This window comes from Aminobacter sp. AP02, from assembly GCF_003148805.1.
In the GTDB taxonomy this organism is placed as follows: Bacteria; Pseudomonadota; Alphaproteobacteria; order Rhizobiales; family Rhizobiaceae; genus Aminobacter.
Genome location: NZ_QGGX01000027.1, coordinates 1 through 47,861, shown reverse-complemented (window position 1 = coordinate 47,861; position 47,861 = coordinate 1). Strand labels below are relative to the sequence as shown.

The following is a 47,861-nucleotide window of genomic DNA, read 5'->3' as shown; positions in this document are numbered from 1 at the left end:
GTCACGGACCTCAGGCGAGAATTTGTTCGTTGTCTTGCTCATATCAGCTCCAATCTCTCAAAAGTTGGAGCCTCCGGCAAACCCGGGGCGGTTCAGCAGTTATGACACGTGCCGCCATTGGCAAGATTCTGAACAACATTTGATGGAGCGTCGTTCCGTCTACCTTCCTCCCACGATAAAGATGGTAGGTCTGCGATAACGCTGAAAATCCTAGCGCGATAAGTCGCTGATTGCACTCGCGAAGAAGGTCTTTGTTCTTGAGCGAGCCTTCATCATCAACCCCATATGTGACCAAATCGACGAGCTTCTTGGCAATCGGGTCCAAGAGAAGTTTCAGAGATGCATTTATTAGGAAGCTTGTCTGGTAGGCCGGAGCATCCTCAGTACGAACGGAATCGCGAAAGAATTTTCGACAATGCCTAGAGACCTCTCTACGGGTCTTGAAAGCTCGATAGCCGATAGGATCGTGGGAAAGATAACTGCGTAAACGCCAGAGATCGTACCACACCTTATAGTGTCGTGAAGCAGCCGTAGTAACGACATCACCGCCCAGCGGCAGCGGTGTCGCTCGTTCTCGTGAATTGCGAGTGTAACGGAGTCTCTTTTCTTTAAAATATACTTCTATGTATTGACGTGCCTCCGGTGTGACAGATGTAGCGCCTCCAACCCCCAACAACTTGGCTAGCGCATCACCGGAAATGTCTCCCCTAACATCAACAGGCAGCTTGATCGCTTTTCTCCCGACAGCCTGCAAGATGGACTTCGCCCGACTGGTAAGATTCAAAAGACCTTCGCGCGAACAGCGCTTCAACGAGGCATCATACTCATTGAACCAAGCGGCGTTGAGTGATTTGTTGTTCAAGACACCTCTGTCGGTGCGCCAACGAATAAAATCTATGTAGTTGTTTACGATATTAGGGCCTACAGATATTCTAGATGTGATCCACCCTAATGGCTTCGGTTTTAGTGCGAGGACGAAAATGAGCTTGATCGTGATTAGATCAAGCTCGAAAGCAGGATCGGTGAGAGATTTTGCATCTGGCCAGGGTGTAATCGGCTGATCAAAATCCACAAACAGCGGGCGTTCGTTCTCAGCATCCCCGATTTGCACACTCCACTGGTTATCTAGCAGCCTACCCTCGACAAGCCAGTGTGGTTTGGAAAGCGCTCCTAAGATTTCATCGTGCTGCGAGCAAGAGTGAGAAGATAGTTGTGGTGAGTTGACTACCATAGCAATGGTATCCTTAAGGAGCCTTCGTATAGGTGTTGGTCTACATCCTTGCAGACTCTAGAGAACTGAAGGCGGAAGCGGCTCTGCTCTAAGCGTGCGCAGTAACCTTCTACTATCGCCATCCAGGGTAGCCATTTTCGGACGAACCGCTGAGGGTTCACGTTCACCATGATCTCGAATTGTTGGCGGAGTGCGCGACGCGCCAATTCAAGGTTTGTCATGGAGACAGTCGAAATGGAAAACTCTTGAGCAGCCTTCGAAAGAACCGGAGAAGAATCGCGAGGGGCAGAGCTCGTGCGCTCCTCTGCCCGACTAGCTAAAATGGCTAAGCCGTTTTCAATACCAAGTTGTGCTCGATTGGAAAGCTCTGCTGACGGGATTCCCAGCAGTTGTGCTGCAGAATCGATATCGCGAACGCTCACGGCCTCCCAAGCATCTATGAAATCCCTTATCTGGCTTTCGAGAAGCGATCTTGTAGCTCCTTCGCTCAGATACTCGAATGTTGTCTTCGCGCTGGAATGGCCCATAAGCGCTTGCTCTACCGCGATATCAAGATGTCCAGCTTCGCCTCTGGCGTTACGGACGGCAGTTCGAATGCTTTGCCGAGTGATTTGGAGTCCGCCAAACACCTCGTTTTCCGCATGTCGCGCGAGGAAGGCAGGCCATCGGTCAGATGACATGGACACCAGTGAAGTTCGGACTTCAGACCAGCCAGCATTGCGCCAAACCCACAGACGCTCAGCTGTCAGTCCCGTCCGACTTCTCATGGAAGCAGTGAGCTTTTTCCATATCTCTATAATCACCACGCCAGACGGGCGGTCTGGTAAGTTCTTCGTCGCTAAGAATAGCTCTGTCTCGGAAATGTCTTCCTTAAGAACACCAGGAACGGCTTTGCCGTTGCTCCTGTTCTTATTAAGGCGAACGCTTCGGACCCTTATCCTTCCTCTCCGAGGTTTGTCGGAGTAGCATTCATACGGGATATCATCGGTAGGCTGGCAGTTCGCACCTAGGTCGATCAGAATAATATGGTAAGCTGCATTCAGACTCTTGTTGGTCGCCTCATAATAGGGCTGCGCTTCATCGTTTCCGATAATCGATCTCGCAAATTCGATTGCCTTCAGTGAAGTCGAGTTTCCTTTGATTGAGCGATGCCTGAATATTTTCAGGGCTAATCCTAACGCTTGCTGCCGGGAAAACCCGAGGGTCTCGTGATGTTTCTTGCTTCTGAGGCCTACTCGCGAATACAGAGTGAGTAGGTTTTCGACTTCGGGAAAATCTGGCAAGGTGGGGTCGCTCATGAGCACTTGGCCCTGCTCATAGAGATCCAAGTTCTCTTTAAGCTCGATCCAGAGCTGTTTCCGCAGCTCGTCAAGCATTTCCCTGTTACAGGTAGAAAACCTGTTGGACGCCTCACGCAAGCTCAGGCCTGAGATATCGAACCTCCCCGCTTCGAATTTGATCGTCGCCAGACACTTTGAGGCTGCCCCGAACTCTTCGCGAAGTCGGTTTCCTTCTAGCTCGATTTCCGGGATCAGACCTTGGCCAGAGAGCCATCGAAGCGCAGAACGGAGAGACTCGAACTTTTTGTTCCGACTCTCTGCGCTTCCCTTGCTTATGAAGGAGTCGTCGCTAAGGGTAAGTATTGCCCCTGCCAAATTAGCTAGTATCGCTGCCCACTCTTGGTCGCTCGGAATCCATTTCGGCCCGTCACGAAACCCTCGAAGAATTGTGCCTTCCGCTGACGTGGGTTCGGCCGCCCCTCTTCGGCCAATGAGTAGAAAGGCCGTGCGGGCCGCTTTGAAGTAATTGTTTGAGGTCGGTCCGCTCTGAAAGGTGGCCGCATTCCTCCAAGCGCGTTCAAACCGCTGGCAAAACTTTTCGCCAAAATACGGCATGAGCGCTGTTAGGTGGTATGAAAAGGGATGTCCGGTGATGCAAAATGAGAATCGTGGGCGGGACGCACTCGCTTCGTCGGTAAAATCACTTTTCAGATCACGGACATTTTGCCCGTTTTCGTTATGAGGATTTCTTGGGCCGCGACCTCGCCCGATATTTTTCAGATTATTATCCAAACCAAACCGTATTTTTTACGAAAATGTCAGTTGTGTCTTTCAATGGAAATTCTATTTCTTGTCAGAAATAAATTTCTCTCCTTAATTCTAATTATTATTAAAACAAAAAATCACAATTTTATTATTTAATATCAATCTCCTCATGTACAATTATTTGTAGTTGTGTCTTGTAGCTGATTCGAGTCAGTATAGCAATCAGTCGTTGCTTTGGGAGTTGGTCTTTAAGCGCTCAAGACATGAGCGTCTGGCTTTTTTGAGATTCCAGTGGGAGATGGAATTGCCAGTTAGGATGCGACGTCCTGTAGTGAACCAGCGCGGCAGCAACGAGCGCCGTGTCCCAGAATATTTGAGTGCTGAGCTGCAACGGTAGGAGTCGAAGTTCGCCAGTTCGACAATTATTGATTGGGTGTCAGAGAGGTTGCTGTTGTAACTGCCAAGCGCAACCTAATCGCTTTTCAGGCGGCTGCCACGTTGGGCTCGTTATACAACCACGCCGTGCCTAGCCGAATTCATCCAAAGGATAATGATATCCAATCCCCGAGTATCGAATCTCGTCGTCTTTTCAGCTGCTTAAGGATCAGGATACTGATATCAATATGGCAGTAGGTCTCCCTCCTTGGGCAGGTCGGCGGGCGCGAGATTGACGGTGACCTTCTTGGCCGGCATCGACAGGCCCGAGGCGTGGAGCGCCGCCTGCACCCGCTCGCGGCTTTCGGCGACTGCCTTGTCGGGCAGGCCGACGATATGCATGCCCACCTTGCCAGGCGCCACCATCACCTGCACGTCGACGGGAACCGCCTCGATGCCCTGGAACGCGACAGTGCGCACGCGCGAAACCATGCTGCCCCCTCCGCTTCGGCGCCACATGTCCCTTGGGATGCGCCAAGGACGTGCAGCATTTTGGCCCCATGCAGGCGCTACCCTTCGCCCGCGCGATCAGGTCGTGGATGACCCAACAAAAGACAAGCATAGATTGCAATTCGATGCAAGAACATTAAGGGAACATCCGACCCAGCAGCAAAGACACCCCCCCATTAACCTTGTCTCGCATTGCGGCTGCCGCAACGGCACAACACAGAGAGTCTTAAGTGCTTGTGCGCTAATGTAGGATGCATCATCAAGGAAGGCGACTGAGCTTCATCATGCAGCGGGGGCTGTCCAAACAAAAGATCGGGCGTCCGGGCGTTCGCCGGCGGCATGAAGCTGTCACGATCACCAAACTCAAGGCCCAGTTGGAAGAACAGGCTGCGCTCATCAGCGCCCAAGCGGCCTCGCTTGCGCATAGTCAGAAAATCTTCGAAAGATCATCGGCCGCCGCCCGGATCGGCGTATGGCAATGCAACCTTGCCGACCAGTCACTGCATTGGACAGATGTCGTCTACGACATCTTCGATCTTCCGCGCGGATCCGCACTCATCCGCGAGGAAATCGTCAAGTGCTACACGGCCGCGTCGGCCGCCGAACTGCATGTCAGGCGCAGCAAGGGAATCGAGGAGCGCACCGGATTCGGCCTGGACGCCGAAATCGTGACGGTGAAGGGCAATCGCCGCTGGATACGCATCACCGCCAGCGTCGAAAGCGAGGATGGCATCGCGGTGCGCATCTTCGGCATGAAGCAGGATATCACCGAAGAGAAGATACTGGCCGACCAGACGCGCTATCTCGCCGAATTCGACGTCATGACCGGGCTCGCCAACCGTAGCCAGTTCCAGAAGAAGCTGGCGGAGCTGACCGCCTGCTGCGCGGATCGGTCCGCGCATGGCGCGTTGCTTCTGGTCGATCTCGACGGCTTCAAGCAGATCAACGACACGTTCGGCCATGTCACGGGCGACGAGTGCCTCAGGCACGTGCCCGGCGACTGGAATCAGCCTGTGCTGGTGTGGAGCTCGTCTCGCGCATCGGCGGCGACGAGTTTGCCGTGCTGGTGGGAGCGCAGTTCGACCTGGCCGCTGTTTCCGAACTTGCGCGCGATATCATCGAGACGCTCGGCAGGCCCATCGAGCACCGTGGCAGTTCGCTCAGGCTTGGTGCCTCGGTCGGCATCGCGCTGTTCGCCCAGAACACCCTCTGTGACCTGCACGTCCAGGCCGACACCGCGCTCTATGCTGCCAAGGCCGCAGGGCGAAACACGTTTCGGATTTTCAAGCCAGACGACGCCGGCGACATGCAAAACCATCGCGCCGCTTGACGGCGACGGACGCCAGCGATGGCATGCAAGCGTGCGGCCTTCATCCCAGCCCGGGTTGTTCCAGACCAATCAGGCTGGTAATGGACTGGCGAATTTCCGAAAGTGCACGCGCTATCCGCGAGACGAACATGGGCACAGCCAAGACCTCGGACAAGTAAGCCGCAGCAACCTCAAGACGTTGTTGCGGCAGTCTGTCCAGCCATATCCGTAGATCCCTGAGTGGCAGATCGCCGCCAAATGAATCTCATTTGAGCGGATGCCTAGTCATGCCCAATCCAAACTCCCCAACGTGGAATTATTCCTTGCCAGCGGCGCTGCTGCTGATGGCACCGTTCGACATCCTGGCCTCGCTGGCCATGGACATCTATCTGCCGGTCGTTCCTGCAATGCCCGGCATCCTCGACACCACGCCCGTGGTCATCCAGCTGACGTTGAGCCTGTACATGATCGTTCTCGGGCTCGGGCAGGTCGTGTTCGGCCCGATCTCCGACAGGATCGGCAGGCGCCCGGTGCTGATATCAGGCGCGCTGCTGTTTGGGGTGGCGTCGTTCCTGCTTGCCGGCACATCCTCCGCCGCCGCATTTGTCGCGCTGCGCGTGCTGCAGGCATTGGGCGCCTCGGCAGCGCTCGTGGCGACATTTGCCACGGTTCGCGATGTCTATGCCGAGCGACCGGAAAGTGCCGTCATCTACGGCCTGTTCAGCGCGATGCTGGCCTGTGTGCCGGCACTTGGGCCGATTGCCGGCGCATTGATTGCGGATAGCCTCGGCTGGCGCGCGATCTTCATGGCACTCGGCCTCCTTGCATTGGCAGCGACAGCGAATGCGCTGGCAAGATGGCACGAGACGCGCCGACCATCGCTGGCCGTGGACCGCCCAGCTTTTCGGCTGATCCTGAACAGCCCAGCGTTCTGGGTCTACACCCTGGGCTTCAGCGCGGCGATGGGCGCGTTCTTCGTCTTCTTTTCGACAGCGCCGCGCGTGCTCATCGACGGGGTCGGCTGCTCGCAGTTCGGCTTCAGCCTCGCCTTCGCCACTGCGGCGCTGGCGATGATCGCGCCCACGCGTTTTGCCAAGCGGTTCGTGGCAAGGTGGGGCATCCCCGGCAGCCTTGCCAGGGGCATGGCAATGCTGCTCCTGGGCGCCGCGCTGCTGGCCGTGGGGCAGCTGTTCGCAGAGCCGTCGTTCCTGAGCTTCGTCGTGCCGATGTGGGTGATCGCCGTCGGCATCGTCTTCACAGGATCGGTAACCGCAAATGGTGCGCTTGAGGCATTCGGCGACGCGGCGGGCACCGCGGTCGCGCTCTACTTCTGCGTCCAGAGCCTGATCGTAGGCACCGTCGGCACGCTTGCCGTGGTCATGCTCGGCGGCGACACGGCCTGGCCGCTCATCGGCTACTGCGCGGTCATGGCGGTGGTGACGCTGTGCGGCCTCAGGCTGCTGCAGATGCGGCAGCCCAAGATGCAAGAGATGGTTGCGGACTGACCGAAGTCAGCTCCGCTTCTTCTCCACTGCATCCCAGAACAGGGCGGCGATGTCGGCGCCGCCGAACTTCTTGACCTCGCGGATGCCGGTCGGCGAGGTCACGTTGATCTCGGTCATGTAGTCGCCGATGACGTCGATGCCGACGAGGATGAAACCGCGCTCGCGCAGCGACGGGCCGATGCGGGCGCAAATTTCGCGCTCGCGTTCGGTCAGCTCGGTTTTTTCGGCGCGGCCACCGGCATGCATGTTGGATCGGGCATCGTGTTCCGCCGGCACGCGATTGATCGCCCCGACCGGCTCGCCATCGATCAGGATGATGCGCTTGTCGCCCTTGCGCACGTCCTTGAGGTAGCGCTGGACGATGTAGGGCTCGCGGAACATCTGGCCGAACATTTCAAGCAGCGAGGAGAGGTTGCGGTCGGCTTCATGCAGATGGAAAATGCCAGCACCACCATTGCCGTAAAGCGGCTTGACGATGATGTCGCCGAACTCCTTGCGGAAGGCGGCAACCTCCTGCGGATCCTTGGTGATCAGCGTTTCCGGCATCAGGTCGCCGAACTCGGTGACAAAGATCTTTTCAGGGCTGTTGCGCACCCAGGCCGGATCGTTGACCACAAGCGTCTTGGGATGGATACGCTCGAGGATGTGGGTGGTGGTGATGTAGTTCATGTCGAAGGGCGGGTCCTGGCGCAGCAGGATCACGTCCATTTCGGAGAGATCGGTGCGGACCGGCTCACCGAGGGTGAAATGGTCGCCCTTGATGTCGCGCACCTCGAGCTTTTCGATGCGGGCGAACACCTTGCCGTCGCGCAGCGACAGCCGGTCGGGCGTATAGTGAAACAGTTCGTGCCCGCGCCGCTGTGCTTCAAGCGACAGCGCAAACGAGGTGTCGCCGGCGATGGAGACGGTTGAGATGTGGTCCATCTGGACGGCGATCTTGAGCGGCATGGAGGTCTCCGGCGCGGCTGGTCGACAGTGTTTGCGCGGCAACCGGTGAATGGTTGCGCGCCTCATTGACGAGGATGTAGCGATTTGCCGGCCTTATGCAATGGCGGGCGGCGGCGCAGCGTTGCCATGCGCTCCAAAGCGAGCCGGACAGCATTGGCGGGCAGTGCAAAACGGATCTACGTGAAACCGGTTTCGACGCGGTGTCGAAATCCGGACAGGCAGGCAAATTGAAAACAATTCCTAAACGCTTTGCTGGCAGGGTCCTGCAACGATTCAAAGTTAAAGCAGAACAGAGACCAAGCATGTCATTCGGCGTCAGCCATTCGGACAGGGACACGTCGGATCTGGCCTTCACCGACGCGTTGACCGGGCTCGGCAACCAGCGCCGCTTCTTCGACAAGGTCGAGCGGCTGATCGGCGACCGTGCCGAGGACCCGGCGCCCTTCACAGTTGGCATTCTCGATCTCGATGGCTTCAAGCCGATCAACGACCTGTTCGGCCATCGCGCCGGCGACGACATCCTGATCCAGGTGGCGATGCGCCTGCGGGCCGCCTGCGAGGGCCATTCGGCCGTGGCGCGCATCGGCGCCGACGAATTCGCCTTCCTCTACCCGCTGGTGTTCTCCGAGGATGCCGCCGCAGAAAAGGCACGCATGCTCATTGAAATCCTGTCGGCACCCTACGATGTCGGCGAGCGCACCGCGCGCTTGTCTGCCTCGGTCGGCTGCTCCTTGTTCCACTCGGCCGACGACAACACGGAAACCTTGGTGCGCAAGGCCGAGACCGCTCTCTACCATGCCAAGCGTTCGGGCCGAGGTCGTGTCGTCGTCTACACCCGCGAGATGGAAGAAGCGGCAAAGCGCGTCACCCGGATCGAGCAGGCGCTGCGCCGCGCAGTTGCCGCCGGCGAAGTGGCCCCGCATTTTCAGCCGATCGTCGACCTCAACACCCGCCGCACGATCGGCTTCGAAGCACTCGCCCGCTGGACAGACCGCGACCTCGGTTTTGTATCGCCGGCTGTCTTCATTCCCATCGCCGAAGAGCGCGGCATCATCGGCCCGCTGTCGCAGCTGGTCCTGCGCAAGGCGGCGGAAGCCGCGCGCAGCTGGCCCAAGGACATGTTCTTGTCCTTCAATCTGTCACCCTCGCAGCTGGTCGACCAGAACACCGGCCTGCACATCCTGTCGATCCTCGAACGCACCGGCTTCGATCCGCGTCGGCTCGAGATCGAAATCACCGAAACCGGCTTGATGACCGACCCCGTCTCGGCTGCAAAGATCGTCGAGGACCTCCGGCGTGTCGGCATTCGCGTTTCGCTCGACGATTTCGGCACCGGCCAGTCGTCGCTCGGACGCTTGCGCGAGTTCCGCTTCGACAAGCTCAAGATCGACCGCGCCTTTGTCGCCTCGATCCTCGAAGACCGCCCTTCCGAGCATATCATTCGTGCCATCTTGGCGATGTGCGAAGGTCTCGGCATGGATGTCGTTGCCGAAGGCATCGAGCTTGAAGCACAGGCTGAGCGCCTGGTGCAATTCGGCTGTGCCGGCGGACAAGGTTACCTTTTTGGTCGTCCAGCGGACGCCGATGCGACGCTTGGCTATCTGCGCGAATCATATCGCGGCGCGGCCTATGCGCGGGCGATCTGAGCCGGTTCGGAATCGAAGCCGACAGGCACGAAATCCGGTTCCCCTTTTCCCTTGCCCGCACTAATACGGAGGCATGCTCCGCAGCGTCGAATGCGGGCATGATGCGGGGAGTGATCATGATGCCATCGGCGCGATTTCCTGACCTCGAAGGCCGCTCGGTGCTCATAACCGGGGGCGGCTCCGGTATCGGCGGCGCACTGACCGAAGGTTTTGCCCACCAAGGCGCCAAGGTCGCCTTCATCGACATCGCGGAAAAACCGAGCCGGGCACTTTGCGACCGCGTGGATATGGCGACCGGCAACAGGCCGCTCTTCCTGCACGCCGACCTCAGCGACATCGACGAGCTGCGCAGCGCGGTGGCTGCGGCAGTCGAGGCGCACGGACCGGTGACGGTGCTGGTCAACAATGCCGCCAACGATGCCCGCCACGAGGTCGCGGACGTTACGCCCGAGAGCTGGGATGCCAACCAGGCGGTGAACATCCGGCCGCATTTTTTCACGATCCAGGCCGTAGCACCTGGCATGGCGGCCGCCGGCGGCGGCTCGATCATCAATTTCACCTCGACCTCCTACATGCTGAACATCGGCACGATGCCGGCCTATACCGCGGCAAAGGCCGCCATCGTCGGGCTGACCAAAGGGCTTGCCGGGCGCTATGGCCCAGACAGGATCAGGGTCAACGCGGTGGCTCCCGGCTGGGTGATCACCGAACGCCAGCGCGAGCTGTGGGTGACCGAGTCGTCGCTCAACGAACACATCTCCAGGCAGTGCATTCCCGACATGATGTTGCCGGAAGACATGGTGGGCACGGTGCTTTTCCTGGCATCCGACGCGTCGAAAATGCTGACGGCGCAAACGCTGATCGTCGATGGAGGAATCTTGTGAGCGCAACATCCAAGGCAGCTATCGCCGCCGTCGACTGGGGCACGACGCGGCTGCGCGTGTGGTTGCTCGACGCCTCTGGCTCAGTGGTTGACGAACGCCGAAGCGACGAAGGCTTGCTGATAGCCCAGCACAAGGGTTTTGCCGTCGTGCTCGACCGCCATCTCCAGGAAATGGGCGCCCCCGCCGCTTTACCGGCGATCGTTTGCGGCATGGCTGGCGCCCGTCAGGGCTGGATCGAAGCGCCTTATGTCGATGTACCTGCCTCGCTGGCCGATATTCTGGGCGCGGCGGTGCGCGTCCCCAGTGCCGGCCGCGACATCCGCATCGTGCCAGGCCTTGCCCAGCGCAGTGCGCGCACGCCCGACGTGATGCGCGGCGAAGAGACCCAGCTTGCCGGCGTGGCCAGCCTGATCGGATCGGGCAGCCACGTCGTATGCATGCCCGGCACGCATTCGAAATGGGTCATCGCCGAGGGTGGCGCGATTTCGGGCTTCGGAACCTGGCCGACCGGCGAGATGTTTTCGGTGCTGTCCGGGCATTCGATCCTGCGGCATTCTATCGGTGAAAAGCCGGCTGCGGTTGCTCCCGACAATCAGGTGTTTCGCGACTGGTGCCAAGAGGCGCTGTTCGACGGCGACATCGCCGCCAGGCTGTTTGGCATCCGCGCTGCAGGCCTGTTGAACGGACTGGGCCCGGACGATGCGGCGGCAGCGCTGTCGGGCCTGTTGATAGGTGCCGAGATCGCCTCGGCGACGCGGCGTTTTGGCCGGCGTGGTGCGCCCGTGGTCCTCGTCGTGTCGGGGTCGTTGGGCGCGCTTTACGCCGAAGCCATGGCGCTTGACGGCATCGCGGTGAAGATCGCCGACGCCGACCAGGCGGTGCTGGCAGGACTGGTGGCGGCGGCGCGCCGCAACAAGATGTTGACTGATGGAGAAGCCCGATGAGCCAGACAGCACCCTTCCCCAGGCTCAATCGCGGACTGGTCGCAATCCTGCGCGGACTGAAGCCGGAAGAAGCGCTCGACGTCGGCAATGCCGTCTTCGAAGCTGGCATCGAGGCGATCGAGGTGCCGCTCAACTCTCCTGATCCGTTCCGCTCGATCGAGTTGTTGGCCAAGGCGCTGCCGCAGGCTCTCGTCGGCGGCGGCACAGTGGTGTGGGGCAAGGATGTCGACCGGCTCAACGATGCCGGCGGGCGGCTTCTGGTCAGCCCCAATATCGATGCCGAGGTGATGGGCCGCGCGGGCGTGCACCAGATGGTGACGATGCCCGGTGTGTTCACGCCCACCGACGCGTTTCTGGCGCTGCGGCTTGGCGCATCGGCGCTGAAGTTCTTCCCGGCAAGCGTGCTTGGCACCGGCGGCATTTCAGCGATCCGCGCCGTGCTGCCCAAGGAGACGCAGGTCGGCGTCGTCGGCGGTGTGTCGGAGGTCGACTTCGCGGCCTATGCCAAGGTCGGCGTGCAGCTGTTTGGGCTCGGCTCCAGCCTCTACAAGCCCGGCATGAGCGCTGCCGATGTCGGCGCGCATGCGCGGGCCGCAGTGGCCGGCTGGGACGCCCTCGGCAAGGGAGCGTGAGATGGCTGCCGTGATCCTGTCCGACGAGGCCTGTGAGCTCGGCGAAGGGCCGACCTACGATCCCGCCACCGACACGCTCTTCTGGTTCGACATACTGGCGAACCGCATGCTGGAAAAGAAGCTGGCGGGTGGCGCGACCAAGGTGCACCAGTTCAGCGAACGGGCAAGCGCTCTCGCCACGATCGACGGCGAACGCCAGTTGCTTTTGACCGAAACCGGCCTGCATATCCGCGATGCCGCGACCGGCAAGCTGACGCCGCATATGTCGGTCGAGGCATCCAACCCTGCGACGCGTTCGAACGATGCCCGGGTCCATCCCTGCGGTGCCTTGTGGTTCGGCACCATGGGCAAGAAAGCCGAGGCCGGAGCCGGCGCCATCTACTGGTATTTACGCGGCGAACTCAGGCTGCTCTTCCCGGCGATCAGCATCCCCAACTCGATCTGCTTCAGCGCCGACGGCAAGACCGCCTATTACAGCGATACGGCGACCAACCTGCTCTATCGCCTCGACTGCGACCCAGACACCGGCCTGCCGCTCGGCGAGCCGAAACTGTTTGTCGACCGCCGTGGCGACAAGGGCGGCATCGACGGCTCGGTGGTAGACCGCGATGGCGTGTTGTGGAACGCCAGCTGGGGCGGCAGCAGGATCGATGCATATGCACCCGACGGCAGGGTACTGCGCTCGGTGCCGGTGCCGGCACAGCAGGCGTCATGCCCTGCCTTCGTGGGTGCCGGCGCCGACCGGCTGGCAGTGACGTCTGCGTGGGAGGGAATGGACGAAGCCGCGCGCAGCGCCGATCCGCATGCCGGCAAGACGTTCCTGCTCGACATCGCGGTCAATGGGCGGCACGAGCCGAATGTGCTGATCTGAGGTAACGCTGTCGCCTGGGCGATGCCAACAGGTCGGTTTCCCGGCAAGCCCAAGCCCAGGTGGATGCGATTGTCGGCTCGCGCAACAGCAGCAGGACAATCGCCCGATGACCGGACAAAGACCGACGCTTATCCTTGTCCACGAACCGGAGCGCGCCTGCCGCGACCGGCTGTTGGCAGACGGTTTTTCCCAAAAGGCAGCGACCGAGATTTCATCCTATCTGGCGCAGTCGACCGATCTGGCGCCCGAGTTCGGTGCACTTGCCGACGCCTGCGCGCGACGCGGCCTGGACTTCCGTGCCGTCGAACTGGACGACGCTGCGGTGGCCATGGCGGCATGCGACCGCAAGACGACGCTTGTCTGGACGCTGACTGACGGCATCGCCTATTTTCGTGGCGGTGCAGCCCCTGCCCTCGCCCGACTCAACGGGCTCGCCACCATCGGCGCAGACGACTCGTTGTTTGCGCTATGCCAGGACAAGTTCCGCGCCGGTGCGGTTCTCGCTGCCCTCGGCCTGCCGGTGCCATTGGCCGGGCTGGCGCGCGGCGGAAGGTGGCTGGTCGAGCCACCTGCGTCATCATCGGGCTATTTCGTCAAGCCGAACCGTCTCGGCGCCAAGATCGGCATCTGGAAGGATTCGCGCTGCAGTGTGGCGAACGAAGCACTTGTGCTCGGCCGACGCGTGTTCGACGCCTATCGCGACGACGTCATCGTGCAGCCCTACGTGGCGGGCCGCAACGTGCGGGCAAGTTTCCTGGCGGTCGACATCGATGCCGGACCGCAAGCGCTTGGGATCGTCTTCGTCGATTCAGGGGGTGATTTCCAGACCATGGCCGACAGCATGGCGCTGTATGGCGAAACCGGCTCGGCAGCGAGGGCCGAAGGACGTTATGCAGAGCCGGAACTGGTCGCTGTGGGGTCTCTCCAGCCGCGAGCAGCGGAAAAGATCAGGCAGATCGCGGCCAGGTTGACCACAGGGCTCGGCCTGCGTGATGTCTTCTCGCTCGACTTCCGCGTCGAGGCAGACGACACCGTGTACCTCATCGAATTCGAGGTCTGCCCCGGCCTGCCCTGCTTCGATTTCCGCGACTATTGCCGGACCGAGTGGCGGCTTGGCCTCGCTGACGCGATGGCCGAGACGGCGGCGCGCCGTCTGCTCCGGTAATCTGCTTCCGCGTCAGCTCTGGCGTTCCATGCACACGGACGTATGTCCCGACTGGACAAAGCCGATCTGCTGGGCGGCACCCTTCGACAGGTCGAGCACGCGTCCCTTGATGAACGGGCCGCGGTCGTTGATACGAACGATGACGCTCTTGCCGTTCTTCTGGTTGGTCACCCTGAGCTTGGTGCCAAAAGGAAGCGAACGATGCGCTGCGGTCATGGCCGATGGATTCATGCGCTCGCCCGAAGCGGTCTTCGAGGTCAGCGCGTACCAGGATGCCCTGCCGCATTGTGCCGAGGCTGTACCGGTGGAAGCTAGAAACATCATGCTGGCGGCGAGTGTGGCCGCCGCGATCGCGGGCTTGGCGCTCTTCATCTTTTGGTTAATGCTCCGTTGATTGTACACACGGAGCGGTTTCAACCTAAATGTGGCGGCGAATGGGGCAACCGTCTGGCGGTTCCATGGCAGGCGCACACGTTTGGAGTCTCATGGTAACAGTCTGTTAGACTGCCGAGACTCCAGTCGAAGGAATATTTTCATACTTCTTGATTTGTCGCTCAGCTGATCGACAGGTCAGGCGAATCGCCACATCGGATAAGCTTGCTAGGAATACTCCGTGGTGCTGTGGAAATATACGCATTCAAACGACGTTATGAACATAATCAGCGAAGGCGAGGTGCGCATGAACAGAATTGCCAAAATCGTCGCCGGTGTCGCAATCATCGTCGGGGCTGTCTGGATGTTGCAAGGCGCCGGCTGGCTCGGCGGCAGCTTCATGACCGGACGCACGGAATGGTTCTGGATCGGAATCGTCACCGCGCTCGGCGGTTGCGTCGCCCTGTGGTGGTTGCGGCAAACCAGACGCGGATGACGCACGCTGCAAGGCTCCCTTGCCTCACCGGCGCGCCGCCGTGTCGCCCTTCGTCGTCATTGAACTTATTGCGTTTTCTTGAGATAATGCTGCCAGTGCGAAGAACGCCCGACTGAGGAGTTCAACAGGCACGTACACATAGTCCTCACGGGCGCTCGAGCTTAACTCGAACGTATCCGAAGAGGATTTTTGCCATGGCAACGCTTGAGAAAATGGCCCCCTCGGGCCTGATGCAACACCGGCGCTGGGAGGACATCGCGTCGATGATCCTCGGCGTCGCGATCATTGCCTCGCCGATGCTGCTCGGCAATGCCGGCATGCCCAAAATGGTGGCGGTCACAGCACTTGTGGGTGCGGCCGTCGTGGTGCTCGCCGGCCTCGAGCAGGTCTTCTTGAGGCGCTGGGAGGAGTTCCTGTCGCTGCTGTGCGGCGCCTGGATGATCATCTCGCCATTTTTCTTCCAATATGGCGGCGCGCTGCGCAGCTGGCACATCGGCCTCGGCATCGCAGTGGCGGCACTGGCCATCCTGGAGCTCTGGCAGGATCGCAACCGCAATCTTGAGGCATGATGCAGCGTGAACCTGAATCCGGCTCCCGACACGCTGGAGGGAGCCGGAATTTTATGCCGTGAGGTCAGATGTCCCGGCCCGCCGATCGATGTCGGCCGCCGGGGCGCGACCGCGACCCGGGTGGAACAGGCGAATGACCTTGTCGCGCCACCGGCGCAACCGGTTCTTCGTTCGACGCGCTTCGGCCTTTGCGTGAAGCCGCGCTATTTCCTGATGCAACGCAGTCGCCTCGGCGGAGCGAGCGGCGTTGACGGCAGCGTGTTCAAATTCGAATGCAGCAGAAAGCCGCGCGTTCTCAGTTCGCAGGGCGCGGCTTTCTTGCTCGTGCGCCGAAAGCAACTCGGCTTGCTTTTGTTCCAGATGCCGAATGCGAGCGCCGACGGGCATCAGGCTGACAGTGATATTGCGTGCGCCCTTTTCTCGATCACGGCCCACCACCTGCGGCCAGACGTGCAGATCGGACAGCAAATTGTCGATGGGCAGCGCAGTCGGCTGAAGATTGGCTGCCTTGAACGCCACGTTGATCGAAAGCTGGTCGCGGCGCGAGTAGCGCATGACGTGGGAAGCCCAGATTTCCAGCATCGAGCGAACCCGCGCCGAGCGATGATCTCGAACCAGGATGGCCGACCACCACGGCCGCTCAGTCAGCACTTCGGGACAGCTTAGCGTATAGTGATTCAGCTGCTCGAAAATGCGCGTCGAATCGTCGAAGCCCAGCCGCGCAACCTCGAGGAACTCGTCCAAAACGGTTTCCCGGAAAGAGTGAGGCGGAACAAGGAAGCCCGTCTCGGGCTCAAACAGCTCGAGCAGGCGTTCGGGCGGTTCCTTCAACACCACCGAATTGTCGATGTAGATCGAGCAATCATAATCCGGCAGGTACATATGCGGGCGAATCTTCAGGTCGCGCTGGCTGCGTATCGGGTCCTGGGGAAACACCGGCTCTACTAGACGGCAATCCCAGCTCGCACTTTGCAACGTGGCATCATCAGTCAGACAGACGAACGGCAGCTGAGAACGACAGGCGACGGGTTGCTCGTTGATATCCTCATATCCGCCAAGCAATACAGTATAGACACAGCATTTCATTCAAACACCTTGTCTTTCGACGGCCTTGCCACAACGTAGACGACGCGTGCCGCTATGAAGCAGGATGGCCAGTTCAATGGGGTAGTGTGCTGGCAGTTTGGCGAGGCCGCAAGACGTTGCTCGCAAAGCTATCGGGCCTCGAATGAGGCGTCAGATGAAAGATTCAAGCATTGTCGCGTTCAATGGATGGTTCTGCAGTGTGACGAAGCTGTCGGCACCCAGGCGTCAGATTTCTTGTAGGACGCGTAGGCATCGACCTGCCTGACCAAATCGTAGTGAGCAAAAAGCTGCCTGAACTCGGCGTTTTCACTGAAGAAATCGACAATGTCGAATCCCGGCGACCTCGAGTAACGGAAATCGTCGACGAGGATCATCTCAGGCGGGTTGCAGGTAAAATCTTCGACCGTTTGCTGACGGACGTCTTGTGCCAGACGCTCGAGTTCCGAAGAGAGTTGCCCGTGCTCGTTTTGATACGCGAAAATGGTATGAACCATCCAGAAGGTGAAATGACGAGACGGCCACTTTAGGCCGGCATCTTCGACCATCGGCCAGATACTGGAGGGATTGGCCGTCAGCATGACGACGGTCTTTCCAGGTTTGCTGTCGCTCAGCAGGTCGTTGACCTCCTTCTCCACCAGGTTCTGATGAGGCCCATGGACGAGGCTTGCATAGATGGGCACAAACACAGCTGCGGCCATCGCGACACCAGCCGGCAGCGTCGTGCTTTTCCATCGCAAGCGATGCCAAAGCGTGGCCGTCGCAAACAGGGCCAGCGATGTTGCTGGAATCGAATGGTATCGCCAGCCCTTTTGTTGGGCGAAATACGCCAAACTAAACGCCAGTGCCGCCAATGCCGCAGCAACAGTCAATGAAGTTGCCTCGGACCGCTGCTTCCACAGGGCAAAGGCGCACAGAGCCCACAGGGCAAGATATGGCCGTGCAAACTGGTCGACAAACGTGGTCTCGTATCCCGCATAAGCGAGATTGACCATGGGAACCATCGTTCCGAGAAAATCGGGAGCGAAGACCACAACCGCTACCGCATACAGTGCGCCAATGGATGACAAGACGATCAGCTCTGCTCGCAGCGGCGTCCAGTTGCGGCGCTGCTTCAAGAGCAACCAGATCTCCAGGACCATCGGGACGAGGACGAAATAGTGCTTCAGCGCCAAGCCGGCTCCAGCGATAAGCGCGGCCGCTGCGGCAATCTTCCAATTCGTCGGCAGGCTATCGGCCCGCCTGGCAATCAGCGCGACATATGGAAGAGCACAAATGAGGGCAAGATGCTCGCGCTGCGCGAAGTCAGGCAGCGGAACAATGATTGTCGCCACGAAAGCCGCGACAAGCAGCAATCCGCGCTCACGGGCGGTCCTTTCGGCGAGGAGGGCCGACAGCAGCGCAAGGGCAATGGTAGCCAGCAAAAAAACAGCGGCAATCATCGCTTGCACGGAGGGAATGCCAAATTTCTGAGCCATCGACTCGACGGGAAGCGCCATCCAGAACCATAGCGGCGGATTGAGCTCCAGGATGTCGCGATAAAGTGTGGCACCGCCCAGCAACTGACGCGCGATCCACATCTGCCAAGTTACGTCATGCGACACCGCAATGTCGTTGAGCAGCAAATAGGCCACCAGGATGCCGAGCAAGACAAGCAGTTCCGGCCAGCACTGGGTGGCAAGCATATTGATCGAAGGCGCACTGACCCGTGTCAGTCGTCGGCTCGGAACAAATACGAAGCGGCTCGCCCCGAGATAGAAGGTGAGCGAATAGGCCGCGATGCCGGCAAGATGGGTAAACGGATTGTCGATCAGGCCCGCAGCCCGGGCAGCCAGGACAATCGCCAAGTTGACGCTGTAGGCGACCACGAAGGTCAGAATGTACCTTTGGATGGTGCCGCTGCGATAGCCAGTGGCGCGGTTGAACGTCCAGTTGCGGTTCAGGACAAAGCTCAAGACCAGGCCGGCAGCGAAGCCGGTCGCATTCGACACAACATCGCCGTAACCGAACTGCAGGGCCCCCAGTATGACGGCATAGCCAAGAGCCGTGTTGAGCAGCCCGACGGCTCCAAATCGCAGGATCCGGGGAAGCTCAAGCAGCAACCTTGATCGCGTGGACAAAATATTGCGCTCCGAGCGGAAATCTCGTCATGAAGCGCTCGAGGGGGCGCATTCTGGCGACGATGCGAGGGAAGAAAATTCGATAGACAATCCGGGCTTTGTCGAAGCCGGCTTCGGCCATTCGCTGCCGCAACACGCTGGCACGGATGAGCACCGCGTTCTCGTCGAACGGACAATTTCGAACCGCGTGCAAGGTAAGTGGGTTCAACGGGTTGTGCTCGAACAGAAAGAAGCTGCCACCGACGGCGAGTACGCGGTCGATTTCCTTCAGCAGATCGACATGGAGCTCTTCTGGGATGTGGTGGAAGACGCATGCAGCGAATGCGACATCGAAATGGCCATTGTCGAAGGGAATTGTCACGCCGTCGAAATGTTGGAATCGAGCCTGACCGGGAAACCGTTTCTCGGCAATTTCCAGCGATTGCATGGACGGGTCGAGCAAGGCGATCTGACTGTCAGGGAAGGATTCGCGCATAGGCCCAAGCGAATTGCCAACGCCGGCTCCAAAGTCGAGTATCCGTCGCGGCTTTACGCCTTTCCCATCAAGCGCCTCGGCGATGTCCCGAATCTTGTATCTGGCAAAGAAGTCAGGCTTTTCACCACTGAGTCGAATGCTCGCTGCGTGTTGTTGCTGATATTCGGCAGCGAATTGGTCGAACTCTGCTTCAAGCACGCATGGCCTCCTTCAAACGCGATTGCAAGTCACGAATGTCCAGGTTCTGCCCCTTGGGCATCTCGCCTGAAATGATCTCGTTGACGATGTAGAGTGGCCGACGTTTCGCCTCCATGTACATCCGGCCGAGATATTCACCGAAGATACCAAGGACGAGCAGCTGGACGCTGCCAAGGATGAGGATGATCGCCGCCAGGCTGGTCCATCCCGGCAATACACTGCCGGCCGCCCACGAAAAGATGGTATAGCCGAGCGCCATCAGGCCAAGCACGCCGAACGCCATGCCAAGGTGCGAAGCGAAGCGCAGCGGGGCGACCGAAAAACTTGTCATGGCGTCGACCGCAAGCATGACCATCTTGCGCAGTGGATAATGGGTGGCGCCCGCAAAGCGGCGCTGACGCTGGTACGAGAACGCCGTCTGTCTCAGGCCAATCCAGCTCACCATGCCGCGGATGAAACGATAACGTTCGGGCATCGCATTCAGATGATCCAGCGCACGCCGGTTCATGAGGCGGAAATCGCCCGCGTCGGCGGCTATATCGATTTCTACCATCTTGCGCAGAAGGCGGTAGAAGAGCGACGCGGTGGCGAGCTTGAACCAGCTTTCACCCTCGCGCCCCTGGCGTTGGCCGTAGACGACGTCGAACCCCTCATCCATTTTCGCCATCAGTGCAGCCAGAAGTTCTGGCGGATCCTGAAGATCGGCATCGAGAATGAGGATGCGGTTGCCGACGCAGAATTCCAGGCCGGCGCTGAGCGCGATCTGGTGGCCATAGTTACGCGCAAGGTCCACGCCGACCACGTGAGGATCATTCGCCGCCATCTCGACGATTGCGTTTCGGGTTGCGTCGGTTGAACCGTCATTGACCAAAACAATTTCATAGGCGCTTCCAACCTGCTTCTGGCAGGCATCGGAGACACGCTTGTAAAGCTCGTCAATGCTGTCGATCTCATTGTAGCAAGGAACGACAACAGAGAGAGCGACCTGACGCCTACCAGACAGATTTCCTGCGCCCATCGCCACCATTGCCCCAGCCTGCATGGTACAACCGTAGGTTCAAATAGTAACAAAACAAATAATGAAAACCGGCCTACTCGAGGCAGCAGGATTCAATACTGACCTTGGAAAGTCGACTGGAGACTCGGTGAAGTTATTCGTACCGATAAACTGCTAACTGCTTTCAACGCCCCGTGGGGCGGGTAAATTTCGGGCAACAAAAAAGCCCGGCGAACCGGGCTTTTTTGTAATTTCTCGACAGCTAAAGGCTGTCTGAAAAAGGAAACTGGTGCCCAGAAGAGGACTCGAACCTCCACGCCTCGCGGCACACGGACCTGAACCGTGCGCGTCTACCAATTCCGCCATCTGGGCTGGTGGCGGTGATGTAAGCGGGCGAAGCGACTGTGTCAACGCGCTTTTTCAGCTTTTGCCGACGAATGGCGCGACTGGTCGGAATTGTCGCATTCAAGCATGCCGCATGACGCAGGGGAAGGTGGCATATCGAGGACGGCGAAGGGTAGGGAGCTGCAAATCCGCAGCTCCCCTATCGGCTTACGCCAGCACTTCCTTGGAAGCGACGGTCGAATCAGCGTTGAGCTTGTAGACGATCGGAACGCCGGTTCCGAGTTCGAGCTTGACGATGTCTGGGCCTGAAATGCCTTCAAGCGCCATGATCAGCGCGCGCAGCGAATTGCCGTGCGCTGCGACCAGCACCGTGCCGCCGCGCAGCACGTGCGGCTGCATGTCGTGCATGTAGTAGGGCCACACGCGCGCGCCGGTGTCCTTGAGGCTCTCGCCGCCGGGCGGCGGGGTGTCGTAGGAACGGCGCCAGATATGGACCTGCTCCTCGCCCCATTTGGCGCGGGCATCGTCCTTGTTGAGGCCATTGAGGTCGCCATAATCGCGTTCGTTGAGCGCCTGGTTGCGGATAGTCTTCAGGTCACTCTGGCCGGTAGCATCGAGGATGTACTGGCAGGTCTTTTGCGCGCGCATCAGCGCCGAGGTGAAGGCGATGTCGAACTTCAGTCCGCGCGCCTTGAGCTTCTGGCCGGCGGCCTTGGCTTCGGCGGTGCCCTGTTCGGTCAGGTCGACGTCGCGCCAGCCGGTGAACAGGTTCTTGAGGTTCCATTCGCTCTGGCCGTGACGGACGAGCACGAGAGTTCCGGACATTTTTGCTCCCTAGGGATTGAGAAGATGAGGCTGGTTTCGGTTTGTCAGAGCCCGAGCACGTCGCGCATCGAGTAGAGGCCGGGCTTGCGGCCATGCGCCCACAAGGCCGCCTTGACGGCGCCCCGGGCAAAGATGCTGCGATCTTCGGCCTGATGCGACATGGTGATACGTTCGCCGGTGCCGGCGAGGATGACGGAATGGTCGCCGACGACCGAGCCGCCACGCAGCGTGGCAAATCCGATCGTACCGGTCTCGCGCACGCCTGTGTGGCCGTCGCGGACACGCACGCTCTTCTCGGCCAACGCGATCTTGCGCCCGTGTGCGGCAGCTTCACCGAGAAGCAGTGCCGTACCCGAGGGCGCATCGACCTTGTGGCGGTGGTGCATTTCGAGGATCTCGATGTCGAAATCATCGGGACCGAGCGCCTGGGCGGCCTTTTCGACGAGCACCGCGAGCAAATTGACGCCGAGGCTCATGTTACCCGACTTGACGATGGTTGCGTGGCGCGCGGCGGCGGCAATCCTGGCGTCGTCGTCGGCCGAGCACCCGGTGGTGCCAATGACATGGGCGATGCGCGCCTGGGCGGCGTAGCCCGCGAACTCGACGGTTGCCGCCGGGACAGTGAAATCGAGCACGCCGTCGGCCTTGGCGAAAGCGGCAAGCGGATCATCGGTGATTTCGACATTGATGATGCCGATGCCGGTCAGTTCGCCGGCGTCCTTGCCGAGATGGGGCGAGCCGGTGCGCTCGATGGCGCCGACGACCCGTACGCCCTCCATGGCGTGGACCGTGCGCAACAGCACCTGTCCCATCCGCCCGGCGGCACCCACCACAACAAGACCCATGTCGCTCATTGTCAGCTCCTTGCGGCGCGGTCAAACAGGCAGCCCTGCCGCTGCGCGAAAACTGCGCCCCTCATAAAGCATGACGTGCGATGGGGGAACCGCCTTTTGGAAGGCTACAGGCGCCAGCGCCGGTCGCCAGTTTCGACGCCAAACAGTTCCGGCTTGCGTGCATAGGCGGCAAGCCCGGCAAGGGCCGCCAGCGGGTGGGTGATGACATAGACAGGCATCGAGGCCAACAGCTCGCGATGCGGCGCCTTGTCTTCGAAGGCTTCGCGGAAATTGCCCTGTTTCAGCGCCGGCACGATCTTCTGGGCGATGCCGCCGGTCAAGAAGACGCCACCCTTGCTCTTGAACACCAGCGCGAGGTCGCCAGCGGTGCGGCCAAGGCAGGTGACAAAGATCGAAAGCGCCTCTTGCGCGATGGCATCGCTGCCCGCGAGGGCGGCGGCAGTGACTTCCGCCGGCTGGGTGAGGGCAGGTGTCTTGCCGTCGGCCGCGGCGACGGCGCGATAGGTGTTGACCAGGCCGCGCCCGCACAGGATCTGCTCGCCCGAGATGCGGCCGTCGAGCTTTTCGAGATGCGGAAAGACTTCGAAATCACGCTCGCTGCGCGGGCCGAGATCCATGTGACCGCCTTCGCCGGGCACCGGAATCCAGCGGCCGAGCGCATGGATCAGCCCTGCGACGCCCAGGCCGGTGCCGGGGCCAAGCACCACGCGGCCAGCACCTTCTTCAGGCTCGCCGCCGCCGATCTTTTCCATGTGTTCGTCGCCAAGGGCTACGACGGCCAGCGCCTGGGCCTCGAAATCGTTGAGGACGAGGATGTCGGTGAGCCCGAGCGTCGAAAACATCTGCCGGGGACGGACAACCCAAGGACAATTGGTGAGCGCGATCTCCTCGCCCTCGACCGGGCCGGCGACGGCCAGCACCGCCGAGCGCGGCTTGACCGGTGCGCCGTCGAGGACTGCGAGAATGGCGTCGTCGATCGTGGCATAGCTGGCGGTCTGCACGATGCGCGGCTCGCCGGCGTCCTTGTCGGCGCTCTCGACGATGGCAAAGCGCGCATTGGTGCCGCCGATATCGCCGATCAGGATCGGGAAGGGGAGAGCCTGCGGTTGATCGCTGAGATGTGACATGCCCGGTTTCGTCCCCGCGTCGGCGTTCAGCCGTTCTCTTGGTTTTCCAGCATGATCTCGGCCGTCGCCCGGTTCAACGCCATGGGAATGTCGTAGACGATGGCAAGCCGCATCAATGCCTTCACATCGACGTCATGCGGCATCGGCGTCAGCGGATCAACGAAGAAAATCAAGAGGTCGATCTTGCCCTCGCTGATCAGCGCGCCGATCTGCTGATCGCCGCCGAGCGGACCACTTTTCAACGGCGTCAGGTTGAGGCCGGGGCAGGCCGCCAGCACGCGCTGGCCGGTGGTGCCGGTGGCTACGATGTGGCAGGTCATGAGGAATTCGGAATGAGCGCCGGTGAAGGCGACCATGTCGTCCTTCTTCTCATCATGAGCGATCAGTGCGAGACGCAAGGCTGGTGTCACTCTCGGGGCGCCCGAATAAGTTAAATCGGTTGAAATCCATAGACGGATTTCCGCTCCATTGGAAGCACCACCCCTTGCAGCATCAGTTGTTTGTCGGCCGTGGCCGTGGCAACGGAATGTCCCCCGAAGGCCTGGGTGCGAAAGCATTTGCCGTAGCCGGCACGCCGGGCTGCGAAATGACAGGCTTGCCGGGGGCTACAGCTTCGGGTTCCGGAGCAGCGACAACCGCCGTCGGCGCACCACCTTTGCCGTGATAGGTCACCGCGGCTTCGTTGACGGGCGAGGGCGCATTGAGCACGGCAAGGCATTGCTTGGGCAGGCTGGCCATGGTCATGATGTCGCGCGCCCGGGGCTTGGCCGGTCCGGTTGCCGGACGCCATGGCTCCTCGGTGAACCACCAGGCCAGCGACTTGTCGCAGCCGTCGCCGCGCGGCGTCGGATCCTGCTCCTTGCAGCCCTGCGAGCCCGGCTGGCAGCCGATGCGGACATGGAAATGATAGTCGTGACCCCAGAACGGGCGAACCTTGCGCAGCCACGAGCGGTCGCCGGTGACGGTGTCGCACAGCTTCTTCTTGATGCCGGGATTGACCAGGATGCGCTCGACTTCCGGATAGCTTGCGGCGCGTTCGAGCAGGCGCGTGTGCGCCGGCGTCCAGCGCTTTTCGATGACGCGGTGGGTCTTTTCGTTGACCACCGACACCGCGCTCATGTTCTCGCGCTCGGTCGGCGACAGCCGGCGGTCGGGCATCGGCGTCAGCCAGATGTCAGCGTCGAGGCCGATCTGGTGGGAGGCGTGCCCGGTCAGCATCGGGCCGCCGCGCGGCTGCGAGATGTCACCGACGAGCAGGCCGGGCCAACCGTCCCGGGTAGCTTCGCGGGACAGTTTCTCGATCAGGGCGATCATCTTGGGATGACCCCAGCGCCGGTTGCGCGACAGCCGCATCGCCTGCCAGGTCGGGCCGTCGGTGGCGATGGCGACGCCGCCCGAGAAACAGCCCTTGGAATAGAAGCCATAGGAAGCAGGCGCGGTCGCGGCCGGCAGTTTCTTGCCGCCGAACAGGTCCTTGGCGAGTTCCGAAGCGCTGGCCGACTGGATGTCGAGACCGACGAGACCAAGGGTGGCGGCAGCCATGAGGAGCCGCCCTGCCTTGCCAAGAAATCCGCTGAAAAATGCCGTCATGGAACCCGATCCTCTCGGCCAGCTTGGGCTGCCACGGTTACCGAAAGGTAAATTTTGGCACCCATACCCCGATCATTTCGTCGCTCAGCCCTGCCTGATCGGGCTGCGCCTGTCGCTTTCGCCTTCGCCGCGCCAGCTGCCGTCGGCCCACATGGTGTCCAGCGCCGCGCGATAGTTCGGCAACCGGAATTCGTAGCCCAGCGCCTTGATCGCGGTGTTTGCGACGCGCTTGTTTTCGCCATAGAAGGACCGCGCCATGGGCGAAAGTTGGGCAGTCTCGAAAGGAATTTCGGGAGGTGGCGCAACGCCCATCTTTTCGGCAGCGTAGGCGACGACGTCCTGGGGCGGGGCTGGCTCATCATCGGTGACGTTGAAGACCCCGCCATAGTCGCCATCGGCGAGGAACCACAGCGCGCCCGCGATGTCGTCGACATGGATGCGGTTGAACACCTGATCCTTCTTGATCAGCCGCTTGGCGGTGCCGTTTTCGAGATTGACGAAGGCGTTGCGCCCCGGGCCATAGATGCCCGACAGGCGCAAGATCGCCACCGGGCGCCCCACAGCTTCGCCGAGTTCGTGCCAGGCCTGCTCGGCGTCGAGGCGCATCTGCGAGCGGCCGGGTTTCGGCCGGCAAGCGGCGGTCTCGTCGATCCAGGCACCGCCATAGTCGCCATAGACGCCGACGGTCGAGAGATAGCCGATCCAGCGCAGCAAGGGCGTGGCATGCGCAATCGCCTCGTGGGCGGCGTTCAGCACCGGGTCGCCACCGTCGCCGGGAGCGGCGGAGACAACCAGATGGGTTGTCGTCGCCAATTGCGCCCTGATTTCCGGAGTAAGCTGTCCGTCAAAGACAAGAGGCTCGATGCCGGCTGCTTCGAGACCCGCGAATTTGTCGGGCGAGCGGGTCGTGCCAGCGATGCGAACGCCAGAAGGGCGCATGCGGGCGAATGCCTTGCCGGAGTAGCCGGCGCCGAAGATGAATGTTTTCTGCTCGGTCATGCCTGCGTCCGTGCGGGTTCAGCTTGCGTGACCTGCCACTCGGCAATCACATCTGCTTCGGTTTCCGACTTCAGGGCCAGTTGCGCAAGGGCCGAAAATGTCTTCCTGGAAACAAGCCGCGACAGCGCCCAGACGGCCGCGCCGCGCACCAGGGGCGAGGGGTCGGCGAGCAGGGCCCGGCAAGGCTCGACAAGCGCGGCGTCGGCCGAATTGCCCGATGCAATCAGGACGTTGCGGATAAAGCGGTCTCGGCCGATGCGCTTGACCGGCGAGCCGGAAAAGAAAGTGCGGAAGGTTGCGTCATCGAGTGCCAGAAGCTCGATCAGGCGCGGCTCACGCAGGTCGTCGCGGGCCGCCAGTTTTTGTTCGGACGCGGCCTGGGCGAACTTGTTCCACGGGCAGGCGGCAAGGCAATCGTCGCAGCCATAGATGCGGTTGCCGATCTTTTGGCGGAACTCGAGCGGGATCGGTCCCTTGTTCTCAATGGTGAGGTAGGAAATGCAGCGCCGCGCATCGAGCCGGTAGGGCGCAGGAAACGCGTCGGTGGGGCAAGCGTCGAGGCAGGCGCGGCAGGAGCCGCAATGGTCGATCTCTGCTTCGTCAGGCTCGAGCTCGGCAGTGGTGAAGATGGTGCCCAAGAACAGCCAGGAGCCGAATTCGCGACTGACCAAATTGGTGTGCTTGCCCTGCCAGCCAAGCCCGGCCGCCTCCGCCAGCGGCTTTTCCATCACAGGAGCGGTGTCGACGAACACCTTCACGTCGCCACCGGCGCGGGCGACGATCTTGCCGGCGATCTCCTTCAGCCGGCCCTTCATGACATCGTGATAGTCGCGGTTGCGGGCATAGACCGAGATGGCGGCACAGTCCTTTTGGGATTGGAGGTCGCGCGGATCGCTGTCGGGTCCGTAATTCATCGCCAGGACGATGATCGAGCGGACCTCGGGCCACAGGACGGAGGGCTCGCTGCGGCGCTCCAAGGTCTCGGCAATCCAGCCCATCGAACCATGCAGGCCTTCGTCGACGAACTGGGCGAGGCGGGCAGGGGCCAGCGGAATGGCGTCGGGGCGCGTGACGGCGACGGCGGCGAAGCCGGCGCGCTTGGCTTCGCGCTCGATCAGCTGGCGCAGGGCCGTATCAGAAATCGAGGTCCGCATAGTGCGATGCAGGCGTCAGGCCGCGTACCCGGTCGGCGAGCAACGGCCGGAAGGATGGGCGCGACTTGACCCTGGTGTACCATTCGCGGGCCGAAGAATATTCGCGCCAGTCGATCTCACCGAGATAGTCGAGCACCGAAAGGGCGGCGGCGGCGGCGAGGTCTGCGTAGGTGATGCGCGGGCCAGCGAGCCAGTGGCGCGTGCCAGCGAGCCAGTTGGTGTATTTCATATGCTGGCGAATATTTGCACGCGCAGCACGGATCGCGGCTGAATCGGGCGAGCCGCCACCGGCCGATTCCGGCATATGCGGCTTCAGCACGCGCTCGCGCACCAGATGCCGGGTGACTTCGCTGTCGGTCTTGGTGAGATACCAGTCGGTGAGGCGGCGGATTTCGGCGCGCTCCATCGGGTCCTCGGCGAACAGCCGGCGCTCGCGCTTGAGCACGCCGCGGGTCTCGTCGATGTATTCGGAAATGATCATCGCGCCGACGATCGGCACGTCACCCTCGGCGAGCAGCACCGGCAGCGTTCCCGCCGGATTCAGCGCCAGGAATTCCTTGCGCCGGGTCCACGGCTTCTCCTCGATCAGCGCCAGCTCCTCGCCATACTCGCCGAAAGCCAGACGGACGAAACGGCATGTCGCGAACATTGGGTGGTGGAAAAGCGTCAGCATGGTCCTGCGAAATTTCGTGATCGATGGCGCTCTGGCGAATCGGTTGCCGCGCCGCTAGAGCTTTTGGGCCCGGCGCACCGGGCTCTCGGGGCGACCCGACCTATAGGGTGAGTTCCGCCCTATGACAAGCAATCCCGATTGAACGATCTCGCGGGGACGGAATGGAAAGCCAGACAATCATCGATGCGCTGCTGCTCGGCCTGCTCGAGGGGCTCACCGAGTTCATCCCGGTGTCCTCCACGGGCCACATCCTGCTCGCCGGGCATTTCCTCGGTTTCAACTCGACCGGCAAGACCTTCGAGATCCTGATCCAGCTGGGCGCAATCCTGGCAATCCTGTCTGTCTATTGGGCGCGACTGTGGCGGATGCTGATCGACCTGCCGCGCGACCCTCAGACGCAACGCTTCGTCGCGGGCATCCTGATCGCCTTCCTGCCGGCGGCGGTCATCGGCGCACTGGCGCATGATTTCATCAAGACGGTGCTGTTTGAATCGCCGAAGCTGATCTGCACCATGTTGATCCTCGGCGGCATCGTGCTGCTGTTCCTCGACAAGCTCGACCTCAAGCCGCGTTACGGCGACGTGACCAAGTTTCCGCTGTCGGTCTATCTCAGGATAGGCCTGTTCCAGTGCCTGGCGATGATCCCCGGCACATCGCGCTCGGGTGCAACCATCGTCGGCTCGCTGTTGATGGGCGTGGAAAAGCGCGCGGCGGCCGAATTCTCGTTCTTCCTCGCCATGCCGACCATGGTCGGGGCGTTCGCCTACGACCTCTACAAGAACCGCGAGATCCTCTCGGCGGCCGACCTGCCGGTGATCGGCATCGGCTTCATCGCCGCGTTCGTGACCGCGTTGTTCGTGGTGCGGCACCTGCTCGATTACGTCTCGCGCAACGGTTATGCGCTGTTTGGCTGGTGGCGCCTGCTCGTCGGCGGCGTCGGGTTGATCGCACTTCTGGCCTGGGGCTGGTAGCCCGTTTGCTGGCGGCGCATGACGCGATCCCAAGACCGGATCTCGCAGTCCGGGTTCATGCCTTGCGCGCGCCCTTTGCCCCGCCATTGGCCGCCACCCAGATGACGTGGCGGGCGCCGCTGCCCTTGGTGCTGGCGCGAACCTTGACCTCGCCGGTGACAAAGCCGCTCTCGTGCAGGCGCCGCGAGAACGATTTGTCGGGGCCCTGCGACCAGACCGTCAACACACCGCCCGGCTTCAGCGCGGTCTTGGCGGCGTAAAGGCCGGTGTAGTTGTAGAGGCTGTCATTGGCATCGCGCGACAGACCCTCGGGGCCGTTGTCGACGTCGAGCAGGATGGCGTCATAAGCACCGGCGCCGTCTCGGATAAGCTTACCGACATCGCCCACCACCACCTCGACGCGCGGGTCGTCGAGACTGGCAAAGGACAGTTCGGCCATCGGTCCGCGCGCCCACTCCACCACCTCCGGCAGCAGTTCGGCAACGACGATACGGGCGTCCTTGCCGAACAGGGCAAGAGCGGCGCGCAGTGTAAAGCCCATGCCGAGCCCACCGATCAGGATCTTCGGCTTCGAACGGCCGCCGATACGGTCGTGGGCGAGCTTCGCCAACGCCTCCTCGGAGCCGCTGAGGCGACTGTTCATCAGCTCGTTGGAGCCGAGCATGATCGAGAACTCGCTGCCGCGCTGCTTGAGACGCAGTTCGCCGCCGCCCGGAATCTTAGCGGTGTCGAGTACGATCCAGGGAATCATCGGCGTGGCCTTCTGCGCGGGACGTTATCGCAGGCTCCCTAACATGACGCTCCACGATCGCCCACCGCAATGAAGCTTAGACCTTCTCCCAGCCGTCATGTTCGCCGGCGCGGAAGATGGCGTCGATGACCTTCTGGTTGAGCACCGACTCCTCGAGTGAAAACACATGCTCCTTGCCGCCTTGTGCCGCGCGGACAAAGGTTTCGACTTCGAGCCGGTACTGCTGCGCGCCGGGGAAGCGGAACACCGTCGCCTCGTTGTGGCCGGCATTGTGCAGCTCGACGCGATGATGGTCGTAGAGCCCGGCATTGAACGGCGAGTGGATTTCGATGAAACCCTTGTCGCCGTGGAAGACCATCAGTTGGCGGTTGGCGAGTTGCGTCGAGAGGTAGAAGGACAGCTCGAAGTCACCGAAATCGGCGCGAACGCTGGAATAGATATCGGTGCCGAATTTCTTGTCGCGCTCGATGCTTGCCTGCACCCGCACCGGCTCCTTGCCTGTCGAAAACCGTGTCGTCACAGTCGGATATACACCAATGTCGGGCAGGGCGCCGCCGCCGAGATCAAGCTGGTTGCGCATGTTGTTGGGATCGACGTTGTAGTAGGAAAACGCACCCTGGACATGCTTGAGCTTGCCGATGGCGCCCGACGCGATCAGATCGCGTACCTTGAGCCATTGAGGGTGGTAGGTGACCATGAAGGCTTCGGAGACGACGACTTTCTTGCGGTCGCGGATGGCGATCAGCGGGGCGATGTCGTCCGCCTTGAGCGCCAGCGGCTTTTCGACCAGCACGTGCTTGCCGGCTTCGGCCGCCTTGGCCGCCCATTCGAGATGCTGCGAGGTCGGCAGCGGGATATAGACCCCGTCGACCGCATCTGACGCGAGCAACTCGTCATAGGAACCGAAGGCGTGGCGCGCACCGAAACGGTCGGCCAGCGCCTTGGCCTTGGCAACGTCGCGACTGGCGATGGCCGCAACCACGCCATTGTCGGAATCGGCGATCGCCGGCAGCAGCTGCTCACGGCCGATCTTGGCTGTCGAAAGTACGCCCCAACGAAACATCTCGCCTCCGGAACTGAAATTCGGCCCTGGCGGCCGCCAACCCGAACTGTGCGCAAAAGGGGCGTAAAATGCCAGCGGAGATTGGCACGCTCAGGCACGCCGGGCGGCGAAATTCATCTCGAAATCGACGATGTTGGAATAGATCGGTGTACCCACATCCATGCCGTAACGCGAGCGCAGCACCTTGCCGCTGACGTGAAAGCGAAGTTGCCCGTTCTTCAGGCCGTGCAGCTCTGCCTGAAACTTTTCGGTGGAAGTGCGGCCGCGCGCGGTCAATTGCCCCGTGACAACAGCCGAATTGTCGCCGGTGCGCTGTACCGAGGTCGAGCGGAAGGTGATCTGGCGCGAATTTGCGGCGTCGAAGACTGCATCCGACTTCAGGAACGCGTCGACGCGGCCTTGGCCGGTACCGACGCTATCGGGATAGATGGTGATGTCGACCTTCGAACGGCCAATATCGCCGCCGTCAATGCTGATGCTGCCCGAGAAGCGGCCAAAAGCACCGTTCAGCCCGCCGCCACCGGCCTTGCCGATGACAAAGCGAATGCTCGAGCCATTGGCCGAGATGGCATATCGCCCGGCAGCCTCCGAAAGCGCCACCGCCGAGGCGGTACCGCCGATCAGACCAAGGGCTAGGAAGCTTGTAACGCCAAGAACACGCAAAGACATCTCATCGTACTCCCTGATGGCGCGGCTCGCTGGCCACGCACGGAAACAACGAATCGGCGGCGGCAGCTATTCCGGCTTTCCTGCGCGGTTTGCGACAAAGGGCGAAATCATCCTGACCAGAACCACATCGCGCAGCCAGAAATGGTGGCGAAAGGCCGCCAAAATGTGCAGCACAACCAGGGCAATGGCGGCGTAGGCCAGCCATTTGTGGCTGAAGATCCAGAAATTCTCGGCCTGTTCGGAAACGCCAAGCGGCAAATTGGGCATGACGAACAGGTTGAAGGGCATGGACGGGATCTCCAGCACCGATACCGAAACCAGCGCCCAACCCGACAGCGGGACCACAAGCTGCGCCGCATAGAGGGCCAGATGCACCGACGGGGCCGCCCGGCGCTCCATCGCTCCGACCTCTTCGGGCAATCCAGGGCTGGCATTGCCAAGCCGCCAGCCGATGCGGATGAGAACCAACCCGAGCAGCAGGAAGCCGAAGGATTTATGCAGCTGGATCAACTCGAAAGAGGTGCGCTGGCTGGCGATTCGGACCATGGCCCAGCCGAGCACGAACTGGCCGATAAAGATCAGCCCGATCAGCCAATGAAGGACGATCGCGGCCCAGCCGTAACGCGTGGTCGTGTTGCGCAGCATGGAAGACATCTCCAATGCACAACGAATTCTAGGCGTGATTCATCCGGTGCGGTGACAGTATCTCCTTTGCGAATGCTCACCACTCCGCGACCGAAACCTCGGGCCACAGCTGTCTTATGCGCCGACCCTTGGATTCGTGCGTGGCGCGATTGTCGTGGCGTCGGTTCGGCAGCACGCGGAACGAAAAGATATCATCGAGGCCAAACGGAGCGCAAAGCTCCAAAACGCTGTCGTCACTCAAGCGCAGGCCGACCGAATGGGTGCGCGATGCAAAATGCTCAAGGGATTCGGCCGTCGAGGCAAGCGGGGGGCGGGGCGAACCGAAATGCTGCTCGAACCAGAGATGGACACGCGCCTGGTTGCGGATTTCGACTGGCAGCGGCAGATCTTTGAAAATGCCGGCGCCGCGCCGGATGGCAACGTCCTCGGCCTCCCAGGAGAGGTCCGATCCGTCGAAATAAAACAGGTCGACATCCTTGATGCCGTAGCCCGTGGGCCGGCTGGTGAGGTGGTTCCAGATGCTGTTGTAGAGCACGCCCGAAACGATCATCCATTGCGGCAAGGCCAGCCTTGTTGCTCCCTCGAGCGCCGCCCGCACCAGCGGATCGGCCAGAAGGATGTCAAAAAAGGCCTGCCGTTGCTCCTCGAACGGCAGGCCTGCATAACGAAGGTGGTCCATCGCCGCCTCGCAGAAATCAGCTTCTGAGGGCGCCGCCGGTCTGTTTCTTGACGTTCTCTACGATCCGGGCGGCCAGTGCCTCGAAATCCTGGTCGGCAAGCGTCTTTTCCTGCGGCTGGATCGAGACCTCGATGGCGATCGACTTCTTGCCTTCGCCAAGCGACGCGCCCTCGAAGATATCGAACACCGAAACAGCCGTGATCAGCTTCTTGTCGGCGGCGAGCGCCGCGCGCGTCAGCGTGCCGGCCTCGACTGACTTGTCGACGACGAAGGCGAAGTCGCGCTTGACCGCCTGGAAGGCTGACAGTTCGAGCTTCGGCTTGGTCTTGGTCGGCTTGGCCTTGGGCTCGGGGACCGCATCTACATAGACCTCGAAGCCGCAGAGCGGGCCCGAAACGTCGAGGCCTTCGAGCGTCCTTGGATGGAACTCGCCAAAGGTACCGAGCACGACCTTGGGGCCGAGCTTGATCACACCGGAACGGCCGGGGTGATACCAGCCAGGCGCGCCGGTTTCGATCTGCAGTCGGTCGACGGGAGCGCCGGAGGCTTCGAGTGCGGCGATCGCATCGGCCTTGGCGTCGAACACGCCGACATTGCCAGCATTGCCGGCCCAGTGACGGCCCGAGCCTTCGAGCTTGGCGGTGCCACGGCGGACACCAGATGCAACGCGGCGCTGGCCGTCTGCCGTGTCGCTCTCATAGATGCCCGAGACCTCGAACAAGGCCACATCGCTGAGGCCTCGGTCGGCGTTGCGCTGGGCAGCAGCGATCAGGCCGGGCAAAAGCGATGGCCGCATGTCGGACATGTCGGCTGCGATCGGGTTCGACAGCTTCAGCTCAGGCTGACCGCCACCGAACAGCTCGGCGTGCTTTGCCGGGATGAACGACCAGGTAACGGCCTCCATCATGCCGCGCACGGCCAGCGCGCGCCGCGCCGAGCGGGTGCGGATCTGCAGCGTGGTCAGGATCTTGCCATTGACTGCGTCATGCGCGCCGAGCGGCTGCGGCGCGATGTTGTCGACGCCGTGGATGCGCATGACCTCTTCGACCAGATCGGCCTTCCCGTCGACATCGGGACGCCAGGACGGCACGGAGACGTCGACGACGTCGCCATTGCCCGTAATACCGAAGCCAAGGCGAGTGAGGATATCCAGGCTCTCGGCCTTTTCGACCTCGATGCCGGTCAGGCGCTTGACCTCTGAGAGCGGGAAGGAGACGACCTTCGGCTCATGGCCGGCATAGCCAACGACATCGGTGTTCGTCGGCTGGCCGCCGCAGAGCTCCAGCACCAGCTTGGTCGCCAGCTCGACGCCGGGAACCATGAATTCGGGGTCGACGCCGCGCTCGAAGCGATAGCGCGCATCGGTGATGATGCCGAGCGTGCGACCGGTGCGGGCGACGTTGAGCGGTGCCCACAGCGCGGACTCGATCAGCACGTCGGTCGTGTTCTCGTCGCAGCCCGAATGCTCGCCGCCCATGACGCCGGCGATGGATTCGACGCCGTTGTCATCTGATATGACGCACATCTCGGGCGTCAGCGCGTATTCGCGGCCATCGAGCGCCAGCACCTTGTCACCCTCACGGCCACGGCGGACAACGAGGTTGCCAGCCACTTTCTTGGCGTCGAAGACGTGCAGCGGCCGGCCGCGATCAAAGGTGACATAGTTGGTGATGTCGACCAGCGCATTGATGGGGCGCAGGCCAATAGCAATCAGGCGCTGCTGCATCCACTTGGGCGAGGGGCCGTTCTTGACGCCGCGAACGAGCCTGAGCGCGAAACCGGGGCAGAGCTCGGGGGCCTCGATGGTCACCTTGACCGGGCAGTCGCCTTCCCCATTGATCGGCGCAACCGCGCCGTCCTTGAGCGTGCCGAGGCCGGACGCGGCGAGATCGCGCGCGATGCCATAGACGCTGGTGGCGTCGGGACGGTTCGGCGTCAAATTGATCTCGATCATGGGATCGTCGAGATGGGCGTATGCGGCGAAGGACGTGCCCACAGGCGCATCGGCCGGCAGGTCGATGATGCCGTTGTGCTCGTCCGACAGCTGCAGTTCGCGCTCGGAGCACATCATGCCGTGGCTTTCGACGCCGCGAATCTTGCCGACCGACAGCGTGACGTCGATGCCAGGCACATAGGCGCCGGGGGCGGCGAAAGCGCCGATGAGGCCCGCACGCGCGTTGGGGGCGCCGCAGACGACCTGCACAGGCGTGCCGTCGCCGGTGTCGACCGTCAGTACCTGCAGCTTGTCAGCGTCGGGATGCCTGCTTGCCGTCAGTACCTTGGCGATGACGAAGGGTTTTAGGCTTGCCTTGTCGTCGACGGATTCGACTTCGAGGCCGATCGAGGTCAGCCGCTCGACGATCTGTTCAAGCGAAGCGTCGGTGTCGAGATGGTCCTTGAGCCAGGAGAGGGTGAATTTCATGGGTTCACTCGTTTCGTGTCGTTGCGGTCGAGCACTTCCACCACGCGGAACCGCTCACAAACCAAAATCATGTCAGGCGAGAAGCCGCCATTGCGGGCGAAATAGGACTCGTGTGCCTCGCGCCAATATTCATAGGACAGGTCGCCCTCGCCTTCAGCAGCGGCGAACTCGGCATCGACCTCATCGAAGCGACGCTGGATCGCCTCGACGGTTTCGATGACCGCGGCGCGGCGGCCAGCCCCGTCGAGCACGACATCCCTACGGCCGACCTCGGGCACCGGCTCGGCGCCGCCATAGTCGCGCAAGGCGCCGCAGGTCGCGGTCTTCCTGCCGGACAGCACCAGCGCCAGAAGCTCGTCCGCAAGCTCCGGGGTGTCGCCGAAGGCGAAGGTCACTGCGCCGGCATATCGGTCGGCCGCCAGGGTCATGCGCTCAGGCCACCGAACAGGGTCGGCATGTCGAGCGGGCGGAAGCCGTAGTGCTGCAGCCAGCGGACGTCGGCGTCGAAGAAGGCGCGCAGGTCAGGCATGCCATATTTCAGCATGGCGATGCGGTCGATGCCCATGCCCCAGGCAAAGCCCTGGTATTCGTCCGGATCGAGCCCGCCATGGCGCAGCACGTTCGGGTGGACCATGCCGCAGCCGAGGATCTCCATCCAGTCATTGCCTTCGCCGAAGCGCACTTCGCCGGGACGCGAGCGGTCGCACTGGATGTCGACCTCGAGGCTCGGCTCGGTGAACGGGAAGAAGGACGGGCGGAAGCGCATCTTGACCGAGGGCACCTCGAAGAACGCCTTGCAGAACTCCTCCAGCACCCACTTCATGTTGGCGATGTTGGCGGTCTTGTCGATGACCAGGCCCTCAACCTGGTGGAACATGGGCGAGTGCGTGGCATCCGAATCCTGGCGATAGGTCTTGCCTGGAATGACGATGCGGATCGGCGGCTTCTGCGTCTCCATGGTGCGGATCTGCACCGGCGAGGTGTGGGTGCGCAAAAGCTTGCGCTCGCCATTCGCGTCCGGCGGGAAGAAGAAGGTGTCGTGCATCTCGCGCGCCGGATGCCCTTCGGGGAAGTTCAGCGCGGTGAAATTGTAGTGGTCGGTCTCGACGTCGGGACCTTCGGCGATCGAGAAGCCGAGGTCGCCGAAGATCGCGGCGATCTCGTCGATGACCTGGCTGATCGGGTGGATGCGGCCGCGCTCGGCTGGCGACTGGCGCACCGGCAAGGTGACGTCGACCTTTTCGGCGACGAGGCGTGCGGTGATGGCGACGTCGCGCAGCTCGCTCTTGCGGGCCGACAGCGCATCGGTGACGCGGTTCTTCAGGCCGTTGATGGCCGGGCCCTTGGTCTGGCGCTCTTCGGCGCTCATGCCACCCAGGGTCTTCAGCATCTCCGAGACCGAGCCCTTCTTGCCGAGGGCTGCGACGCGCACCGCTTCGATCGCCTGCTCGTCGGCGGCGGAGGCGATATCGCTCAGCAGCGATTGTTCGAGAGTTTCAAGATCGCTCATGGTCCAGTTCCGTTGCGGCCCAGCGGCCCTTCGTTGCTGCAAAGAAAAACCCGCGCTAGCCGTGCCAGCGCGGGTTTCCCAAATCAAGTCAGTTATGCTTGGGAAGGCGCTGGTTAAGCAACAGCGCTTTCAAAAGCATTCGGGGTGGTGTTCTTGAGGTACTCAAGAGCAACCTTGGCCTTGGCAACGAGCACGGCGAATGCCTGCGGCTCGTGGATGGCCATGTCGGAGAGGATCTTGCGATCGATCTCGATGTTGGCCTTGTTCAGGCCGTCGATGAAGCGGCCATATGTCAGGCCGTGCTCGCGGACCGCTGCGTTGATACGCTGGACCCACAGGGCGCGGAAATTGCGCTTGCGGTTCTTGCGGTCGCGGTAAGCGTACTGCTTCGACTTCTCAACCGCCTGCTTGGCAATGCGGATGGTGTTCTTGCGGCGGCCGTAGAAACCCTTGGCCTGCTCGAGAACCTTCTTGTGCTTGGCGTGGGCAGTTACGCCCCTCTTTACACGTGCCATGTCATGATCTCCTTAAAACGCTGTCCAGGCCGGGGCTCAGAGGCCGTTCGGCAGAAAATTCTTGATGACCTTCTTGCCGTCCGGTTCAGCCAGAACCATCGTGCCACGGGCATCGCGAATGAACTTGTTGGAACGCTTGATCATGCCATGGCGCTTGCCAGCGGCAGCCGCCAGGACCTTGCCGGTCGCGGTGATCTTGAACCGCTTCTTGGCAGCCGATTTGGTCTTCATCTTGGGCATTTTGCTACTCCGTTCTTCGGAATTTCCCGACACCCAAAGGCGCCCTGAAACCCTTCATGTTGTTGTTTTCAGGCCGACCAAAGCCCGAAAAGCAAATGAAACCGCCACGGCATGCCCTGCCGGGCGGTTCTTGGACGCGGCTATATACGCGCAAGCGTGACAATGCGCAACACCCGCAACTGCGGCAATTGCAACGAATTTCGGCCCGTCAGGGGATGCGGAACAACACCGGCAGGGCGCCCGTCACCTGGGCATGATCGATCAGCTCGAACACCGGAAGTGCCACCAGGAAAACCAGGCCGTCAAGCAGGGTCGTCAGCAGGATGCGCGGGTTGAAGCTACCGGTGTTGCCCTCCTGATAGAGCGAGACGTTCGGGAAGAACCGCGGCACCCGCGCGACATAGGCCTGATATTCCGGCCCAAGCAGCGACGACAGGTGCTTTTCCTCTCGCAGGATGACGAAGTGGAAGGACAGGGCGCAGAGTGCGGCAAAACCGAAGGTCGCAACGATCGAGCCCATTTGCGCGCCGACGCCGGCGGCGGCCAATGTCGAAAAGACATAGAGAGGGTTGCGGGTAATCGAGTATGGCCCGCCGGTGACGATCTCGCCCGACTTGCGCCCCCCGATATAGAGCGTGCACCACAAGCGGCCGACAATGCCGAGAAAGATCATCAGGATGCCGGCCATCTCGACAATCTCGTGAACGGTGGTATCAGGCGGAAAGGTCGATTGCCCGAACAAAAGCGCGGCAAACATGACGATGATCATGACGGCCAGCACGAGCCGGCGCATGCTCTGGTACCTGCCCAGATCGCTCTTCTCATTCATGGCATTCCAACCGCCAGCAGCATCCCCTGCATGGCCGCAGGCGAGATGTGTCGGCACCTTTCAGGATGATGTTGCCCTGGCCCAATGCCTGGGCATGAAAGCACCGCGCGCCCAAAAGGGCGCGCAAGAGCAGTAGAATATGTCGGTCGACGCGGCGTCAGCCGATCAACGTGGCGCGAGCACCATCATCATCTGCCGGCCTTCGAGCTTGGGCTCGGCTTCGACCTTGGCGATGGTTGCAGTTTCCTCGCGAACCTTGTTGAGAAGCTGCATGCCGAGTTCCATATGCGCCATTTCGCGGCCACGGAAACGCAGCGTCAGCTTGACCTTGTCACCTTCCTCGAAGAAGCGGCGAACCGCCTTCATCTTGGTCTCGTAGTCGTGGCTGTCGATGTTCGGGCGCATCTTGATCTCCTTGATCTCGATGACCTTCTGGTTCTTGCGCGCCTCGGCCGCCTTCTTCTGGTTGGCGTATTTCAGCTTGCCGAGGTCAAGGATCTTGACGACGGGCGGCGTGGCGTTGGGGGAAATTTCTACGAGATCGAGGCCTGCCTCTTCGGCGGCCAGGAGTGCGTCGTTGATGGAAACATCGCCACGGTTGGAACCGTCGACGTCGATCAGCTGGACCCGGGGAACCCGGATGTCACGGTTGGAACGCGGGCCGTCCTTGGTAGGCGCGGCTGCTTTAAAAGGTCTGCGAATGGTCGTGGTCTCCTCGAGCCATTGACGTTGTTGAATGTCTGACGCGCCAATGTGGGTAGCGCGCGGGCGATGTCAATAACACAGCAATCGCAACAAATCACCTGCTTGTGCGCATGCGAACTGCCCCAAAATAAGGTTTTTGTCGGGTACTTTCCGTGTCGTGGCGGCTGTGCCACAAGTCCGTGCGAGGGGAGCAGCCATGATTGCAAGCGCGCCAGAGTTCATTGAGGTCGACAACACCAGCATCGCCGTGAGGCATACGGACGGCGCAACGCCCGGTGTCGTGTGGCTCGGTGGCTACAATTCCGACATGCTCGGCACCAAGGCCGAAACCCTGGCCGGCTGGGCCGCCGACAAAGGCCGGAGCTTCCTGCGTCACGATTACTCCGGCCACGGCGAGTCGGGCGGAAGGTTTGCCGACGGCACGATCTCGAAGTGGCTCGGTGAGAGCCTGGCGGTGTTTCGCCAGTTCACGCGCGGACCGCAGATCCTTGTCGGCTCGTCGATGGGCGCCTGGATCGCGCTACGGATGAACGCCGAGCTCAACAAGGCGGGCGAGGGCGATCGCGTCGCCGGTCTCGTGCTGCTTGCACCGGCACCCGACTTCACCGCCGAACTGGTCGAGCCGCAGCTGACCGAAGCGCAGCGCCGTGACCTGGTGGAGAAGGGCTATTTCGAGGAGCCGTCGGAATATTCGCCCGAGCCCTACATCTACACGCGCGCGCTGATCGAGGACGGACGGCAGAACCTGGTCATGGGGGCGCCGATCCATACGCATTGCCCGGTTCACATCATCCAAGGTCTGGTCGATCCGGACGTGCCGCACAGCCACGCGCTGAAACTGATGAGCCTGTTGCCCGCCGACGACGCGACGCTGTCTCTGGTGCCGGACGGCGACCATCGCCTGTCGCGGCCCCAGGATCTTGAGCTCATGACCCGCGCGGTCGGCGAAATGATCCAGCGGGCTGGTTGATCCGATGCGCGCCTCGATCCCGATTTCGGCATTTGTCGCAGCCATCGTCGGCTTCGGTGGCACGCTTGCCATCATCATCGCCGCCGCCAACGCGGTCGGCGCCTCGCAGGTCCAGACGGCGAGCTGGGTCACCGCCATTTGCCTGGCCATGGCATTCGAGACCGTCTGGCTGTCCTGGCGCACGAAGATGCCTGTCATCACCGCCTGGTCGACACCGGGCGCGGCACTGATCGCAGCGAGCAGTGGCTTCACCATCGGCGAAGCGGTGGGCGCATTCCTGGTCACCGGCGTGCTTCTGGTGCTGACCGGGCTGATCAAGCCGCTGACCCAGCTGATCTCGCGCATACCGGCATCGGTCGCCTCCGGCATGCTCGCCGGTATCGTGGTCACCTTTGCCATCAATGCGGTGAAAACCATCCCCGTGGATCCCTGGCTGATCTTGCCGCTGATCGCAGCATTCTTCCTTATCCGGCTCTACAATCCGGCTCTTTCGGTGCTGGTTGTGCTCGTCGGTGGCGGGCTTGCCGCTTTTCTCACCGGACGCGTTGGCGGGCTGCCTGTGCCGGAACTTTCGACGCTGACGCTGATCGCGCCGGAGTTTTCGGTCGCAGCGATCATCGGCTTGGCGCTGCCGCTCTATCTCGTCACCATGGCGTCGCAGAACCTGTCGGGCCTCGCCGTGCTGCGCGCCGCCGGCTACCACCCAGAACCCGGACCGTTGATCGGCGTCACCGGGTTGTTTTCGGTGCTGTCGGCCCCGTTCGGCGCATTGACGACCAACCTCGCGGCGATTTCAGCGGCGATCTGCACCGGCCCGGACGTGCATCCCGACATGAAGGAACGCTGGAAGACCGGGCCGTTCTACGCGCTCGCCTATGTCATCTTCGCAGCCTTCGGTGCCTCGCTCGTGGCGATCTTCGCTGTGTTGCCGCAGAGCCTGATCGTGCTGGTGGCGGGCCTCGCGCTGATGGCGCCTTTGGCCAATGCGCTCGCCATCGCACTCAAGGACGACCACCACCGCATGGCCGCGACGACCGCCTTTGCCGTCACCGCCTCGGGGCTGACGCTGTTCGGTGTCGGCTCGGCGTTCTGGGGGCTGGTTGCGGGCCTCGTCGTACTGGTGCTCGAGAGCATCAAAAAAGGCTAGGCTTTCCAAGCTATTGTCCGGTTTCACCCGACATCGTCTTGAATCGCTATTTTTTCGTTCCCATGTCGTTTGGAGCAGCTTTTTCCCCGGCTGCCTCGAACAAAGGAACGGCAAACTACAATGAACACGACTGCACTGATCCGTCCGGCCTGGACGCCGGCAACCATCGCGTTGATGGTGATCGGCTTCATGGTGTTCTGGCCGCTCGGCCTAGCCATGCTTGCCTACATCATCTGGGGCGACCGGCTTGAAGGTTTCAAGCGCGACGTAAACCGTACGACGGACGGCTTCTTCGCCGGCTGCCGCAAGGCTTCCTACCGGGCAAACGCCCAGACCGGCAACGTCGCTTTCGACGACTGGCGCGAGAAGGAACTCGAGCGCCTGAACGAAGAGCGTCGCAAGCTCGACGAGATGCGCGAAGAATTCGACGCCTATGCCCGCGAACTGCGCCGGGCCAAGGACCAGGACGACTTCGACCGCTTCATGGCCAACCGCCACAAGCCGACAGCACCGACCGTCACGCCCAAGAAGGGCGGCAAGTCGGGCCTGCTCGACGACTGAGGTGGCCTCATCGCTGAATGCCAACGGCGCCGTAACGCGGCGCCGTTTCTTTGCTCCGATTTTCCTCGAATCATCTAGTCTCGCCACATGTCCTTTGGCTTCTTCCGCAAGCTGACAAAGCCAGCACCTGCGCCCGTCCAGGAGCGGGATCACGTCGTCGCGGGCCGCACGCTGCCACTCAGGATCGTCGAGAACGACCGGGCACGGCGGCTGACGCTGCGCATCGATGCCGGTGGGCGCGGCCTGCGCATCACCGTGCCACCCGGCCTGCGCCAGGGCGAGGTCGACCGCTTCCTTGACCGCCATCAGGGCTGGCTGGAACAGCGCCTCGCCAAGGTGCCTGACCGTCCGCAGGTGCGCCCCGGCATCAAGATTCCCATTCGCGGGGTGCCGCATCTCGTCATCCATGAAGGCGGGACGCGCGGAACCGTGCGCCAGTCCCAGGACGAAAGCGGCCCGACGCTTCTGGTCCATGGCGACCGGGCACATCTGCCGCGCCGCATCGCCGATTTCCTCAAGCGCGAGGCCAAGCGCGATATCGAGGCGATGGTGGCAACGCACTGCCAGTCCGCCGGCTGCCGCGCCAAGGCGATCCGTTTTCGCGATACGTCGAGCCGCTGGGGTTCGTGCACGTCGGACGGGGTGCTGTCGTTCTCCTGGCGCATCATGATGGCGCCCACGCCGGTCATCAACTACCTCGTCGCCCATGAAGTGGCGCATTTGAGAGAGATGAACCACGGCCCGAAATTCTGGAAGCTGTGCGAGGAGCTTTGCCCCGACACCGAACGCTGCAAGGCCTGGCTCAAGCGCAATGGCGGTGCGCTGCAGGCGATACAGTTCGAGTGAGCGAATGGGGAGTAGGGAGTCGCGAATAGAGAGTGGTGAACAAGGCAGGATCAGCTCTGCGTGATGCAGCGGCCACTTGCCGGCCCACTACTCACTATTCGCTACTCCCACTCGATCCCTTCGCTGTTTTCCTCGACTTCGCCGCCTTTTCGTGCCAATCCCGCCTTCATGGCTTTCGACATCAAAATCTGCGGCCTCAAGACTGATGAGGCGCTTGGCGCTGCACTTTCCGGCGGCGCGAGCCATGTCGGCTTCATCTTCTTCGGCAAGAGCCCGCGCAACGTGTCGCCAGAGCAAGCCGGACGGCTGCGCGAGGCAGCGCGCGGCAAGGCCAAGGCCGTCGCAGTGACAGTTGATGCCGATGACGCCTTCCTCGACGAGATCGTGGCCAAGATTGCGCCCGACATGATCCAGCTGCACGGCAAGGAGACGCCCGCACGCGTGGCCGAAGTCAAGGGGCGCTACGGCCTGCCCGTCATGAAGGCTTTTTCCATACGCGAGGCAGGCGATCTCGAGGCGATCGCGCCTTATGTCGGCGTCGCCGACCGCCTGCTTTTCGACGCCAAGCCACCTGCCGGCTCCGAATTGCCCGGCGGCAATGGCGTGTCGTTCGACTGGCGGCTGCTCGCAGCCCTTGACGCCTCCGTCGATTACATGCTTTCCGGTGGCCTCAACGCCGCCAATATCGGCGACGCCCTCAGGCTCGCGAACCCGCCCGGCATCGACATTTCCTCGGGCGTGGAAAGCGCTCCGGGCGTCAAGGATGCGGCGCTGATCGAAAATTTCTTCAGGGCCGTCCGGGCAGCTAGCGACCGCAGCGCCGCCTGACCAGCCTCCAGCCGCAAGGAGATCGGCCGTGAACAAGCCGACTGAGCCCAATTCCTTCCGTACGGGGCCCGACGAACAGGGCATGTTCGGCATTTTCGGCGGACGTTTCGTCGCCGAGACGCTGATGCCGCTGATCCTCGAACTCCAGCGCCACTGGGACGAGGCCAAGAACGATCCGGCCTTCAAGGCAGAGCTTGCCGATCTGTCGACCCACTATGCCGGGCGGCCCTCCAAGCTCTATTATGCCGAAGGCCTGACCCGTCATCTTCGTGACGTTTCCTCGGCGAAGGGCCTCGGGGGCGGCGCAAAAATCTATTTCAAGCGCGAAGACCTCAATCACACCGGTTCGCACAAGATCAACAACTGCCTGGGCCAGATCCTTCTGGCCAAGCGCATGGGCAAGACCCGCATCATCGCCGAGACGGGTGCCGGCCAGCACGGCGTGGCGTCGGCCACGGTCGCCGCGCGGTTCGGCTTCCCGTGCTTCGTCTATATGGGCGCCACCGACGTCGAGCGGCAGAAGCCCAACGTCTTCCGCATGAAGCTTCTGGGTGCTGAAGTGCGCCCGGTCAGCGCTGGTCACGGCACGCTGAAGGACGCCATGAACGAGGCGCTGCGCGACTGGGTCACCAACGTGCACGACACCTATTACCTGATAGGCACCGCCGCCGGCCCGCATCCCTATCCGGAACTCGTCCGCGACTTCCAGTCGGTGATCGGCACAGAGGCGCGCGCCCAGATCCTCGAACAGGAAGGCCGCCTGCCCGACATGATCGTGGCAGCCGTCGGCGGCGGCTCCAATGCGATTGGCCTGTTCCATCCCTTCCTCGACGACCGCGGCGTCAAGATCGTCGGCATCGAGGCCGGTGGCCGTGGCCTCGACGGCATCGAGCATTGCGCCTCGATGAATGCCGGCCGGCCCGGCGTGCTGCATGGCAACCGCACCTATCTCTTGCAGAACGACGACGGCCAGATCCTCGACGGCCATTCGATCTCGGCCGGCCTCGACTATCCCGGCGTCGGCCCCGAGCATTCGTGGCTTCGCGACACCGGTCGCGTCGACTACCAGCCGATCCTCGACGACGAGGCGCTCGACGCATTCCAACTGACCACCAAGGTCGAAGGCATCATCCCGGCGCTCGAATCCGCCCACGCCATCGCCTATGCGGTGAAGACCGCCCCGACGATGGGCAAGGACAAGGTGATGATCGTCAACCTGTCCGGCCGAGGCGACAAGGACGTGCATACGGTTGCCAAGATGCTGGGTATGGAGATCTGATCATGACCACCCGCATCGACCGCCGCATGGCAAAGCTCAAAGCCGAGGGACGCCCGGCACTGGTGACCTATTTCATGGGCGGCGACCCCGACTACGAAACGTCGCTGTCGATCATGAAGGCGCTGCCCAAGGCTGGCAGCGACATCATCGAGCTCGGCATGCCGTTCTCCGACCCGATGGCCGATGGCCCGGCGATCCAGGCCGCGGGCCTGCGCGCGCTGAAGGCCGGCCAGACGCTGAAGAAGACGTTGCAGATGGCGCGCGAATTCCGCAAGGACGACAATGAAACGCCGATCGTCATGATGGGCTACTACAACCCGATCTACATCTACGGCGTTGACCGCTTCCTGGAGGACGCGGTGGCGTCCGGAATCGACGGGCTGATCGTTGTCGACCTGCCGCCGGAGATGGATGCCGAGCTGTGCATTCCGGCACTGAAGGCGGGCATCAACTTCATTCGCCTGGCGACGCCGACGACCGACGACAAGCGCCTGCCCAAGGTGCTCGAGAACACCTCTGGCTTCGTTTATTATGTCTCGATGACCGGCATCACCGGCTCGGCACTTGCCGACACGTCGAAGGTCGCCGAAGCGGTGAGCCGCATCAAGGCCCACACCGACCTGCCGGTCTGCGTCGGCTTCGGCGTCAAGACCGCCGAGCAGGCCAGGACCATCGGCGCTTCCGCCGACGGCGTGGTTGTCGGCACGGCGATCGTCAATGCGGTTGCCAACGTCATCGGGCCGAAGGGCGAGAAAACCGCCGATCCGGCCGAGGCCGTGGCAACGCTGGTCACTGGCTTGTCCCAGGGCATTCGCGCCGCACGCCTTGCTACCGCCCAATAAATATCCCATGTCCTGGGCTCGAAGAGGACTTCTGCCATGAACTGGATTACCAACTACGTTCGCCCCAAGATCAACTCGATGCTGGGCCGCCGCGAAATGCCCGAAAATCTCTGGATCAAGGATCCCGAGAGCGGCGAGATGGTGTTCCACAAGGACCTCGAGGAAAACCAGTATGTGATCCCCTCGTCGGGCCATCACATGAAGATCTCGGCCAAGGAACGGCTGCGCTTCTTCTTCGACGAAGGCCGCTACGACGTCGTCGAGAACCCGAAGGTCGTCACCGATCCGCTGAAGTTCCGCGACGAGAAGCGTTATGTCGACCGCCTGAAGGACGCCAAGGCCAAGACCGGCATGGAAGACGCGATCCTGTCAGGCACCGGCACGATCGAAGGCCTGCCCGTGGTCGTCACCGTGCAGGATTTCGCCTTCATGGGCGGCTCGCTCGGCATGGCCGCTGGCGATGCCATCATCCGCGCTTTTGACGTGGCACTTGAAAAGAAGCGGCCGCTGATCCTGTTTGCCGCTTCGGGCGGCGCGCGCATGCAGGAGGGCATCCTGTCCTTGATGCAGCTGCCGCGCACCACTGTTGCCGTCGACCGCCTCAAGGAGGCCGGCCTGCCTTACATCGTGGTGCTGACCAACCCGACGACCGGCGGCGTCACAGCCTCTTACGCGATGCTGGGCGACGTGCACATTGCCGAGCCGGGTGCGCTGATCGGCTTCGCCGGCCCGCGCGTCATCGAGCAGACGATCCGCGAAAAGCTGCCCGAGGGCTTCCAGCGCTCGGAATACCTGATGGATCACGGCATGGTCGACATGGTGGTGTCGCGCCTGGAAATGAAGTCGACGGTCGCGAACCTGGTGAAAATCCTGGTCAAGGCGCCGGTTGCCGCCAAGGCGGCCGAGGCCGACATCCTGCCGCCGGTGGTGCCGGTGCCGGAACGCCGCCCACAGGCCTGATGCCTCGCGGCTAGCACGACGTTGAAGCCGGGGGGATTGCCATGACCACGCTCGAAGCCGATCTCGAAATCGAGCGCCTTTTGGCGCTGCACCCGAAGGGTTTCGACCTTTCGCTCGACCGGATTTCCAGGCTGCTCGAGCGGCTCGGCAATCCGCAGGATCACATGCCGCCGGTGATCCACATCGCCGGAACCAACGGCAAGGGCTCGTGCGCGGCATTTTCCCGGGCACTGCTCGAAGCGTCGGGGCTTCTGGTGCATGTGCATACCTCGCCGCATCTGGTGAACTGGCATGAACGCTATCGCCTGGCCGCGCCCGGCGGCGGCAAGCTGGTCGCCGACGATGTGCTGGCCGATGCGGTCAGGCGCGTCGGCGAGGCCAATCGCGGCGAAAAGATCACCGTCTTCGAGATCCTCACCGCCGTCACCTTCGTCTTGTTTTCCGAACACCCGGCCGACGCCTGCACCATCGAAGTCGGGCTCGGCGGGCGCTTCGACGCCACCAACGTCATCAAGCGGCCGGCAGTGTCGGTCATCATGCCGGTTTCGATGGACCACGAGGCCTATCTCGGTGACAAGGTCGAGCTGATAGCCGCCGAAAAGGCAGGCATCATCAAGCGCGGTTGCCCCGTTGTCATCGGCGCCCAGGAGACCGAGGCAGCGCAACAAGTGCTGATCGACACCGCCGAACGCCTAAACTGCCCGCTCGAGGTCTACGGCCAGGATTTCGTCGCCTTCGAAGAAAACGGTCGCATGGTCTACCAGGACCAGAACGGGCTGATGGACCTTCCCCAGCCAAGGCTTCCCGGCCGGCACCAGTTCGCCAATGCGGCGGCGGCGATCGCCGGTGTCCGCGCGGCTGGTTTCCCAATCAGCGAACGCGCTGCCGACAAGGCGATGTCCACGGTTGCCTGGCCCGGCCGGATGCAGCGCATGCCGCAAGGCAAGCTGAGCGACCTCGGGCCAAAGGGGGCCGAAATCTGGATCGACGGCGGCCACAATCCGGGTGCCGGCACAGTCATCGCCGAAGCACTGACCGAACAGGAAGAGAAATTCCCGCGGCCTTTGTTCCTCATCGCCGGGATGATCAATACCAAGGACCAGACCGGCTATTTTCGTCCGTTCCACGGCATGGCGCGCCATGTCTACACCGTACCGGTGACGATGAGCGACGCTGGCGTACCCAACGAGGAGCTGGCGGTACGGGCGAGCGAAGCCGGGCTGTCCGCCGAGCCTGTGAGCTCGGTTGCCAATGCGCTGATGCTGCTGCGCGACACCTGGGACGAGAAGGAGCCGGCACCACGCATCCTGATCGGCGGGTCGCTCTATCTGGCTGGCGAGGTGCTCGCTGAAAACGGCACGCCTCCGACCTGAGGGCAGGTAAGAACTGGACACAAAAAAGATCGGATGATTGGGGCTCCGGCCACTCTCCCGATCCAGAAGTGACGGGAGGGCGGTTTCCGGGCAGGCTCCATCGGTTCAACCGGT

The 47,861-nt window shown here is 61.9% G+C and carries 48 protein-coding genes, 1 tRNA gene and 3 pseudogenes; 21 read left to right on the top strand and 31 right to left on the bottom strand.

Going from position 1 to position 47,861, the window contains the following annotated elements; genetic code table 11:
• Positions 1 to 43 precede the first annotated feature (43 nt).
• From C8K44_RS27370 to C8K44_RS24490, 3 genes and pseudogenes are all read right to left on the bottom strand, one after another.
• On the bottom strand, positions 44 to 1,231 hold the full coding sequence (locus tag C8K44_RS27370; RefSeq protein WP_146203999.1) for a hypothetical protein: 1,188 nt from the start codon (positions 1,229 to 1,231) through the stop codon (positions 44 to 46).
• Positions 1,225 to 3,303 (bottom strand): hypothetical protein, encoded by a 2,079-nt coding sequence (locus C8K44_RS24495; RefSeq protein ID WP_146203998.1) that lies wholly within the window; start codon positions 3,301 to 3,303, stop codon positions 1,225 to 1,227. The genes C8K44_RS27370 and C8K44_RS24495 overlap by 7 nt, the downstream gene beginning before the upstream one ends.
• Before the next feature lie 609 nt (positions 3,304 to 3,912).
• A pseudogene (locus tag C8K44_RS24490) lies at positions 3,913 to 4,143 on the bottom strand (magnesium chelatase domain-containing protein); the annotation flags it as partial.
• Positions 4,144 to 4,412: 269 nt separating this feature from the next.
• On the opposite strand from C8K44_RS24490, the pseudogene C8K44_RS28265 reads away from it, so the two are divergent.
• The 3 genes and pseudogenes from C8K44_RS28265 to cml all read left to right on the top strand — a co-directional run.
• Positions 4,413 to 5,093 (top strand): annotated as a pseudogene (locus C8K44_RS28265) (diguanylate cyclase); the annotation flags it as partial.
• Between the two features lie 89 nt (positions 5,094 to 5,182).
• Positions 5,183 to 5,491, top strand: a complete 309-nt coding sequence (locus C8K44_RS28015) for a diguanylate cyclase (RefSeq protein WP_245417612.1) — start codon at positions 5,183 to 5,185, stop codon at positions 5,489 to 5,491.
• 266 nt (positions 5,492 to 5,757) lie between these two features.
• Complete coding sequence (cml, locus tag C8K44_RS24480) at positions 5,758 to 6,975, top strand: CmlA/FloR family chloramphenicol efflux MFS transporter (protein WP_109578389.1); 1,218 nt, start codon at positions 5,758 to 5,760, stop codon at positions 6,973 to 6,975.
• 6 nt (positions 6,976 to 6,981) lie between these two features.
• Here the strand turns inward: cml and gshB are convergent, their stop codons facing one another.
• Positions 6,982 to 7,923, bottom strand: a complete 942-nt coding sequence (gshB, locus tag C8K44_RS24475; RefSeq protein ID WP_109578388.1) for a glutathione synthase — start codon at positions 7,921 to 7,923, stop codon at positions 6,982 to 6,984.
• A gap of 302 nt (positions 7,924 to 8,225) precedes the next feature.
• Between gshB and C8K44_RS24470 the strand changes: the two genes are divergently transcribed.
• The 6 genes from C8K44_RS24470 (at position 8,226) to C8K44_RS24445 (ending at position 14,065) form a co-directional block, all read left to right on the top strand.
• A complete protein-coding gene (locus tag C8K44_RS24470) occupies positions 8,226 to 9,569 on the top strand; it encodes an EAL domain-containing protein (protein WP_109578387.1) in 1,344 nt (447 codons plus the stop codon).
• 116 nt (positions 9,570 to 9,685) lie between these two features.
• Complete coding sequence (locus C8K44_RS24465) at positions 9,686 to 10,453, top strand: SDR family oxidoreductase (RefSeq protein WP_109578393.1); 768 nt, start codon at positions 9,686 to 9,688, stop codon at positions 10,451 to 10,453.
• Entirely contained in the window at positions 10,450 to 11,397 is a 948-nt protein-coding gene (locus C8K44_RS24460) for a 2-dehydro-3-deoxygalactonokinase (protein WP_109578386.1), read from the top strand. The genes C8K44_RS24465 and C8K44_RS24460 overlap by 4 nt, the downstream gene beginning before the upstream one ends.
• Positions 11,394 to 12,029: a 2-dehydro-3-deoxy-6-phosphogalactonate aldolase gene (locus C8K44_RS24455; RefSeq protein ID WP_109578385.1), complete on the top strand. Its 636-nt coding sequence runs from the start codon at positions 11,394 to 11,396 to the stop codon at positions 12,027 to 12,029. Before C8K44_RS24460 ends, C8K44_RS24455 begins: the two co-directional genes overlap by 4 nt.
• A 1-nt stretch (position 12,030) precedes the next feature.
• Positions 12,031 to 12,900, top strand: a complete 870-nt coding sequence (locus tag C8K44_RS24450) for an SMP-30/gluconolactonase/LRE family protein (protein ID WP_109578384.1) — start codon at positions 12,031 to 12,033, stop codon at positions 12,898 to 12,900.
• Positions 12,901 to 13,006: 106 nt separating this feature from the next.
• The gene (locus C8K44_RS24445; protein ID WP_109578383.1) at positions 13,007 to 14,065 is read left to right on the top strand and encodes a D-alanine:D-lactate ligase-like protein; all 1,059 of its coding nucleotides are present in this window, start codon (positions 13,007 to 13,009) and stop codon (positions 14,063 to 14,065) included.
• Positions 14,066 to 14,077: 12 nt separating this feature from the next.
• Here C8K44_RS24445 and C8K44_RS24440 read toward each other — a convergent pair whose 3' ends face one another.
• Complete coding sequence (locus tag C8K44_RS24440; protein WP_109578382.1) at positions 14,078 to 14,437, bottom strand: septal ring lytic transglycosylase RlpA family protein; 360 nt, start codon at positions 14,435 to 14,437, stop codon at positions 14,078 to 14,080.
• A gap of 241 nt (positions 14,438 to 14,678) precedes the next feature.
• Here C8K44_RS24440 and C8K44_RS24435 point away from each other — a divergent pair, with 241 nt between their 5' ends.
• Positions 14,679 to 14,933 carry a hypothetical protein gene (locus tag C8K44_RS24435; RefSeq protein ID WP_245417611.1) on the top strand — a complete coding sequence of 85 codons (255 nt, stop codon included), beginning with the start codon at positions 14,679 to 14,681 and terminating at the stop codon, positions 14,931 to 14,933.
• Between the two features lie 194 nt (positions 14,934 to 15,127).
• Positions 15,128 to 15,502: a hypothetical protein gene (locus tag C8K44_RS24430; protein WP_245417610.1), complete on the top strand. Its 375-nt coding sequence runs from the start codon at positions 15,128 to 15,130 to the stop codon at positions 15,500 to 15,502.
• Positions 15,503 to 15,553: 51 nt separating this feature from the next.
• On the opposite strand, the gene C8K44_RS24425 is transcribed toward C8K44_RS24430, so the two are convergent.
• The 14 genes and pseudogenes from C8K44_RS24425 to C8K44_RS24365 all read right to left on the bottom strand — a co-directional run bounded on the left by C8K44_RS24425 (position 15,554) and on the right by C8K44_RS24365 (position 27,942).
• Positions 15,554 to 16,588, bottom strand: a complete 1,035-nt coding sequence (locus C8K44_RS24425; RefSeq protein ID WP_109578381.1) for a glycosyltransferase domain-containing protein — start codon at positions 16,586 to 16,588, stop codon at positions 15,554 to 15,556.
• Between the two features lie 179 nt (positions 16,589 to 16,767).
• Complete coding sequence (locus tag C8K44_RS24420; protein ID WP_245417614.1) at positions 16,768 to 18,270, bottom strand: hypothetical protein; 1,503 nt, start codon at positions 18,268 to 18,270, stop codon at positions 16,768 to 16,770.
• A 105-nt stretch (positions 18,271 to 18,375) separates the two neighbouring features.
• Positions 18,376 to 18,687, bottom strand: a pseudogene (locus C8K44_RS28010) (GtrA family protein); the annotation flags it as partial.
• A complete protein-coding gene (locus tag C8K44_RS24415) occupies positions 18,677 to 19,378 on the bottom strand; it encodes a class I SAM-dependent methyltransferase (protein WP_109578379.1) in 702 nt (233 codons plus the stop codon). The gene C8K44_RS24415 and the pseudogene C8K44_RS28010, both read right to left, overlap by 11 nt.
• Positions 19,371 to 20,396, bottom strand: coding sequence for a glycosyltransferase family 2 protein (locus tag C8K44_RS24410; RefSeq protein ID WP_109578378.1), 1,026 nt, complete (start codon positions 20,394 to 20,396; stop codon positions 19,371 to 19,373). Before C8K44_RS24410 ends, C8K44_RS24415 begins: the two co-directional genes overlap by 8 nt.
• A gap of 266 nt (positions 20,397 to 20,662) precedes the next feature.
• Positions 20,663 to 20,747, bottom strand: a tRNA-Leu gene (locus C8K44_RS24405).
• Positions 20,748 to 20,927: 180 nt separating this feature from the next.
• Complete coding sequence (locus C8K44_RS24400) at positions 20,928 to 21,545, bottom strand: 2,3-bisphosphoglycerate-dependent phosphoglycerate mutase (RefSeq protein WP_109578377.1); 618 nt, start codon at positions 21,543 to 21,545, stop codon at positions 20,928 to 20,930.
• A 44-nt stretch (positions 21,546 to 21,589) separates the two neighbouring features.
• On the bottom strand, positions 21,590 to 22,399 hold the full coding sequence (gene dapB, locus C8K44_RS24395) for a 4-hydroxy-tetrahydrodipicolinate reductase (RefSeq protein ID WP_109578376.1): 810 nt from the start codon (positions 22,397 to 22,399) through the stop codon (positions 21,590 to 21,592).
• 104 nt (positions 22,400 to 22,503) lie between these two features.
• A complete protein-coding gene (locus tag C8K44_RS24390; RefSeq protein WP_109578375.1) occupies positions 22,504 to 23,526 on the bottom strand; it encodes a glucokinase in 1,023 nt (340 codons plus the stop codon).
• Positions 23,527 to 23,552: 26 nt separating this feature from the next.
• Complete coding sequence (locus C8K44_RS28005; RefSeq protein ID WP_281063010.1) at positions 23,553 to 23,936, bottom strand: methylglyoxal synthase; 384 nt, start codon at positions 23,934 to 23,936, stop codon at positions 23,553 to 23,555.
• Between the two features lie 82 nt (positions 23,937 to 24,018).
• On the bottom strand, positions 24,019 to 25,116 hold the full coding sequence (mepA, locus tag C8K44_RS24380) for a penicillin-insensitive murein endopeptidase (protein WP_109578373.1): 1,098 nt from the start codon (positions 25,114 to 25,116) through the stop codon (positions 24,019 to 24,021).
• A gap of 84 nt (positions 25,117 to 25,200) precedes the next feature.
• Positions 25,201 to 26,115 carry an SDR family oxidoreductase gene (locus C8K44_RS24375; RefSeq protein ID WP_109578372.1) on the bottom strand — a complete coding sequence of 305 codons (915 nt, stop codon included), beginning with the start codon at positions 26,113 to 26,115 and terminating at the stop codon, positions 25,201 to 25,203.
• Positions 26,112 to 27,269, bottom strand: a complete 1,158-nt coding sequence (gene queG, locus C8K44_RS24370) for a tRNA epoxyqueuosine(34) reductase QueG (protein ID WP_109578371.1) — start codon at positions 27,267 to 27,269, stop codon at positions 26,112 to 26,114. The genes C8K44_RS24375 and queG overlap by 4 nt, the downstream gene beginning before the upstream one ends.
• Positions 27,250 to 27,942, bottom strand: a complete 693-nt coding sequence (locus C8K44_RS24365; RefSeq protein ID WP_109578370.1) for a glutathione S-transferase family protein — start codon at positions 27,940 to 27,942, stop codon at positions 27,250 to 27,252. The genes queG and C8K44_RS24365 overlap by 20 nt, the downstream gene beginning before the upstream one ends.
• A 161-nt stretch (positions 27,943 to 28,103) precedes the next feature.
• On the opposite strand from C8K44_RS24365, the gene C8K44_RS24360 reads away from it, so the two are divergent.
• Positions 28,104 to 28,913, top strand: coding sequence for an undecaprenyl-diphosphate phosphatase (locus tag C8K44_RS24360; protein WP_109578369.1), 810 nt, complete (start codon positions 28,104 to 28,106; stop codon positions 28,911 to 28,913).
• Between the two features lie 55 nt (positions 28,914 to 28,968).
• Here C8K44_RS24360 and C8K44_RS24355 read toward each other — a convergent pair whose 3' ends face one another.
• The 12 genes from C8K44_RS24355 to infC form a co-directional block, all read right to left on the bottom strand.
• Complete coding sequence (locus tag C8K44_RS24355; RefSeq protein WP_109578368.1) at positions 28,969 to 29,664, bottom strand: spermidine synthase; 696 nt, start codon at positions 29,662 to 29,664, stop codon at positions 28,969 to 28,971.
• Positions 29,665 to 29,740: 76 nt separating this feature from the next.
• Positions 29,741 to 30,727 carry a Gfo/Idh/MocA family oxidoreductase gene (locus C8K44_RS24350; protein ID WP_109578367.1) on the bottom strand — a complete coding sequence of 329 codons (987 nt, stop codon included), beginning with the start codon at positions 30,725 to 30,727 and terminating at the stop codon, positions 29,741 to 29,743.
• Positions 30,728 to 30,817: 90 nt separating this feature from the next.
• The gene (locus tag C8K44_RS24345) at positions 30,818 to 31,396 is read right to left on the bottom strand and encodes a YceI family protein (RefSeq protein WP_109578366.1); all 579 of its coding nucleotides are present in this window, start codon (positions 31,394 to 31,396) and stop codon (positions 30,818 to 30,820) included.
• 66 nt (positions 31,397 to 31,462) lie between these two features.
• A complete protein-coding gene (locus C8K44_RS24340) occupies positions 31,463 to 32,050 on the bottom strand; it encodes a cytochrome b (RefSeq protein WP_109578365.1) in 588 nt (195 codons plus the stop codon).
• Between the two features lie 67 nt (positions 32,051 to 32,117).
• Positions 32,118 to 32,720, bottom strand: coding sequence for a nucleotidyltransferase family protein (locus C8K44_RS24335; RefSeq protein WP_109578364.1), 603 nt, complete (start codon positions 32,718 to 32,720; stop codon positions 32,118 to 32,120).
• A 16-nt stretch (positions 32,721 to 32,736) separates the two neighbouring features.
• Positions 32,737 to 35,142, bottom strand: a complete 2,406-nt coding sequence (gene pheT, locus C8K44_RS24330; protein ID WP_109578363.1) for a phenylalanine--tRNA ligase subunit beta — start codon at positions 35,140 to 35,142, stop codon at positions 32,737 to 32,739.
• Entirely contained in the window at positions 35,139 to 35,570 is a 432-nt protein-coding gene (locus C8K44_RS24325) for an ASCH domain-containing protein (RefSeq protein ID WP_109578362.1), read from the bottom strand. Before C8K44_RS24325 ends, pheT begins: the two co-directional genes overlap by 4 nt.
• A complete protein-coding gene (gene pheS / locus C8K44_RS24320; RefSeq protein WP_109578361.1) occupies positions 35,567 to 36,652 on the bottom strand; it encodes a phenylalanine--tRNA ligase subunit alpha in 1,086 nt (361 codons plus the stop codon). Before pheS ends, C8K44_RS24325 begins: the two co-directional genes overlap by 4 nt.
• Positions 36,653 to 36,765: 113 nt before the next feature.
• Positions 36,766 to 37,167, bottom strand: coding sequence for a 50S ribosomal protein L20 (gene rplT, locus C8K44_RS24315; RefSeq protein WP_109578360.1), 402 nt, complete (start codon positions 37,165 to 37,167; stop codon positions 36,766 to 36,768).
• A 36-nt stretch (positions 37,168 to 37,203) separates the two neighbouring features.
• Positions 37,204 to 37,407: a 50S ribosomal protein L35 gene (gene rpmI, locus C8K44_RS24310; protein ID WP_055981974.1), complete on the bottom strand. Its 204-nt coding sequence runs from the start codon at positions 37,405 to 37,407 to the stop codon at positions 37,204 to 37,206.
• A gap of 208 nt (positions 37,408 to 37,615) precedes the next feature.
• Complete coding sequence (locus tag C8K44_RS24305) at positions 37,616 to 38,236, bottom strand: isoprenylcysteine carboxylmethyltransferase family protein (RefSeq protein ID WP_109578359.1); 621 nt, start codon at positions 38,234 to 38,236, stop codon at positions 37,616 to 37,618.
• A gap of 165 nt (positions 38,237 to 38,401) precedes the next feature.
• Entirely contained in the window at positions 38,402 to 38,938 is a 537-nt protein-coding gene (infC, locus tag C8K44_RS24300) for a translation initiation factor IF-3 (RefSeq protein WP_109578358.1), read from the bottom strand.
• A 199-nt stretch (positions 38,939 to 39,137) separates the two neighbouring features.
• On the opposite strand from infC, the gene C8K44_RS24295 reads away from it, so the two are divergent.
• The 9 genes from C8K44_RS24295 (at position 39,138) to C8K44_RS24255 (ending at position 47,747) form a co-directional block, all read left to right on the top strand.
• Entirely contained in the window at positions 39,138 to 39,911 is a 774-nt protein-coding gene (locus tag C8K44_RS24295) for an alpha/beta hydrolase (RefSeq protein WP_109578357.1), read from the top strand.
• Between the two features lie 4 nt (positions 39,912 to 39,915).
• The gene (locus C8K44_RS24290) at positions 39,916 to 41,058 is read left to right on the top strand and encodes a benzoate/H(+) symporter BenE family transporter (protein ID WP_109578356.1); all 1,143 of its coding nucleotides are present in this window, start codon (positions 39,916 to 39,918) and stop codon (positions 41,056 to 41,058) included.
• A gap of 120 nt (positions 41,059 to 41,178) precedes the next feature.
• The gene (locus C8K44_RS24285; protein WP_109578355.1) at positions 41,179 to 41,619 is read left to right on the top strand and encodes a DUF2852 domain-containing protein; all 441 of its coding nucleotides are present in this window, start codon (positions 41,179 to 41,181) and stop codon (positions 41,617 to 41,619) included.
• 87 nt (positions 41,620 to 41,706) lie between these two features.
• The gene (locus tag C8K44_RS24280) at positions 41,707 to 42,465 is read left to right on the top strand and encodes a M48 family metallopeptidase (protein ID WP_109578354.1); all 759 of its coding nucleotides are present in this window, start codon (positions 41,707 to 41,709) and stop codon (positions 42,463 to 42,465) included.
• A 168-nt stretch (positions 42,466 to 42,633) separates the two neighbouring features.
• A complete protein-coding gene (locus C8K44_RS24275; RefSeq protein WP_109578353.1) occupies positions 42,634 to 43,293 on the top strand; it encodes a phosphoribosylanthranilate isomerase in 660 nt (219 codons plus the stop codon).
• Positions 43,294 to 43,321: 28 nt separating this feature from the next.
• Complete coding sequence (gene trpB / locus C8K44_RS24270) at positions 43,322 to 44,572, top strand: tryptophan synthase subunit beta (protein WP_109578352.1); 1,251 nt, start codon at positions 43,322 to 43,324, stop codon at positions 44,570 to 44,572.
• A 2-nt stretch (positions 44,573 to 44,574) separates the two neighbouring features.
• Positions 44,575 to 45,414: a tryptophan synthase subunit alpha gene (gene trpA / locus C8K44_RS24265; protein ID WP_109578351.1), complete on the top strand. Its 840-nt coding sequence runs from the start codon at positions 44,575 to 44,577 to the stop codon at positions 45,412 to 45,414.
• Between the two features lie 36 nt (positions 45,415 to 45,450).
• Entirely contained in the window at positions 45,451 to 46,374 is a 924-nt protein-coding gene (accD, locus tag C8K44_RS24260) for an acetyl-CoA carboxylase, carboxyltransferase subunit beta (RefSeq protein ID WP_109578350.1), read from the top strand.
• A 41-nt stretch (positions 46,375 to 46,415) separates the two neighbouring features.
• A complete protein-coding gene (locus tag C8K44_RS24255) occupies positions 46,416 to 47,747 on the top strand; it encodes a folylpolyglutamate synthase/dihydrofolate synthase family protein (RefSeq protein WP_109578349.1) in 1,332 nt (443 codons plus the stop codon).
• The last annotated feature ends 114 nt before the right edge of the window (positions 47,748 to 47,861 follow it).

Bases quoted from the DNA above. Each gene is read 5' to 3' on its own strand.
- C8K44_RS24390 (WP_109578375.1), bottom strand. From the start codon at position 23,526: ATGTCACATCTCAGCGATCAACCGCAGGCTCTCCCCTTCCCGATCCTG.
- queG (WP_109578371.1), bottom strand. From the start codon at position 27,269: ATGCGGACCTCGATTTCTGATACGGCCCTGCGCCAGCTGATCGAGCGC.
- C8K44_RS24440 (WP_109578382.1), bottom strand. From the start codon at position 14,437: ATGAAGAGCGCCAAGCCCGCGATCGCGGCGGCCACACTCGCCGCCAGC.
- C8K44_RS24305 (WP_109578359.1), bottom strand. From the start codon at position 38,236: ATGAATGAGAAGAGCGATCTGGGCAGGTACCAGAGCATGCGCCGGCTC.
- C8K44_RS24400 (WP_109578377.1), bottom strand. From the start codon at position 21,545: ATGTCCGGAACTCTCGTGCTCGTCCGTCACGGCCAGAGCGAATGGAAC.
- C8K44_RS24280 (WP_109578354.1), top strand. From the start codon at position 41,707: ATGTCCTTTGGCTTCTTCCGCAAGCTGACAAAGCCAGCACCTGCGCCC.
- C8K44_RS24255 (WP_109578349.1), top strand. From the start codon at position 46,416: ATGACCACGCTCGAAGCCGATCTCGAAATCGAGCGCCTTTTGGCGCTG.
- C8K44_RS24470 (WP_109578387.1), top strand. From the start codon at position 8,226: ATGTCATTCGGCGTCAGCCATTCGGACAGGGACACGTCGGATCTGGCC.
- rplT (WP_109578360.1), bottom strand. From the start codon at position 37,167: ATGGCACGTGTAAAGAGGGGCGTAACTGCCCACGCCAAGCACAAGAAG.
- C8K44_RS24420 (WP_245417614.1), bottom strand. From the start codon at position 18,270: ATGCTTGCCACCCAGTGCTGGCCGGAACTGCTTGTCTTGCTCGGCATC.
- rpmI (WP_055981974.1), bottom strand. From the start codon at position 37,407: ATGCCCAAGATGAAGACCAAATCGGCTGCCAAGAAGCGGTTCAAGATC.
- C8K44_RS24290 (WP_109578356.1), top strand. From the start codon at position 39,916: ATGCGCGCCTCGATCCCGATTTCGGCATTTGTCGCAGCCATCGTCGGC.
- C8K44_RS24455 (WP_109578385.1), top strand. From the start codon at position 11,394: ATGAGCCAGACAGCACCCTTCCCCAGGCTCAATCGCGGACTGGTCGCA.
- C8K44_RS24465 (WP_109578393.1), top strand. From the start codon at position 9,686: ATGATGCCATCGGCGCGATTTCCTGACCTCGAAGGCCGCTCGGTGCTC.
- C8K44_RS24430 (WP_245417610.1), top strand. From the start codon at position 15,128: ATGGCAACGCTTGAGAAAATGGCCCCCTCGGGCCTGATGCAACACCGG.
- C8K44_RS24335 (WP_109578364.1), bottom strand. From the start codon at position 32,720: ATGGACCACCTTCGTTATGCAGGCCTGCCGTTCGAGGAGCAACGGCAG.
- C8K44_RS24285 (WP_109578355.1), top strand. From the start codon at position 41,179: ATGAACACGACTGCACTGATCCGTCCGGCCTGGACGCCGGCAACCATC.
- C8K44_RS24345 (WP_109578366.1), bottom strand. From the start codon at position 31,396: ATGTCTTTGCGTGTTCTTGGCGTTACAAGCTTCCTAGCCCTTGGTCTG.
- C8K44_RS24360 (WP_109578369.1), top strand. From the start codon at position 28,104: ATGGAAAGCCAGACAATCATCGATGCGCTGCTGCTCGGCCTGCTCGAG.
- C8K44_RS24295 (WP_109578357.1), top strand. From the start codon at position 39,138: ATGATTGCAAGCGCGCCAGAGTTCATTGAGGTCGACAACACCAGCATC.
- accD (WP_109578350.1), top strand. From the start codon at position 45,451: ATGAACTGGATTACCAACTACGTTCGCCCCAAGATCAACTCGATGCTG.
- C8K44_RS24325 (WP_109578362.1), bottom strand. From the start codon at position 35,570: ATGACCCTGGCGGCCGACCGATATGCCGGCGCAGTGACCTTCGCCTTC.
- gshB (WP_109578388.1), bottom strand. From the start codon at position 7,923: ATGCCGCTCAAGATCGCCGTCCAGATGGACCACATCTCAACCGTCTCC.
- pheS (WP_109578361.1), bottom strand. From the start codon at position 36,652: ATGAGCGATCTTGAAACTCTCGAACAATCGCTGCTGAGCGATATCGCC.
- C8K44_RS27370 (WP_146203999.1), bottom strand. From the start codon at position 1,231: ATGGTAGTCAACTCACCACAACTATCTTCTCACTCTTGCTCGCAGCAC.
- C8K44_RS24425 (WP_109578381.1), bottom strand. From the start codon at position 16,588: ATGAAATGCTGTGTCTATACTGTATTGCTTGGCGGATATGAGGATATC.
- C8K44_RS24275 (WP_109578353.1), top strand. From the start codon at position 42,634: ATGGCTTTCGACATCAAAATCTGCGGCCTCAAGACTGATGAGGCGCTT.
- dapB (WP_109578376.1), bottom strand. From the start codon at position 22,399: ATGAGCGACATGGGTCTTGTTGTGGTGGGTGCCGCCGGGCGGATGGGA.
- C8K44_RS24340 (WP_109578365.1), bottom strand. From the start codon at position 32,050: ATGTCTTCCATGCTGCGCAACACGACCACGCGTTACGGCTGGGCCGCG.
- pheT (WP_109578363.1), bottom strand. From the start codon at position 35,142: ATGAAATTCACCCTCTCCTGGCTCAAGGACCATCTCGACACCGACGCT.
- C8K44_RS24375 (WP_109578372.1), bottom strand. From the start codon at position 26,115: ATGACCGAGCAGAAAACATTCATCTTCGGCGCCGGCTACTCCGGCAAG.
- C8K44_RS24365 (WP_109578370.1), bottom strand. From the start codon at position 27,942: ATGCTGACGCTTTTCCACCACCCAATGTTCGCGACATGCCGTTTCGTC.
- C8K44_RS24410 (WP_109578378.1), bottom strand. From the start codon at position 20,396: ATGGGCGCAGGAAATCTGTCTGGTAGGCGTCAGGTCGCTCTCTCTGTT.
- C8K44_RS24355 (WP_109578368.1), bottom strand. From the start codon at position 29,664: ATGATTCCCTGGATCGTACTCGACACCGCTAAGATTCCGGGCGGCGGC.
- C8K44_RS24445 (WP_109578383.1), top strand. From the start codon at position 13,007: ATGACCGGACAAAGACCGACGCTTATCCTTGTCCACGAACCGGAGCGC.
- trpA (WP_109578351.1), top strand. From the start codon at position 44,575: ATGACCACCCGCATCGACCGCCGCATGGCAAAGCTCAAAGCCGAGGGA.
- C8K44_RS24350 (WP_109578367.1), bottom strand. From the start codon at position 30,727: ATGTTTCGTTGGGGCGTACTTTCGACAGCCAAGATCGGCCGTGAGCAG.
- C8K44_RS24450 (WP_109578384.1), top strand. From the start codon at position 12,031: ATGGCTGCCGTGATCCTGTCCGACGAGGCCTGTGAGCTCGGCGAAGGG.
- cml (WP_109578389.1), top strand. From the start codon at position 5,758: ATGCCCAATCCAAACTCCCCAACGTGGAATTATTCCTTGCCAGCGGCG.
- mepA (WP_109578373.1), bottom strand. From the start codon at position 25,116: ATGACGGCATTTTTCAGCGGATTTCTTGGCAAGGCAGGGCGGCTCCTC.